Annotated in this window: 47 protein-coding genes, 2 tRNA genes and 1 other RNA gene (1 of these 50 running past the window's edge); 35 read left to right on the top strand and 15 right to left on the bottom strand. The window is 59.0% G+C overall.

Translation table 11 applies throughout. The features are described from left to right. The 4 genes from tssI to D8U18_RS27820 all read left to right on the top strand — a co-directional run. On the top strand, positions 1-2,125 hold the 3' portion of the coding sequence (gene tssI / locus D8U18_RS27835) for a type VI secretion system Vgr family protein (RefSeq protein ID WP_131109185.1). The gene continues 437 nt to the left of window position 1, outside the view; 2,125 of the gene's 2,562 nt are visible here — the last part of the coding sequence; its start codon lies beyond the left edge, outside the window; the stop codon is at positions 2,123-2,125. Continuing rightward, on the top strand, positions 2,122-4,146 hold the full coding sequence (locus tag D8U18_RS27830) for a DUF3274 domain-containing protein (protein WP_131109184.1): 2,025 nt from the start codon (positions 2,122-2,124) through the stop codon (positions 4,144-4,146). Before tssI ends, D8U18_RS27830 begins: the two co-directional genes overlap by 4 nt. A 125-nt stretch (positions 4,147-4,271) precedes the next feature. Further along, entirely contained in the window at positions 4,272-5,828 is a 1,557-nt protein-coding gene (locus D8U18_RS27825) for a DUF2875 family protein (RefSeq protein WP_241664361.1), read from the top strand. Continuing rightward, positions 5,825-6,094, top strand: a complete 270-nt coding sequence (locus tag D8U18_RS27820) for a PAAR domain-containing protein (protein WP_131109180.1) — start codon at positions 5,825-5,827, stop codon at positions 6,092-6,094. The genes D8U18_RS27825 and D8U18_RS27820 overlap by 4 nt, the downstream gene beginning before the upstream one ends. Before the next feature lie 195 nt (positions 6,095-6,289). Here the strand turns inward: D8U18_RS27820 and D8U18_RS27815 are convergent, their stop codons facing one another. Further along, positions 6,290-7,696 carry a DUF2252 domain-containing protein gene (locus tag D8U18_RS27815; protein ID WP_131109179.1) on the bottom strand — a complete coding sequence of 469 codons (1,407 nt, stop codon included), beginning with the start codon at positions 7,694-7,696 and terminating at the stop codon, positions 6,290-6,292. Positions 7,697-8,250: 554 nt separating this feature from the next. Here D8U18_RS27815 and D8U18_RS27810 point away from each other — a divergent pair. From D8U18_RS27810 to pelG, 8 genes are all read left to right on the top strand, one after another. Further along, the gene (locus D8U18_RS27810; RefSeq protein WP_056854935.1) at positions 8,251-9,183 is read left to right on the top strand and encodes an NAD-dependent epimerase/dehydratase family protein; all 933 of its coding nucleotides are present in this window, start codon (positions 8,251-8,253) and stop codon (positions 9,181-9,183) included. A 62-nt stretch (positions 9,184-9,245) separates the two neighbouring features. Continuing rightward, positions 9,246-12,059 (top strand): bifunctional glycoside hydrolase 114/ polysaccharide deacetylase family protein, encoded by a 2,814-nt coding sequence (locus D8U18_RS27805; protein ID WP_130907450.1) that lies wholly within the window; start codon positions 9,246-9,248, stop codon positions 12,057-12,059. Next, positions 12,037-15,675, top strand: a complete 3,639-nt coding sequence (locus tag D8U18_RS27800; RefSeq protein WP_131109177.1) for a tetratricopeptide repeat protein — start codon at positions 12,037-12,039, stop codon at positions 15,673-15,675. Before D8U18_RS27805 ends, D8U18_RS27800 begins: the two co-directional genes overlap by 23 nt. Before the next feature lie 28 nt (positions 15,676-15,703). Next, positions 15,704-16,222 carry a hypothetical protein gene (locus D8U18_RS27795; RefSeq protein ID WP_056854938.1) on the top strand — a complete coding sequence of 173 codons (519 nt, stop codon included), beginning with the start codon at positions 15,704-15,706 and terminating at the stop codon, positions 16,220-16,222. Positions 16,223-16,227: 5 nt separating this feature from the next. Then, positions 16,228-17,592, top strand: a complete 1,365-nt coding sequence (locus tag D8U18_RS27790; protein WP_056854939.1) for a PelD GGDEF domain-containing protein — start codon at positions 16,228-16,230, stop codon at positions 17,590-17,592. Next, positions 17,570-18,559 carry a HEAT repeat domain-containing protein gene (locus D8U18_RS27785; protein WP_056854940.1) on the top strand — a complete coding sequence of 330 codons (990 nt, stop codon included), beginning with the start codon at positions 17,570-17,572 and terminating at the stop codon, positions 18,557-18,559. The genes D8U18_RS27790 and D8U18_RS27785 overlap by 23 nt, the downstream gene beginning before the upstream one ends. Further along, positions 18,556-20,070: a GT4 family glycosyltransferase PelF gene (gene pelF / locus D8U18_RS27780; protein WP_056854941.1), complete on the top strand. Its 1,515-nt coding sequence runs from the start codon at positions 18,556-18,558 to the stop codon at positions 20,068-20,070. The genes D8U18_RS27785 and pelF overlap by 4 nt, the downstream gene beginning before the upstream one ends. Then, entirely contained in the window at positions 20,071-21,441 is a 1,371-nt protein-coding gene (gene pelG / locus D8U18_RS27775; protein ID WP_056854942.1) for an exopolysaccharide Pel transporter PelG, read from the top strand. Positions 21,442-21,516: 75 nt separating this feature from the next. Here the strand turns inward: pelG and D8U18_RS27770 are convergent, their stop codons facing one another. The 10 genes from D8U18_RS27770 to D8U18_RS27725 all read right to left on the bottom strand — a co-directional run bounded on the left by D8U18_RS27770 (position 21,517) and on the right by D8U18_RS27725 (position 32,128). After that, on the bottom strand, positions 21,517-21,984 hold the full coding sequence (locus tag D8U18_RS27770) for a MarR family transcriptional regulator (RefSeq protein ID WP_056854943.1): 468 nt from the start codon (positions 21,982-21,984) through the stop codon (positions 21,517-21,519). Between the two features lie 171 nt (positions 21,985-22,155). Then, positions 22,156-22,608, bottom strand: a complete 453-nt coding sequence (locus D8U18_RS27765; RefSeq protein WP_131109175.1) for an Ohr family peroxiredoxin — start codon at positions 22,606-22,608, stop codon at positions 22,156-22,158. A gap of 60 nt (positions 22,609-22,668) precedes the next feature. After that, entirely contained in the window at positions 22,669-23,121 is a 453-nt protein-coding gene (locus D8U18_RS27760) for an Ohr family peroxiredoxin (protein ID WP_131109173.1), read from the bottom strand. A 448-nt stretch (positions 23,122-23,569) separates the two neighbouring features. Continuing rightward, positions 23,570-23,963, bottom strand: a transfer-messenger RNA (tmRNA) gene (gene ssrA, locus D8U18_RS27755). A gap of 95 nt (positions 23,964-24,058) precedes the next feature. After that, positions 24,059-24,334, bottom strand: coding sequence for a hypothetical protein (locus tag D8U18_RS27750; RefSeq protein WP_056854946.1), 276 nt, complete (start codon positions 24,332-24,334; stop codon positions 24,059-24,061). Positions 24,335-24,528: 194 nt separating this feature from the next. Then, on the bottom strand, positions 24,529-27,339 hold the full coding sequence (locus tag D8U18_RS27745; RefSeq protein ID WP_131109171.1) for an FAD-binding and (Fe-S)-binding domain-containing protein: 2,811 nt from the start codon (positions 27,337-27,339) through the stop codon (positions 24,529-24,531). Further along, the gene (locus D8U18_RS27740) at positions 27,336-28,007 is read right to left on the bottom strand and encodes a lactate utilization protein C (RefSeq protein ID WP_131109169.1); all 672 of its coding nucleotides are present in this window, start codon (positions 28,005-28,007) and stop codon (positions 27,336-27,338) included. The genes D8U18_RS27745 and D8U18_RS27740 overlap by 4 nt, the downstream gene beginning before the upstream one ends. Next, positions 28,004-29,461, bottom strand: a complete 1,458-nt coding sequence (locus tag D8U18_RS27735) for a LutB/LldF family L-lactate oxidation iron-sulfur protein (RefSeq protein WP_131109167.1) — start codon at positions 29,459-29,461, stop codon at positions 28,004-28,006. Before D8U18_RS27735 ends, D8U18_RS27740 begins: the two co-directional genes overlap by 4 nt. Beyond that, the gene (locus tag D8U18_RS27730; protein ID WP_130906232.1) at positions 29,458-30,282 is read right to left on the bottom strand and encodes a (Fe-S)-binding protein; all 825 of its coding nucleotides are present in this window, start codon (positions 30,280-30,282) and stop codon (positions 29,458-29,460) included. Before D8U18_RS27730 ends, D8U18_RS27735 begins: the two co-directional genes overlap by 4 nt. A 151-nt stretch (positions 30,283-30,433) precedes the next feature. Then, positions 30,434-32,128, bottom strand: a complete 1,695-nt coding sequence (locus D8U18_RS27725; protein WP_131109165.1) for a lactate permease LctP family transporter — start codon at positions 32,126-32,128, stop codon at positions 30,434-30,436. 262 nt (positions 32,129-32,390) lie between these two features. Between D8U18_RS27725 and D8U18_RS27720 the strand changes: the two genes are divergently transcribed. Beyond that, positions 32,391-33,158 carry an FCD domain-containing protein gene (locus D8U18_RS27720; protein ID WP_056854952.1) on the top strand — a complete coding sequence of 256 codons (768 nt, stop codon included), beginning with the start codon at positions 32,391-32,393 and terminating at the stop codon, positions 33,156-33,158. Between the two features lie 130 nt (positions 33,159-33,288). Here D8U18_RS27720 and smpB read toward each other — a convergent pair whose 3' ends face one another. After that, entirely contained in the window at positions 33,289-33,771 is a 483-nt protein-coding gene (gene smpB / locus D8U18_RS27715) for an SsrA-binding protein SmpB (protein WP_007933497.1), read from the bottom strand. A gap of 118 nt (positions 33,772-33,889) precedes the next feature. Here smpB and D8U18_RS27710 point away from each other — a divergent pair, with 118 nt between their 5' ends. Genes D8U18_RS27710 through D8U18_RS27700 form a run of 3 tightly spaced genes read left to right on the top strand, consistent with a single transcriptional unit; the run spans position 33,890 to position 36,042 of the window. Beyond that, positions 33,890-35,293, top strand: a complete 1,404-nt coding sequence (locus D8U18_RS27710; protein WP_056854953.1) for a sodium-dependent transporter — start codon at positions 33,890-33,892, stop codon at positions 35,291-35,293. 7 nt (positions 35,294-35,300) lie between these two features. Beyond that, complete coding sequence (locus tag D8U18_RS27705; protein ID WP_056854954.1) at positions 35,301-35,735, top strand: type II toxin-antitoxin system RatA family toxin; 435 nt, start codon at positions 35,301-35,303, stop codon at positions 35,733-35,735. Continuing rightward, a complete protein-coding gene (locus D8U18_RS27700; RefSeq protein ID WP_056854955.1) occupies positions 35,728-36,042 on the top strand; it encodes an RnfH family protein in 315 nt (104 codons plus the stop codon). Before D8U18_RS27705 ends, D8U18_RS27700 begins: the two co-directional genes overlap by 8 nt. A gap of 61 nt (positions 36,043-36,103) precedes the next feature. Here D8U18_RS27700 and D8U18_RS27695 read toward each other — a convergent pair whose 3' ends face one another. Further along, positions 36,104-36,631 carry an outer membrane protein assembly factor BamE gene (locus D8U18_RS27695; RefSeq protein ID WP_034148348.1) on the bottom strand — a complete coding sequence of 176 codons (528 nt, stop codon included), beginning with the start codon at positions 36,629-36,631 and terminating at the stop codon, positions 36,104-36,106. A gap of 97 nt (positions 36,632-36,728) precedes the next feature. On the opposite strand from D8U18_RS27695, the gene fur reads away from it, so the two are divergent. Next, positions 36,729-37,133 (top strand): ferric iron uptake transcriptional regulator, encoded by a 405-nt coding sequence (fur, locus tag D8U18_RS27690; protein ID WP_003197684.1) that lies wholly within the window; start codon positions 36,729-36,731, stop codon positions 37,131-37,133. Between the two features lie 73 nt (positions 37,134-37,206). On the opposite strand, the gene recN is transcribed toward fur, so the two are convergent. Then, positions 37,207-38,880: a DNA repair protein RecN gene (gene recN, locus D8U18_RS27685; protein ID WP_130906236.1), complete on the bottom strand. Its 1,674-nt coding sequence runs from the start codon at positions 38,878-38,880 to the stop codon at positions 37,207-37,209. Between the two features lie 240 nt (positions 38,881-39,120). Between recN and grpE the strand changes: the two genes are divergently transcribed. The 8 genes from grpE (at position 39,121) to D8U18_RS27640 (ending at position 49,594) form a co-directional block, all read left to right on the top strand. Next, on the top strand, positions 39,121-39,687 hold the full coding sequence (gene grpE, locus D8U18_RS27675; RefSeq protein WP_131109163.1) for a nucleotide exchange factor GrpE: 567 nt from the start codon (positions 39,121-39,123) through the stop codon (positions 39,685-39,687). Positions 39,688-39,790: 103 nt separating this feature from the next. Next, entirely contained in the window at positions 39,791-41,707 is a 1,917-nt protein-coding gene (gene dnaK / locus D8U18_RS27670; RefSeq protein WP_131109161.1) for a molecular chaperone DnaK, read from the top strand. Positions 41,708-42,005: 298 nt separating this feature from the next. After that, on the top strand, positions 42,006-43,130 hold the full coding sequence (gene dnaJ, locus D8U18_RS27665; protein ID WP_007973132.1) for a molecular chaperone DnaJ: 1,125 nt from the start codon (positions 42,006-42,008) through the stop codon (positions 43,128-43,130). 10 nt (positions 43,131-43,140) lie between these two features. Next, positions 43,141-43,944 carry a 4-hydroxy-tetrahydrodipicolinate reductase gene (gene dapB, locus D8U18_RS27660; RefSeq protein ID WP_130906237.1) on the top strand — a complete coding sequence of 268 codons (804 nt, stop codon included), beginning with the start codon at positions 43,141-43,143 and terminating at the stop codon, positions 43,942-43,944. A 259-nt stretch (positions 43,945-44,203) separates the two neighbouring features. Next, positions 44,204-45,340 (top strand): glutamine-hydrolyzing carbamoyl-phosphate synthase small subunit, encoded by a 1,137-nt coding sequence (gene carA, locus D8U18_RS27655; RefSeq protein WP_131109159.1) that lies wholly within the window; start codon positions 44,204-44,206, stop codon positions 45,338-45,340. Positions 45,341-45,457: 117 nt separating this feature from the next. Then, complete coding sequence (gene carB, locus D8U18_RS27650; protein WP_056854961.1) at positions 45,458-48,679, top strand: carbamoyl-phosphate synthase large subunit; 3,222 nt, start codon at positions 45,458-45,460, stop codon at positions 48,677-48,679. A 2-nt stretch (positions 48,680-48,681) separates the two neighbouring features. Further along, complete coding sequence (gene greA / locus D8U18_RS27645) at positions 48,682-49,158, top strand: transcription elongation factor GreA (RefSeq protein ID WP_038861135.1); 477 nt, start codon at positions 48,682-48,684, stop codon at positions 49,156-49,158. Positions 49,159-49,189: 31 nt separating this feature from the next. Beyond that, a complete protein-coding gene (locus tag D8U18_RS27640) occupies positions 49,190-49,594 on the top strand; it encodes an MFS transporter (protein ID WP_130906238.1) in 405 nt (134 codons plus the stop codon). A gap of 9 nt (positions 49,595-49,603) precedes the next feature. Here the strand turns inward: D8U18_RS27640 and D8U18_RS27635 are convergent, their stop codons facing one another. Next, complete coding sequence (locus D8U18_RS27635; RefSeq protein WP_007942889.1) at positions 49,604-49,912, bottom strand: YhbY family RNA-binding protein; 309 nt, start codon at positions 49,910-49,912, stop codon at positions 49,604-49,606. Positions 49,913-50,013: 101 nt separating this feature from the next. Between D8U18_RS27635 and rlmE the strand changes: the two genes are divergently transcribed. The 10 genes from rlmE to D8U18_RS27585 all read left to right on the top strand — a co-directional run. Beyond that, positions 50,014-50,643, top strand: coding sequence for a 23S rRNA (uridine(2552)-2'-O)-methyltransferase RlmE (gene rlmE / locus D8U18_RS27630; RefSeq protein ID WP_056854963.1), 630 nt, complete (start codon positions 50,014-50,016; stop codon positions 50,641-50,643). A gap of 202 nt (positions 50,644-50,845) precedes the next feature. Beyond that, positions 50,846-52,756 (top strand): ATP-dependent zinc metalloprotease FtsH, encoded by a 1,911-nt coding sequence (ftsH, locus tag D8U18_RS27625; RefSeq protein WP_056854964.1) that lies wholly within the window; start codon positions 50,846-50,848, stop codon positions 52,754-52,756. A gap of 8 nt (positions 52,757-52,764) precedes the next feature. Beyond that, positions 52,765-53,616, top strand: a complete 852-nt coding sequence (gene folP, locus D8U18_RS27620) for a dihydropteroate synthase (protein ID WP_131109157.1) — start codon at positions 52,765-52,767, stop codon at positions 53,614-53,616. 16 nt (positions 53,617-53,632) lie between these two features. Continuing rightward, positions 53,633-54,970 carry a phosphoglucosamine mutase gene (gene glmM / locus D8U18_RS27615; protein WP_056854966.1) on the top strand — a complete coding sequence of 446 codons (1,338 nt, stop codon included), beginning with the start codon at positions 53,633-53,635 and terminating at the stop codon, positions 54,968-54,970. A gap of 66 nt (positions 54,971-55,036) precedes the next feature. Next, positions 55,037-55,792 carry a triose-phosphate isomerase gene (tpiA, locus tag D8U18_RS27610; protein WP_056854967.1) on the top strand — a complete coding sequence of 252 codons (756 nt, stop codon included), beginning with the start codon at positions 55,037-55,039 and terminating at the stop codon, positions 55,790-55,792. A 4-nt stretch (positions 55,793-55,796) separates the two neighbouring features. Continuing rightward, complete coding sequence (secG, locus tag D8U18_RS27605; protein WP_017336473.1) at positions 55,797-56,180, top strand: preprotein translocase subunit SecG; 384 nt, start codon at positions 55,797-55,799, stop codon at positions 56,178-56,180. A gap of 22 nt (positions 56,181-56,202) precedes the next feature. Beyond that, positions 56,203-56,288 (top strand) — tRNA-Leu (locus tag D8U18_RS27600). A 97-nt stretch (positions 56,289-56,385) separates the two neighbouring features. Next, positions 56,386-56,462 (top strand) — tRNA-Met (locus tag D8U18_RS27595). Positions 56,463-56,600: 138 nt separating this feature from the next. Next, positions 56,601-57,059, top strand: coding sequence for a ribosome maturation factor RimP (gene rimP, locus D8U18_RS27590; protein WP_007973115.1), 459 nt, complete (start codon positions 56,601-56,603; stop codon positions 57,057-57,059). Between the two features lie 47 nt (positions 57,060-57,106). Continuing rightward, positions 57,107-57,671: NusA N-terminal domain-containing protein (locus tag D8U18_RS27585; RefSeq protein WP_131109155.1), on the top strand; the 565-nt coding region annotated here is incomplete at its 3' end.

The raw sequence follows: 57,671 nt of genomic DNA, 5'->3' as shown, positions 1-57,671 counted from the left end.
GGAGCAGCCGCTCAAGTCCCACAGCTACATCACCCAATACCGCGAGAGCGATCTGGATTTCGTCTTGCGCCTGCTGGAACGTGAAGGGCTGTTCTTCTACTTCGCTCACACGAAGGAAGAACACTGCCTGATCATCACCGACCACTCCCGCAACCTTGAGCCGTTAATACAACAACCGCGGATCCGCTACCACAGCGCGGCGGTCACCGAGACCGCCGACTCGATCACCCGATGGAGCAGCCAGCGGGTCTTGCAGTCCGGCCAGATGGCCATCCAGACCTTCGACTACCGGCAACCGCGCAATCCGCTGCCGGTCAGCATGCCCAGCCTCAACGCCCAGGGCGATGTGCCTGCCTATGAAATCTACGACTTTCCCGGTCATTACAGCCACGGTATGCCCGCAGAGGGCGAAGCGCTGGTGCGTCATCGACTCGAAGCCATGGAAGTGCAAGGCAAGACGTTTGAGGGCGCCAGCAACTGTCGCGCCCTGCTGCCGGGTTACACCTTCGAACTGACCCAGCACTTCGATCACGATGCTGATCCCGTGGATGATCGCCAGTTCCTCCTGCTCAAGGTGGAGCACCAAGGCCGCAACAACTATCTGACGGATCAACCGGCGAACTACGACAACCGTTTCGTCTGCATCCGCCACAAGATTGCCTTTCGCCCACCGATCATTACCCCGCGACCGACGATTTCCGGGCCGCTCACTGCCATTGTCGTGGGTCCGGAAGGTGAGGAGGTTTTCACCGACGAGCTGGCGCGTGTGCAGGTTCGCTTTCATTGGCAGCGTCGACAGGATGCCGCACAAGGCACCACCTGGCTAAGGGTTGCCATGCCCAGTGGCGGCGCCGGCTTCGGCCACCAGTTTTTGCCGCGCATCGGTCAGGAAGTGCTGGTGACGTTCCTCGGCGGCGACATCGACCGGCCGCTGGTGACGTCGGTGCTCTACAACGCCGACCATTTTCCGCCGCACTTCAGTAACGCCACGGGGTTGCCGGGCAATCGAACCTTATCCGGGATCCAGACCCGGGAACACCAGGGCAAGGGCTTCAACGAATTGCTCTTCGACGATACACCCGGTGCGCTACGCGCCCGACTGGGCACGACCCATCAGGCCACCGCGCTGAACCTGGGCAAGCTCGTCACCCCGCGCACCGACGGCAAGGCCCAGCCACGCGGCCAGGGCGCCGAACTGCGCAGCGATGCCGCGATTGCCCTGCGGGCGGCCCAAGGGCTGTTGTTGACCACCTACGCTCGCCACGATGCGCAGGGCTCACAACTGGACCGCGAAGAACTGCTCAAGCTGTTGGCCGAGTGCGGCGAACTGTTCCAGGCCCTCGGCCAGACCGCCGCTGCCCGTGGCAGCCCGAAGATCGACACCCAGGGCATCGAGGCGTTGCGCCAGTCGTTGAGTCAATGGCCTGAACCGACCAGCAACAGTCCGGGCGAGCCGGTGGTCGCGATAGCAGCTGAAGCCGGCATTGCCAGTGCCACGCCGCGTTCGCAGGTGCACTACGCCGGTGAAAACCACGACACCACCGCCCAGGACCATTTGCAGCTGAGCAGCGGCGCGGCCATGCGCCTGCAAGCCGGCAAAGGCATCAGCGCCTTCGCCCAGGACGAGGGCATCAGCGCCATCGCCAATCGCGGCAAGGTGCTGGTGCAGGCCCAGGACGACGACATGGTGCTCAACGCGCAAAAGAACCTGCACCTGTCGGCGGCCGAAGGCGAAGTGCTCATCACCGCCCCCACCATCCGCCTGGTGGCCGATGACGGCAGCTACATCAGGATCGGTGGCGGCGTCGAGATCGGTACGCAGGGCAAGGCGATTGTGCATGCCGGCGAGCATGACTGGGTGGGGCCGAAAACCGACAGTGCTTCGGTGCCTACGTTTGGTCGTGACCCCGCCGCTCAACGTCTGGCCTTTCACTACCCCGGCCACGACGACGGCAGCGCTCGACTGGCGGTCGAGCATGCTTACCAAATCAAACTGGAGGATGGCAGTACGGTGCAAGGTCTGACGGATTCAAGCGGACTGACCGAGCAACTGGAGCGCGAGCAGATGCATCAGGCGCAAGCGGCGGCGTTGCGTGACAAAGGCCTGAAAGGAGACAGCCAATGAGCCGCGAAGACATGTATTGCGTGGCGCAACTGACCACCCGCCTGCGGCCCAACTGCCACACCCCACTCAAAATGGAAGTGCCCGCGGACTTGCCGGGGGTGGTGATTTTCCTGCATGGGGTGAATGACCCAGGCGCGTCCTATGAGTCGGTGGAAACCGGGTTGTGCCAGGGGGTCAACGAGCGGCTGGATCGGCCGGATTTGAAGGCGGGGCGGTATGGGGCGGCTTACGGTGCAGCCCAAGACCTGCCGCCTGAAGCGGTGAGCAATGATCAGAAAGCCATTCTCGATGATCCTGATACCTATCTTTATCGCCGAGACACTACCGCCCCCAAAACCCGCAGCCTGATGATCCCGTTCTACTGGGGCTATCGCGCCGCACCGGAACACGTCAAACGCGATGACGCCGGTGATCCACTGCGCATGCGCAACCAGTTTCAGGATATCCACGGCAATCGCCTGGATCGCCACTTTGCCAAGGCCGGTGGTTTTTTTGTCAATGCCACCAACAATCTGCAGGAAATGTATGGTGAAGGGTTCAAGCCCAACTGGAAAACCGCCACCGTCGAACGAGCGAGCCCGAACAATTATCTGCTGTTCGCCAACGCACCGCTGCGGCATTACTTCGTGTTCGCCGCGCACCGATTGGCGATGCTGATCAGGGAAATTCGCCGGGTATCACCTGATGAAACCATCAGCATCATGGGCCACAGCCAGGGCACATTGATTGCGCTGCTGGCCCAGGCCTTGTTGGTGGACAAGGGCCAGCGCTGCGCCGACACCCTGATTCTCGTGGACTCGCCTTACAGCGTGCTGCCCAAGGTCACCCCCAAAGACCATGACACTCTCGCCACGCTGATCCGTATCGTCAGCGCGGTGACGCAAACCCCTCATGCCCAGCCTCCGCTCTGCGCGCTCCGTGACAGCAAAACCTATGGCGGGCGCAGCGGCCCGCGCTGGTCGCCAACGCAAGGTAGCCGGCCGGACAAGGTCGGCAACCACACGGTTTTTCCCGAGCGCGACAATCGCGGCAAGGTGTACGTGTATTTTTGCCCCGACGACACCACCGTGGCGCTGGATGATGTGCAAGGCATCGGCACCTACGGTGTGCCGGATGCCACACCCGACGGGCGACCGGCGATGATGGCGCTGCAGTCTCTGGGCTTTTATCAACGACTGTGGACCAAACGCCATCGCGACGGCGAACCGGTGCTGGTGGGCAAACCACCGCAACCCGAGTTCATCCGCGCGCCGGGCGAGCACCGCTATCCGGGTGCCTCCTTTGTCACCGGAGTGGCCTCGCAAGCGCCGATTGCCAAGGGGCAGGAACGCCTGATCAATGCCGAGGCCCTGACCCCGCCCCATGCGCCGCAGATGTTTGTCGGCGAAGCGATAACCGGCAGCCCGACCACTGCCGGCATGGACAAACCCGATGAGGTGGCCAAAAGCATCGCCCTGGGCAAAGACGCCGCGACCTTCTTGTGGATCAGAATGCCCGTCGAATATGACGCGCCCAACACCACGCAGCAGGAGGCGCTGGCGCGCTTTAACGGGTTGTCCGAAGACCCGGAAGACCACACGCGCGCCGTACGCAAAGGCGCGGCCCGCACTCGCACCAGTTCTTTTCACGAGCGTGAAGAAACCCCGCGCGAGGCTCGCGCACGCATGGAACACGACCAGGAGACCTGGGGGACCAACTCCTACCACTCGGCGATCCTGCGCAGCCCGGAAAACCAGCGATGGGTGACGGCGATGGACATTGCCATTGGCCAGGCCCACTGCCTTGACGACCCGGAGATGCGTGAGGTGTTGGTGGCGATTGCGGATTGGAAGATGGATGAAAAACAGTTCGAGCGCACCAGGCTCTTGCCAGGTTGGACGCGACTCAGCGCTGATACACAGGCGCTGGTGAAATCCAGTTACCTGTATTACCAGTTCGGCGTATTTCCATCCTCCGCGTTGGTTCCGTTGTCGCCACCCGCACTGCTTGCCGGTGTTTCTAAAAAAGGAGGTGCCTTGTGAGCAGCCTTCAACGCCGATCCCGAACGTTGCCAAGGGTCAAGCCGTACCTCTGGATCGCTGGAATATTGTTGATCCTTTGGCTCGGCTTCGTCTGGCTTGTCCAAATCAAGGCACAGGAACTTAACATGGAACTTCGTGACATGAACCCGGTAATGCGTTGGGGCATCGCTGCAATTTTAGGTCCGTTACTGCTGGTTTTCAGCGTTCACTGGTGGGGTAAAGCCGTGGCCAGTGAACGGGCGGGGCTTGCCGCCTACAAAGCCGACGTCATGAAACAAATCGCCGAGCGGCAGGCCACCCAAGCGCGGACTTATGCCCTGGAAATACGAGGGGTGGGGCTCGGAATTTATCAGGATCATCAATCTGAAATCTGGCAATCCATTAAAAAGAAAAACGACAACTTTGCTTCTATTTACTCACGAGACCCCAAGGACTACACGGACTCACTGGACTTCAGAGAGATCAGTAGAGATATCAAAATCCGTGTTTCATTCAAACATTCGGCAGGCGAGTCAGTGGCGTACTGGCCAATCCCGGTATTTTCCATCGCACCGCCCAAGCAACCCTCAGATACTGGGGCCGCAAGCAATATACTCAGCGGGCGCAATGCCGCCACGCTTGGTGTCACGCTGTTTTTGTGGCAGGACGCGGAGAATACGACCCATGCCCAGGGCATGATCGAGCGACTGTTCCGGTTCTTTGATGACAATCCCCAAGTGCCCCAAGCCTTGATCGTGAGTGAGGACGGTGATGTCACGCGAAACGGTTTGCGCGTACCAGGCACTCCGGGATTGCAGAATGGCCATATTGTCCCCACCGTCTACGAAAGCATGGCCGGGCTGTTGGTCACCCGCTCAGATCGGGTGGATCGATATATCCGTCGTTATGCCACCCATGAACGTGAGGACAACCAGAACAAAGACACTGATTTGGGCAAGCTGTGGGCGTTTTACTGGAAGCAATCCCGAGAGTTTTTAGATGTGTACGAAGAGGCGGAGCGTGCCAAAGGCGCTCAAGATCCTTTAGCCCCCGGCACCATGTCCACCGCCTACTGGCAATCCCAACTCCCCACCCTCTGGCAAACCATCAGCAACCGCGGGCCGGGAGAATTCCAACCCTCGCCCTGGCTACCCATCCGCTGGGCCCAGCACCAGGTCAAAGAATTCGACGCCGCGCCGGTGCTGGGTTATCTGCACCGACCAATTAAGGTTTCGATGCAGGATGAACACGGCAAGCGGCTCAAACCGGCGTTGCAGGCCAAAGCCCTGCAGGCAGGCTGGCTGCAAGCCTTGGATACGTTGCCTGAAGGGCAGAAACCGGTCCGGGTGTTCTACGACACGACCGACAACCGCGACGCTGAAATTGCCCTGACCATTGCCTTGCATGGCCTGAATACCGACGGCCACGGTATCGAGTTGGGCAATGTCGACGAGGGTTACGACATCGGGCGGCGCCTGGGCAATACCGGGGTCAGTGGGGCGCTGGTGCAAATCAACCTGGCGACCATCGCCAGTTACCTGGACGGCGGAAGCAGCGCGGTGGTCTACGCCGGTCAGGACGGCAGCCTGACCGTGCAAATGATCCACCCGCCGGACGAAGCGCGCAAAGAAAAGAACCGCGAGAACCGTGGTACCGACCCGTTCAAGTTCGGTTCCCCTAACGGCGGCGTACCCAGAACATGAGCCATCCCATCTGCCTAGGCGATGCCACCAGCAGCGGCGGCACCGTGGTTTCCTGCCAGCTTGAAGGCACGCATACCTTCAATGGAAAAACTCCGGCGGTGTTGGGCGATAAGGCCAAGTGTCCGCTGCATCTGGGCGAGTTTGCCTTCGTCGAAGGGCATCCGCGCCGGCGTATGAACGGCATTCCGGTCGTATTGCAGGGCCATCGACTGGCCTGCGGTTGTCATGGCGTCGCGAGTAATGCTCGGAATGTGCGGGTAAGTTAGGTCGAAGCCACTGTGATGAATCAGGATTGTCAGGCGCCGCCAGCTGCATTTGATCAAACAAAAAAAAAGCCCGCGGGAGGGCGGGCAAACCGTAGTTTCTTGAATGAGCGAGGCCAATGTACAGGTTGTGGCTTCGAGGCGGGGTGAAGAAAAGTTCATCTGGAGGAACGCCACGGGCCAGACATCTCTGGACGGTCAGGGCAAATGATCCGCCGCAAAATCGGCTTCCGATCGCGCATGCAAACGACCCTTGCGACAGGCCTGCTGGAAAACCTCGAAGTCGCGCTCGTTCTGTTCGGTATAGCCTTGGGCATATTTGTAAAGCGCATCGGCCAGCGCCTCGCCCTTGCCGATGTAGCCGCTGATCTGCGCGGCGTATCCGGACGATTTGGCATGGGCGCGGGCCAGGGCGCGACCGCAAAGTCGACCGTAGGCTGCGAAAGCCTCTGCATCAAACGTTTCGAGTTCGGCCGAAACCTTCATGTCGCGTAACTGACGCACGTAAAAGTGACGACCGCTGGGGCCGGTGGTCCAGCCAAGGAACAGATCGCTGGCCGATTGCATCAAGCGCTGACCGTCGACCACGCGCTGCCCCTCATGGCGGACCCGCGACTTGGCTCTCACGTAATCGGCGAGGACGGAACGGCGTGCTTCCTTGAATTGCAGGAACAGCGGGAATTGCTGTTCGTCGGTCAACAGCGCCACCATGCAACGGGTGCCGACACTGCCGACACCCACCACTTTGAACGTCATGTCTTGAGCGGTGAAGCGTGACAACAATTCACGGCGGTCGGCTTGCAGCGTGCCGCGGTAGTCGCGCATGAACGTGTCGAACAACGGTCGCCAGTCAGACAGTCGCAACCAGTCATCGTCGGCATCCAGCAACGTGGTGTTGTTGTGCAGGTGAAAGATTTCCGGCAAATCATCGCGAATGATCAGGCGACTGTGGTTATCGCGTTCGCTGATTTTCGGCAGCAGTTCGGCATGGGTACGATGTTCGGCTTTGTCGATGGCACGTTGCACGTGTTCCAGGGTGTTTTTGCTCGCCTGTTCACGCAAATCGCCGTAGGTGATGGCCTCGTACCAGGTCTCCAGGGTGCTTTGTTCGGCGCACTCGAGCATGGTCTCCTGATAGGCCCCCAGCAGCTCATGACAGATCGAATCTTCGACCGATTTGCCGTGGCGCAAGTCGCGGGCGGCCACCACAAAACTTGTGGCCAGACGCTTTACATCCCACTCCCATGGCCCTGGATGAACTTCATCAAAGTCATTGACGCTGAACAGCAGGTTGCGTTCGGGTGTGGCGAAACCACCGAAGTTCATCAGGTGACTATCACCACAGATCGGCGAGACCAATCCCATATCAGGCGTGTCTGCCAGGTCATGCGCCTGCAACAGCGCGTTGCCACGGTAAAAGGTGAACGGCGACTCCAGCATGCGCCCGTAACGCAACTCGACCAGCGACTTGATCCGCCCCTCACTCGATGCCTTGATCAGCGGAATCGGATCGCGCTTGGCTTTGCCCGACGTCGCGTGGGCACTGCGGGGGCATTTCTTGCGCGCATCTCTGCCTTGTTTGAAACGGTCTTTGAGGAGGCTCATGTGGGCTCGTTCGGCGGGGGAGAGTGGCTTTGCCGATTGAGTGTAGAAGGGCTTTTCGCAAAATAATCATTCTGCGCTTTAGGCGCCTGTATTTTTGTTGAGTTTGCACAAAACTGCGAAATCGAAAAGCCGAGGGAGCGCATTCAGAGAATGCTCGCCGCTGTTGAGGTGGTGATTGCGCGTTATCCTCAGTATCGAGAACAGGCAACACATGTCGTCGGTGCCATTGAACAGGCTGCGGCACCGTTTGCTGTGACGTTTGGCTGATTCGCACGAGCGGGTGGGTACGTTTGTCCGAATGGATCCGATTTGTGTCGTCAATAAAATGACGGAATCGCGCTTTTATTTGCCGTACGGCGGCAAAGTAGACAAGCTATTGACAGTGTCCGTGGGATCTCCCATTATCTGCCGCGTTTTGATGGCCTTGCGCCATAAAAATGTCGGTGGTGACTGGGCAGTTCCCCATGGTTCGCAACCGCAGTACGATACAAATGCCTACACCGTCAGCGGGCTTCAAAAAGGAGCGTCCGCTTGAATCTTCAGGAAGAAATTTCATGTTCGTTGAGCGCGTACTGGTTACTGGCGGAGCGGGATTCATTGGATCGCACCTTGTAGAAGCGTTGCTGGCCAAGGGTTACAAGGTTCGAGTGCTGGATAACTTGTCGACCGGCAAAGTCAGTAACCTGCCGATGGACAATGCCAACCTGAACCTGGTGGTTGGCGATGTCGCAGACAGTGCCGCAGTGGCCCAAGCGATGCGCGATTGCAGTGCCGTCGTTCATTTGGCGGCGGTGGCTTCGGTGCAAGCGTCGGTGGATGATCCGGTCGGTACACACCAAAGCAATTTCGTCGGCACGCTCAACGTTTGTGAAAGCATGTTGAAGGCTGGTATCAAGCGCGTCGTGTTCGCCTCCAGTGCTGCCATTTACGGCAACAACGGCGAAGGTTCGGCGATCGACGAAGACACGCCAAAATCGCCACTCACACCCTATGCCAGCGACAAGTTGTCCAGCGAGCATTACCTGGATTTCTATCGCCGTGAGCACGGCCTGGAGCCGGTGATCCTGCGCTTCTTCAACATCTTTGGCCCGCGCCAGGATCCGTCCTCGCCGTACTCCGGTGTGATCAGCATTTTCACCGAACGGGCGTTGAAGCAACTGCCGGTGTCGATTTTCGGTGACGGTGAGCAGACCCGCGACTTCGTCTATGTCCTGGACCTGGTGAGCATCCTGCTGCAAGCCGTGGAGACCAGTGAGCCGCGTCCTGGAGCGGTGAACATTGGCCTCAGCCGCTCCACCAGCCTCAATGATTTGATCGCTGAACTGGGGGTTGCCACCGGCAATCCTTTGACGGTAAACAAACAGGCGCCACGTCAAGGCGACATTCGCCATTCGCGCGCCAATAATGCTCGCCTGCTCGAGCGCTTTGATCTTCCGGAACCGACTTCCATCGGCAACGGTCTAGCGCAACTCATCCGCAGTTTGTAACTCGGTCGGCTTAAGCTGCCCGAAGTTCAAGCAGTACTGATCCGTCATTTCAAGAGTGAGTTATGGAAATCGTTTTTCGCAGGACGCGTGTCCGCTCGGTCGCCAAGCGACTGTTAGCCGCTCTGGCGCTGTGTGTGAGTGGCCCCGCCGTGCAAGCCGCGGTATTGACGCCTCCCTCAAGCGTGACTTTCTGGTATGCCGACGAGCCGCCGATCTCTGAGCTGGCGCAGTTTGACTGGGCTGTCGTCGAACCCGGGCACATGACGGCGAACGATGTCAAAACGTTGCGCAAGCTGGGCAGCGAACCGTTTGCCTATATGTCTGTGGGCGAGTTCGACGGTTCAAAAGCGGATATCTCCAAGGCTGGCCTGGACAAGGCTGTCTCTCCGGTGCGAAACGACTCGTGGAACAGCCAGGTCATGGACCTCACGGCACCGGCCTGGCGCGAACATTTGCTCGGCCGTGCCAGGCAGCTGCAAGCCCAGGGCTATGGCGGACTTTTTCTCGATACCCTCGACAGTTTCACTCTGCTGCCAGAGGCATCACGTGAAGCCCAGCGTGCCGGCCTTGCCAGTTTTCTGCGGGAACTGCACAAGCAGCAGCCAAAGCTGAAGCTGTTTTTCAATCGTGGCTTTGAAGTGCTGCCGGAGCTTGACGGCGTGGCTGCAGCGGTAGCTTTCGAGTCGCTCTATGCTGGTTGGGACGCATCCGCCAAACGATACCGTCCAGTGCCGGAGGCGGACCGCCAATGGCTGCTGGGCCAGCTGCAACCGTTGCGTGCCAAAGGCATTCCACTGGTGGCGATCGACTATTTGCCACCGGAACGACGCGAAGAGGCCCGCAAGCTGGCCAAGCGTTTGCGCGATGAAGGTTTCATTCCTTTCATCAGCACCCCGGAACTGAATTCGATGGGCATCAGCAACATCGAAGTGCAGCCGCGGCGTGTCGCGTTGGTTTACGACCCGCGCGAAGGTGACCTGGCCAACAACGCCGGTCACACCTATCTGGGCGGGCTGCTCGAATACCTGGGTTATCGCGTTGACTACCTGCCTGCCAGCAGCTCCATGCCGGATTATCGCTTCAGTGGCTTGTATGCCGGGGTGATTACATGGATGACCAGCGGTTCGCCGCAAGATGCTCCGGCATTCAACCGTTTCATCAGCGCACGTCTGGACGAGCAGGTACCGGTGGTTTTTTTCTCCGGCCTGCCGGTTGAAGACCAGGTTCTGCTCAAGCGCATGGGCCTGAAGCGAGAAGCCCCGCCGGGTACCCAAGCACTGACAGTGACTCATCAAGACAAGGCGCTGCTCGGCGCTTTTGAAGCACCGGTGCAGCCCCGATCCCGTGACCTGACGGCGGTCTCGGTATTGCCCAAGGGGCCGACACCGGCACTTTCGCTGAGCAATGCTGCAGGGCAAACCTTCGACCCGGTCGTCATTGGCGATTGGGGCGGTCTGGCGTTGGCACCTTACATTCTTGAGGTGAACAACGAGCGCAGTCGCTGGATTCTCGACCCCTTCGCCTTCCTCAAGGCAAGCCTGCGTCTGCCTGAGCAACCACGGCCGGACACCACCACAGAAAACGGCCGTCGAATCGCCACCGTACACATCGACGGCGATGGCTTTCCCTCCCGCGCCGAAGTGCGTGGCACGCCATATGCCGGCCGTCACACGCTGGATGACTACATCAAGCCCAACCCGTTCCTGACGTCGGTGTCGATCGTCGAGGGTGAAATTTCGCCACGTGGCATGTTCCCGCACCTGGCACGCGAACTGGAGCCCATCGCCCGCGAGATCTTCGCCAATCCGAAAGTCGAAGTGGCCACCCACACCTTCAGCCATCCGTTTTTCATGCAGCCGGAAAAGGCCACTAAACGTGAGAATTTCAAACCGGAATATGGTTTGAACATGGCTATTGCGGGCTACGACAAAATTGATTTTTATCGCGAGGTTGTCGGTTCCCGCGACTACATCAACCAGCAGCTCACCACTCCGGAAAAACCGGTGAAAATGGTGTTCTGGCCAGGTGACGCCTTGCCTTCGGCAGCGACGCTGAAGATTGCCTACGATGCCGGTCTGAAAAACGTCAACGGCGCGGAAACGATGATGACCAAGGCCGATCCGTCGCTGACCGGGTTGAACCCGCTACTGCGCCCTACCGAGGGCGGTTTGCAGTACTACGCGCCGATCATCAACGAGAACCTCTACACCAACCTGTGGAAAGGTCCGTATTACGGTTTCCGCGAAGTGATCGACACCTTCGAGCTGACCGACAGCCCGCGCCGCCTGCGTGGCCTGCACCTTTACTACCACTTTTATTCAAGCACCAAGCAGGCTTCGATCAAGGCCATGCACGAGATCTACGGCTACATGCGCGACCAGCAGCCGATGTCGCTGTGGATGAGCGACTACATCGATCGATTGCACGGCTTGTATCAGGCCAGCCTGGCGCGGACCGCCGATGGCAACTGGCAGATTCGCGGCATGGATGCATTGCGCACCGTGCGCCTGGACCCGCAAATGGGCTGGCCGGATTTGCTGCGATCGCAAGGCATTGCCGGTGTTCGAGACATACCGCAAGGGCGCTATGTGGCACTGAGCAGCGACCGGGCACTGCTGGTGCTGCGACCTGATCGGGACAGCCGCCCGGCATTGGAGGAAGCCAATTTGCCTCTGCTGAGTTGGCAGTACCTGGATGATCAACGCGTGAGTTTTTCGTTTGCCGGGCAGTTTGATCTGACCTTCTCGGTACGGTCGGCGAGTGCCTGCCGGGTCGAAGTGGATGGACAGCGTTTTGCAGGCAAGGCATCGGCCGGTCTGTGGACTTTTCAATTACCAATGAAGCAGGTGAGTAATGGTCAGCTCTTCTGCAACTAATTCTTCAGCGAGCAAAAACAGCCGCCTGCTCAACCCGTGGGCGCTGGCGGTGGTGGCGGTTGCCGTGGGCGGTCTGCTGTGGGCAACCTTCCAGCGTGAAGAAGTATTCCAGCCTGACGGCCGCGAGCCGGATGCGGTTTCCGCCAACTATGCCGAACTGCTGCTGACCGCTCACCCGGAAGACGATCACCTGCGTCTGCAACTGGTCGACCTGTTGATTCGCCTCGGTGATTACACCAAGGCCCGCCAGCATCTGGAGAATTGGCCCAAGCCGAACCTGCAATTGCAGGCGTATTACCGGCTCGAGCTGGATGCGCTGGAAGCGGCCAAGGACAGTGACCTGATCACCCAGCAGGCCTTGGTCGAGCGTCTGAAAAGCTTCGATCACCGGATGCTGCCATTGCCGCAATTGCAGAACCTGGCCAAGCTCGCACTGACCTTGCAGGCACCGGCGTTTGCCGCCAGTGTCTATGAAGAAATTGCTGCTCGCGACCCGCAGCAGCGCAGCGCGGCGCTCAAGTCCGCTGCGCAATGGTACCTGGCGGGCGAGCAACCGGGGCGCGCCGCAGAAATCTATCTGCAGTTGAGAAAGGATACTGATCAGGCGGGCGAGCGTCGTGAGTACGCCCAGTTGGCCTACAACAGCCTGTTGGCTTCCGGTCAGGGCGACCAGGCTGCGCAGGTGCTTGAAGATGAAATCGACTCGCTGATCAACCCGCAAACCGACTCGGCCTGGGTCCAGCAGGGCGTCGATGTGGCCGTCGCCAGCAAGCGCTTCGATCTGGCGCAGCGCTTCCTGCAACAGTGGCGCATCCTGCAACCGGACAACCCGCAGATCCTGCAGAAGGATTTCAGCATGCGTCTGGCCCTCGGCGATTTGCCGGGCGCCTGGGAAAGCGGCCAGCAACTGCTCGAAGAACATCCCGAAGATGTGCAGTTGCTTGAGCAGATGGCCCACCTCGGCGAATGGCAGGGTGAAAACGAAGCGGCGCTCGGTTACTGGATTCGTCTGTTGAAGCTGCGCGAAAGTGCGCAAACCCGTGAGCACGCCTGGCGCCTGGCCAGCCAGCAGTTCGACTTCGACCGCTCGATTCCGTTGCTTGCCGAGATCATGGAGCAGCGTGCGCTGACCGACATCGAACTCGATGCGCTGATCTACGGTCACGAATCGCGGGGTACGCCAAAAGAGGCTGAAGCCTGGCTGCGCACGTATTTGCGCAAGTACCCCAAGCATCGCCTGGCCTGGACGCGCCTGCTGCAAAACCTGGAAAACACCGGGCAATATGCAGCCAAGGCCAACGTTTACAAGGACTACTCGAAACGTTTTGCGCTGACCACCACCGAGCGCGTCGATTGGGTCGATACCTATCTCAAGTTGTTCGATAACACGTCGGCATGGCAAGTGTTGCAAGTCGATAACCGCACCATCACTGATCCGAACTACTGGCGCTCCCGGGCCTCGCTGGCCTGGGACCTGGAACGGGACGATGAATTGCAGGTGTCGCTCGAGAAGCTGTTGACGCTCAAGGGCTCGCTCAACAGCGGCGACGAGAGTCAGTTGATCACCCTTTATCGAACCAGCAATCCACAGCGCGCTCTGCAGTTGATGGTCGCCAGCTGGCAGCGCAGCCACGACCAGCAGCGTTTGGTCGAGGCCTTGCAGCAAGCCCAGGAATTGCAGGACTGGCCGCAAGTGGAGTCGCTGCTCAAGGACGCCGAGCAATACCCTGATGCCTATGGCCAGTCTCAAGTGTTGGCAGTACGCGGTGCATTGGCAGTGCAGAAGGGCCAGACCGACGAAGCGCTGCGCCTGTATCAGGAAGGCCTCGCGCGGTTCCCTGACGACAACCTGTTCCGCGAGCGCCTGATGTGGCTCTACGTCGATCAGGGCAACACCGTCGCACTCAAGCCTTTGCTGAGCCAATGGAAAGCCCGGGCGCGCGAAGACCGTCTGCTGTGGCTGCCATTCGCCAGCGCCAGTCAGATGCTCGGCCGCGACAGCGAAGCGTTGGCCTGGTATCGCATGTACCTCAAGAGCAGTCCTCAGGACTGGCTGGTGCAAGCGGCCTACGCCGATGCGCTGGACAGTGCCGGCTATAAGGATGCGGCCCAGCGTCTGCGCTTGAAGCTGCTGCGCAGCCCCGAAGGCGAAAATCTGCAGCCGTCGTCTCAACGCTACGGCACCTGGTTGCGTTTGATGGCCAGCAGCTATTCACCGAAAAAGGCCCAGCAGGAAGTCCTGAAATGGAAGGACGGCTCGCCGGCGATGTTGCAACTGTGGTTTGAGCGTTTGCTGGCGCGTCTTGATGCGACCAATCAGGAATCGCAAAAAGACCAATGGCTGGCTTGGGCGCGCAGTCAGGGCCTGAAGGTCGAGCGTTATGAGCAGATTCAGGAAGCTCTGCGCAGCCGCAACAAGGCGCAGGTCGAAACGTTGTTGGCCAGCAGCGACCTCAACCCGGCGCAACGCGCTCAGGCCCTCAGTCGTCTGGGTCGGCTGAATGAAGCCCTCGACACCAGCCTGACGGCGCTCGGTGATGAGCAGCCGGAAGCGGTGCGCGAACAGCTGCGCCGCCAGGCTGTGGAGATCCACGAACGCACGCCGCAAGGTGCGCAGTTGTCGTGGCATGAACAGGACTTCGGCGGCCTGGAGTTCAACGCGCCACGCCTGGAGATTGCGCACAACCTGGGCGATAAGTGGTACGCCGATCTTGAGCTGGAGCAGGGCGACTACAGTGGTGACGAAATCGAATCATCGCGCATCGGCGAGGAGCGTAACGCCGCCCTGACCCTGCAACGTGCGGTCGAGGACGGCAGCTATAAACTGTTCGCCGATACCAGCCAGCGCAGCGATGACGACCGCAACGGCCTGGGCCTGTCCCGGACCTGGCAGCTGGGTGTGAGCGATGAACTGGAAACCGGCGTCGACTGGCATCGCAAGAACGAAGACAGCGGCTTGATGCGCGCCTTCGGCCAACAGGACCGCGTGTATCTGGGTGGCCGCCATAGTTTGACAGCCCGCGATCAGGTCAGTTGGGAAGTCGCGCAGCGGTCGTTTTCCACCCGGGCCGGTGACGATCTGGGCGATGGCCATGCGCTGAAAATGGAGTACAACCACACGCTGGAATTCGCCGGTCCCAACTGGACCGTGCGCAGCGGTGTCGACTACCAGAAGAATCGGGTCAAGGATAAGTCGCTGGATTACCTGTCGACTAACTTTGGTGGCCCGGTCATCAGAGCCGCGCCTGTGCAGACGTTCGACCCTGATACCGGTTTGCCCGACCCGATCAATCCACTGGATATCGAAACCGTCACCGCCAGCGACCTGCTGCAAAGTCGCTATGGCCAACTGTATGTCGGCAGCTCCTGGCGTCGCGGCATACCTGGCGCGCTGGTGCGGACCAGGCCGCAGTACACCTGGCTGGTTGACCTGACGGCAGGCTGGCAATGGACCGATCAAACATTCAACTACGGCATCAATACCGGGATCGGCGTTGAAGTGCTGGGTGACGACGAACTGGCCCTGACCTTCGGCTACCAATCCGCGCCACAAGGCGGGGACGGCAAGGCCGGCGGAACACTGGGTGTGAGCTACGGCGTGCGTTTCGGACGCTGATCATGGAATTTCTACGGGAGAAAAACGTATGCAAGCAATTCGTAATCTGAGCCTGGCGCTGGCGGTCCTGGTCGTCGCCGGTTGTGCCAGTTTCACCGACGAAAGCAGCCCGAGCCTGCCGCGCACTGCGCAGTGGGGCATCGTGCCGATGGTCAACTATTCGCAGACGCCGCAGGCCGGTGAACGCAGCGAGCAAATCCTGCTCAGCGTCCTCAGCAGCCATGGCTTGCAGCCACGGGTTTACCCAGCCAGCACTCAGGGTGAGCAAGCGCTGATGGACGATAACGAGCGTCTGGCCGGTGCCCTGGATTGGGCGCGTGAGCAGAAGCTCGATTACGTGGTCGCCGGTAGCGTCGAAGAATGGCAGTACAAGAATGGCCTGGACGGCGAACCGGCGGTGGGCATCAGCCTGCGCGTGCTGGATGCCGACAGCGGCCGGGTGCTCTGGAGCAAAAGCGGCGCGCGTGCCGGTTGGTCTCGTGAAAGCCTCGCGGGTACCGCGCAAAAGGTGCTCGACAAACTTGTTGGCGCCCTTACGTTCGAGTGATCGCAATGAATTCTCCACACATGGATTACAGCCTGGCGCCTCGCGCCAGCGGCCCGGTGTCTTGGCTGGAAACGTTCCTGGTAACCGGCCTGGTCATCGGCCTCGGCCTCTGGTTGACCCCGGACGACCCGATGCAGATGCACGGCGGGTTCCCCTGGCCGATTCTGGCGCCGCTGCTGTTGGGTGTGCGTTACGGTTTTGTGCGCGGCCTGCTCAGCGCCGGTTTGTTGGTTCTGGCCGTTTTCGCCCTGCGCTACAGCGGCCATGCCGGCTATGCGCAGCTTGAGCCGTCGTGGATAGTCGGCGTGCTGGTATGCGGCATGCTGGTGGGCGAGGTGCGCGATCTGTGGGAGCGACGCCTGGAGCGTCTGCAGATGGCCAACGATTATCGTCAGTACCGTCTCGATGAGTTCACCCGTGCGCATCAGATTTTGCGGGTCTCCCATGACCGCCTGGAACAGCGCGTGGCGGGTAGCGACCAGAGCTTGCGCAGCTCGCTGCTGGGCCTGCGCGAAAAACTGCGGGTGATGCCCGAACATGGTGATGCACTGGCGGCATTGGCCGACCCGATCGTTGCCGTGCTTGGACAGTACGGCGCGCTGCGGGTGGCCGGGTTGTATCGGGTTGACGAGCGCGGTGAGCGAGTGTTGCCGGCGCCGCTGGCAACCATCGGCGTCATGGGCTCGCTGGACACCGAGGACGGACTGGTCAAGTTGTGCCTGGAGCGCGGTGAGTTGGTCAGCGTACGTCAGGAATTGATCGATGCCGGTGGCTCGGCGCAATTCTCGTCGCTGCAGGCCTGCATTCCGTTGATCGATGCCGAAGGGCGTCTGCTGGCGGTGCTGGCGGTGCGACAGATGCCGTTCTTTGCCTTCCAGGATCGCACGCTGAGCCTGCTGGCGCTGTTGGCCGGTCACATCGCCGACCTGCTGTTGCGTGACGTGCAAGTGCTGCAATTGGTCGATGCCGACGCGCAGCACTTCACACTGCAACTCAAGCGTTCACTGGTCGACGTCGAACAGCACCAGTTGTCTGCCGGACTGTTCGCCTTCGAAATGACCCGTTCCAACGAAGAACTGACGCGCCTGCTGGAACGCAGCCAGCGCGGTCTGGATTTGCACTTGCCGCTGCGCAACAACCGCGATCACCAGTTGCTGCTGGTGCTCTTGCCGTTGACCAGTCCGCAAGGCACTGAGGGCTATCTGTCGCGTATCAACCTGCTGGTGCATGAACACTTCGGCATTGAAAGTGACTTGGACAGCCTCGGCGTGCGGGTCATGCCGTTCAACCTGGAGCCTGATGATCACAACGGGCTGCGTAACTTCCTGTTCAACGAGTGTGGTCTGAATGATCAGCAAGTGGCTGTTTAGCGGAGCCTTGTTGTTAGAGGCGGGCAGTTGGGCCAGTTTGTGGGTCGACGCGCCCGAGGCGCACCAATTGCTGGTGTTCACCCTCACTCACGGTTTGGCCAGCGTGCTGTTGTGTGGCGCGGTCTGGTTGCTGTTGCCGGCGCGTTACCGTTCGCCCCTGCCGTGGAGCCCGCTGTTCATTTTCAGCCTGGCGTTCTTCGTGCCGGTGCTCGGGACCGTGGGCGTGGTCGCGGCGATCTTCCCGGCGCTGTACCTGCCACGCAAACGCGACAAGCAGGCCTGGCAAGCGGTGGGCATTCCGAGCCTGCCGTATCGGGCGCAGATGCAATTGCATTCGCCGATCTTCGCCGATGGCGGTTTGCAGGATGTCTTGCGTCATGCACCGGATCCGGATCAACGTCTGGCTGCATTGCTGGCCACCAAACGCATGCCTGGCAAGGAAGCGGTGCCGATTCTCAAACTGGCACTGGGCGACCCGAGCGACGATGTGCGGCTGCTGGCCTACTCAATGCTCGACAAGCAGGAAAGCGACATCAACCTGCGTATCCAGATTGCCCTCGGCCAACTGCACGGCGCCTCGACCAAGGCCGCCGGTGTGCTGCATGGCACCCTGGCGCGTTGGTATTGGGAGCTGGCGTACCTGGGGCTGGCGCAGGGCAGCGTGCTCGAACACGTCCTCAACCAGGCCAGCGAACATGCCGAACAAGGTCTGCAGGCGGGTGAGGGCGGTGAGCTGTTTCTGTTGGCCGGGCGTATTGCCCTGGAACGCGGCGACATCGAGCGCGCCGAAGTGTTGCTGACCCAGGCCCAGGAAAACGGCATGGGCGCGGCGCAGATTCTGCCGTTCCACGCCGAACTGGCTTTCGAGGCCGGTCGCTACCATGAAATTCCGGGGTTGCTTGCAAGCCTTCCCGAGAAAACCCGCCAGCGACCCCCCTTCGCTGATCTGGTGAGGAGCTGGACATGAGTCACAAGGAAGAGGCGCCGATCGCCGACATCTGCCTGCTGCTCGAAGGTACCTGGCCTTATGTGCGTGGCGGCGTGTCGAGCTGGATTCACCAGATGATCCTCGGCCTGCCGGAGCTGACGTTCTCGGTAATGTTCATCGGCGGGCAACGTTCAGCCTATCCCGAACGCCGCTATCAAGTACCGTCGAACGTGCTGCACATCGAGGAAGTGTTCCTCGAGGACGCGACCCATACGACAAATACCCGGGGCACGCCACGCGAGGCCGACCTGCAAACACTGGAAGACCTGTATCGCTTCCTGCATCACCCGGACGCGCCCGAGCCGGCACTGGGCGAAAACCTGCTCGAGTGTATCGCGCAAGGCCACTTGACCCTCGACGACGTGCTGCGCAGCCGTGCCAGTTGGGAGGCGTTGAGCGAAGGCTATCGCCTGCATTGCGCCGACCCGTCGTTCATCAACTATTTCTGGACCCTGCGTTCGATGCAGTCACCGTTGCTGATGCTCGCCGAGTCATCGCGCCGGATGCCGCGGGCGCGGGTGCTGCATTCGATTTCCACCGGTTACGCCGGGTTGTTGGGGTGCATCCTCAAGCAGCGCTGGAACTGCACTTACCTGCTCAGCGAGCATGGGATCTACACCAAGGAACGCAAGATCGACCTGGCCCAGGCCAGCTGGATCGCCGAGAGCTCCGGCCAGGCGCTCAACCGCAGCCTTGATGCCGGCTCGGGCTATATCCGGACCTTGTGGGTGCGTTTTTTCGAGCGTATCGGCCAACTGACCTACAACAGCGCCGACAACATCATTTCGCTGTATGACGGCAACCGCCAGCGGCAAATCAAGGACGGCGCCGACCCGGTCCGTACCCAGGTCATTCCCAACGGCATCGACCTGCCTCAGTGGACCACCGCCCTCCAATCCCGTGCGCCCGGCATTGCCCCGGTGGTGGGGCTGATCGGTCGTGTGGTGCCGATCAAGGACGTAAAGACCTTTCTGCGGGCCATGCGCGGCGTGATCAGCGCCATGCCCGAGGCCGAAGGCTGGATCGTCGGCCCGGAAGAGGAAGACCCGGAATACGTCAGCGAATGCCGCAGCCTGATGGCCAGCCTGGGGCTGGAAGGCAAGGTGCATTTCCTTGGCTTCCAGCGCATCCAGGAGATCCTGCCCCAGCTCGGGCTGATGGTCCTGACCTCGATCAGCGAGGCGCAACCGCTGGTGATTCTCGAAGCCTGGGCTGCCGGTACGCCGGTGGTCAGCAGTGACGTGGGCTCGTGCCGGGAAATGATCGAAGGTGGCAGTCCAGAGGACCGCGACCTGGGCCTGGCCGGCAAAGTCGTGGCCATTGCCGACCCGCAGGCCACCAGCGTGGCCATCCTCGAACTGCTGCGCAGTCCGCAACGCTGGCAGGCGGCTCAGGCCAGCGGCTTGTTGCGGGTCAATCGTTACTACACCGAAGCCTTGATGCTGCAGCGTTATCGCGACTTGTATCAAGCCGCCATGGAGAACAGTTAAATGGCCGGGATTGGCTTCGAACTTCGCAAGATCCTGTCGCGCGATTCCTATACCGCGACCTTGCATGCCTACGTCTATGCCGGGCTGATCAGCTCCGGTCCCTGGGTGCTGTCGATCATCAGCGTGATGCTGGTGGGTATCATCAGCCTGAGCCGTGTCGTGCCCAATACGCTGGTGGGGCAGTTCTTGGTGACGGTGACCTACCTGATGGCCAGTTCGCTGATCATTACGGGCGGCTTGCAGCTGTTTTTCACCCGGTTCGTTTCCGACCGGTTGTTTGAGAACAAGCACGACCAGATCCTGCCCAACCTGGTGGGCGTGCTGTTGATGGTCACCATCGGTGCCGGTGTCCTGGGTATCGTCGTGCTGAGCGTGCTGTTCGACCAGCCGCTGATGTACCGGCTGCTGGTGCTGTCGAACTTCGTGGTGCTGTGCAATCTGTGGATGGTGATCATCTTCCTCTCGGGGATGAAAGCTTATAACCGCATCCTGCTGGTGATGCTGGTGGGCTACACACTGATGGTCATCAGTGCGTATTTGCTGAGCTTTCTGGGCATAGCGGGCCTGCTGTTGGCGTTGTTGATCGGGCACAGTACGTTGCTGTTCCTGTTTCTCTACGACATCCTGCGCGAATACCGGGCCGAGAAACTGGTGGCCTTCGATTTTCTTGACCGGCGCCACGTGTTTGTCAGCCTGCTGGTGACCGGGTTTTTCTATAACTTCGGTATCTGGATCGACAAATTCATCTTCTGGTTCAACCCCGGCACCTCGAACGTCGTGATAGGTCCACTGCGGGCGTCAATCCTGTACGACTTGCCGATCTTCCTCGCCTACCTGGCGATCATTCCGGGGATGGCGGTGTTTCTGGTGCGCATCGAAACCGATTTTGCCGAGTGGTATGACCGGCTGTTCCGGGCTATCCGCGAAGGCGAGACCCTGCAGCACATCAGTTCGCTGAAGACCGAGATGACCTTGTCCATTCGCCAAGGCCTGCTGGAAATCTGCAAGGTGCAGGGGCTGACCGTGGTACTGCTGTTCCTGTTTGCTCCGCGTCTGCTGGATTGGCTGGGCATCTCCAGCTATTACCTGCCGCTGTTCTACATTGACCTTATCGGCGTGAGCATCCAGGTGGTGTTCATGGCGTTGCTCAACGTGTTCTTCTACCTCGACAAGCGCGCCGTGGTCCTGGAGCTGTGCGTGATCTTCGCCGTGTTGAACGCCGGTTTGACGCTACTGAGCATGCACCTTGGCCCGAGCTTCTTTGGCTACGGCTTCACCCTCTCGCTGCTGGTGTGCGTGTTGTTGGGGCTGCATCGATTGTCCACCGCGCTGGAAGACCTCGAGTACGACACCTTCATGTTGTCGCGCTGAAGCATTCTGGCGGTACGAAAAAAGGCACTGTCGATTACCGGCAGTGCCTTTTTTTGTCAGGCTTGAAGCTGTCGTCTACTCAGCCTCGTGACGATCTTTTGTCGTGCGGATAAGGTTGTTGCGCAGCTTCACAATGGCCTGCTGCATTTGCACGAAATCGTCAGGATCAAGACCGGTTTGCGGGAAGCCGTCCTCGCTCAGTTCTTCACGCAGTTTTCGTCCCTCTTTCGTCAGGCTGATCCGCACCTGGCGTTCGTCTTCCGGGTCGCGTTGGCGCAGCAAATAACCCATCGCTTCGAGTTTTTTCAGAATCGGCGTGAGCGTGTTGGATTCAAGGAACAGCTTTTCGCCGAGGCTGCCAACGGTCTGGTCATCCTGCTCCCACAGCGCAACGAGGGTGATGAATTGCGTGTAGGTCAAGCCCATTCGTTCGAGCATGGGTTTGTAAGCCTTGCCGAAGGCAAGGTTGGAAGAATAAACCGCAAAGCACAAAAACTCGGAAAGCTTCAGGTCGAGAGCGGATGTCTTGTCAGTGGATTTCATGCGCATTCTCTCTGGGCAAGGACGGATGGGTTGCAAGTCTCGACTATACATCGCATGCGATGGTGTCGGAAGTGCTCAGACCTTGGCGTATCGTCCACTGTGACCGGTGATTGAAGCCGGTGGCCGGTCCAGCGGGAGAACAGTACCCTGGCGGACCGGCCGTGGACAGCGTTACGCGGTCTGGACGTTGATGGCGACATCAATGTTGCCGCGTGTTGCCTTGGAGTACGGGCAGATGGCATCGGCGTTGTGTGCCAGTTCGGTGGCGATTTCGTGTGACAGGCCGGGCACGCGCAGGGTCAGTCGGGCCTGGAGGAAGTAGGCTGCGCCGGTCTGGCCCAGATCGACTTCGATGTCGACGGCGGTATCGGCTGGCAGCGTTACCTTTAACTGCTGCGCCGCCAGACCTACTGCGGCGATGTAGCAGGCCGACCATGCCCCGGCGAACAGTTGCTCGGCTTTCGGGTGCGGCTGCACACCGGTGATTACATGCGCTGGCGTGGCGCTGCCGGGGGACGACAATGCAATGTCGAGGCTGCCGTTATGCCCGCGCGTAGTGGTGCCAGCGCTGTTCAGGGTGGTGTGGGTTTTGCCGGTGGCCAGTACTTTTTCGATCTTGCTCATGATGATGTCCTCAGGTTTTCAGTTATTAAATTCGTGTGCGCTAACATCGCATGCGATGTATTAGGCGGTAATAACGCTCAGGGCAACGTCGATATTGCCGCGTGTAGCTTTGGAGTACGGGCAGATGGAGTCGGCGATATGTGCCAGTTCGGTCGCGACGTCGTGGGCCAGCCCCGGCACGCGCACGGTCAGCCGGGCTTGAAGGAAGTAAGCCGGGCCGGTCTGGCCGAGGTCGATTTCGATGTCGACGGCCAGGTCTGCCGGCAGTGCGATGTTGCGCTCTGCCGCGACCAGGCCAACCGCTGCGGTGTAGCAGGCCGACCATGCCCCGGCGAACAATTGCTCGGCTTTCGGATGCGGTTGGGTGGCGGCAAACACATGAGCCGGCTGAGTCGAGCCGGGGGACGACAGCTCGATGTCGAGATTGCCGTTATGGCCACGCGAGATGGTGCCAGCGTTGCTCAGGGTAGTGTGGGTTTTGCCGGTGGCCAGTACTTTCTCGATCTTGCTCATGGGACGGTTCCTTCAAGGGTTGCATTCTATGCGATAACATCGCATACGATTTGTTTGATACGGTAAACGATCTATTGATTGCCTGTTGCTGTGATCCAGTTGTTGCCGTTGTGGCCATTGGAAGCGTGGAAGGTCGGATTGATCTGGGTCTGGCGGCTTCCGGTGTTCATGGCTGAATCTCCAACGGCAATGGGCTGATGTTGTTGGTCGCTTTCGATTAGATCGTATGCGATGTAATAATAATCTGCCGAAGCCTCAATAATGTCAAAGATTATTTTCTGCCCCGACGATGAACGGTGGCACGGGCATCCTGTGAAAAACGCCAAGCGTCGCCCGGCCCATGCCGCGAGGATGCGGCGTAGAGCCTTTCGAGGATTATTGACATTGGGGGAGGAGGCTGAATTTCAGGCACAAAAAAAGACGTCCGAGGACGTCTTTTTTGTTGAGTTGGTGGAGCCGGGGGGATTTGAACCCCCGTCCGCCAGTACTCCGCTGTCGGTACTACATGCGTAGCCGTGTCTATTAAGTTAACCCTCAGCGACCCGACGGGCAGGGTGCTTTGGGCGAGTTGTGTAAGTTTTAGCCGCTTCGTCCACAACGTACTGCACGGCGATTCTGTTCTATATGACAATCACTTTGGGTTTACAGACATCCCCTGATGATTGCTGGACCCGAAGGTACCAGAAGGGAAGAGCTAAGGCTGCTTACGCAGCGAGAGCGTATTCCCCGTAGGTTTCGTCATTGGCAACTATAAGAAGTTGCAACAGTGGATTTACGAGTTCTGTTACCAACTCGGCATGCACCTAAAGTTTCGCAACCGGCGTCGAATCCTAAACGGCCCCGAACTCATTGCTCGTGAAACGGATGAGCAACAAGCACGAACAGTCTACGACATTGTGGCCCGGAAGGCCAACCCGAAGGTTGGCCGCACCTGGCATCAGTTCCGCGTTGGGTTTCGAATCTGCATTTTGGTAATGATACCGCTGGAAATCTCTACGCAATCCTTGTCGTTGCCTGCCGCCTGGGCTGCCTTGGCTTTTGTCTGCGCTGCTTTGACGCTGTCCAGAGTGCCTTCCGGAATAGAGGGCGCACTGTTTACGAAGTCATCAATGGTTTGAAGGTTATCGGTACACAGGTCTTTATCCGCCGCAAACACCGGCGACGCCAACATTGCAGCAGCGATGAACATTCCAGCAATTGCAGAGTGCTTCATGGGTATCTCCTTGCGCATGTGGGCTCGGTGCTGCCGATAACGCGGGCTGCTGGCCGAGGTGGTTATAAGCTCCTTTCAAAGAGCCTAGTCAAATGACTATAGCCGCGCGCAGGAATTCGGTTTTTTTTTCGGGTTGATGATGGTGTTGCAAAGCAAAAAGGGGCGAAAACACCCCTTCTACGCAAGCCGCCTGTTCAAACCGGACGAGCTTGCGTCACGCGGTCCACGAGGTAAACCAATCCGTGATAATCGATCCCGCCATGCTGGCTCAGGCCGATCTCACAGGTGCGACTGGTAGAGATGCCTTCTTCGCAGTACTGCACGGCGTCTTTCAACGTGCGCAGCGAGTGAGCATTGAGTTCTGGCGTCGTGAAGCCCTTGTCACCGGCAAAGCCGCAGCAGTGAATACCTTCCGGGATGACCACGTTGTTGCTGCATCTGCGCGCCAGATCGATCAATGCCTGGCTTTCGCCCAGGTGTTGTGTGCTGCAGGTGACATGTACCGCGATCGGCGCCTCTTGTGGGATGAAGTCCAGTCGATCCATCAAATGCGTGCGGATGAAACGCACCGGGTCGTACAGGTCAAGGCGCACGTCGCCCAGATCCTGAGTCAGGCGCAAGGTGCAGGGGCTGGTGTCGCAGTAGATCGGATCGAGCCCGCCACGGCTGGCGTGGAGCAGGGCACCGATCAGTTCCTGGCGTTTGTGTTCGGCCTGTTCGGCATAACCCTTGGAAGCGAACGGCTGGCCGCAGCAGAGATTGTCCAGATTGTCCGGGAAGACCACCTGATAACCGGCTTTTTCCAGCAGGCCACGGGTTTTGTCGTACAGCGACATTTGTTCTTTGTCGCCGGCCGCCGGCCCCATAGCGCGTGAAACGCAGGCTGCCAAATACACCACGCGCGGGCGTTCGTCGGTCACCGATGGGCTGAAGCGAATGGCTTTTTCCGGCTGCGGCATGGCGCTGGTCCATTGCGGGACCTGGCCTTTGGACAAGCGGGTCAGCGTTGCCGACAACTTTGCCAATCGTGGCGCGCCCAGCAACATTCTTGCGCCGTTGGCTACATGCAGTGTGAAGCGCGCGCCTTGCATGGCTGTGGCGAAATTGCCTTCCAGCCAATTGGCGGTTTTCGTATGAGTGGCGTGTTGGCCGCGAAGCTTTTTCACCAGCTCGCCGGTGTTGATTCCCACGGGGCAGCGTTGCGCACACAGACCGGTCGCGGCACAGGTGTCGATGCCCTGGTATTCATAAGCCGCTTCAAGTTCACGGGTATCGACACCGGCGCGTTTCTTCGCCTGGATATCGCGCCAGATCACGATGCGCTGGCGCGGGCTCAAGGTCAGGCCTTTCGACGGACAAACCGGCTCGCAGAACCCGCACTCGATGCACTTATCCACAATCTCGTCGGCGGCCGGCAAGGGTTTCAAGTGCTTGAGGTGGATTTGCGGATCTTCGCTGAGCACCACGTCCGGATTGAGAATGCCATTGGGATCGAGCAGACGCTTGAGCTGCCACATCAGTTGATAGGCATCGCTGCCCCATTCCAACTCAACGAATGGCGCCATGTTGCGCCCGGTACCGTGCTCAGCCTTCAACGAGCCGCCGAACTCCACCGCGACCAGTTGCGCGACGTCGTCCATGAACGCCTGGTAGCGTGCGACTTCTTCCGGGCTGTTGAAGCCCTGAGTGAAGACGAAGTGCAGATTGCCTTCCAGTGCGTGTCCGAAAAGGATCGCTTCGTCGTAGTGATGTTTGTCGAACAACTCGATCAGGCGATTGACGCCGATGGCCAGTTGTTCCACCGGGAATGTCACGTCTTCGATGATTACCGTGGTTCCGGTTTTGCGCACCGCACCGACGGCGGGGAAGGTGTCCTTGCGGATCGCCCAGAGACGGGCGTTTTCCAGCGGATCTTCGGTGAAGTCGACTTGCTTCTCCACCGGGAACGACGCCAGCGACGCCATGATCTGCGCCAGTTGTTCATGCAGCAAAGTGGACGACGCTGCGCGGGATTCGATCAGCAGGGCGCAAGCATTGTTCGACAAATGTTGTACGAAAGCGGGCATGCCGGGTTTGCTTTGCACCGAGCGCAGACTGCGCCGGTCCAGGAGTTCTACTGCCGACACCGGTTGGCTTTTCAGCACGGTGACCGCGTTGCAGCAGGTTTCCACATCCGGGAACACAATCAGCGCCGACGCCTTGTTAGGGTGATCGATCACCGTGTCGTAGGTCACTGCGCTGATGAAGCCGAGTGTGCCTTCGGAACCGACCAGCAAGTGGCTCAAGATATCCACAGGTTCGTCGTAATCCACCAGGGCGTTGAGTGACAGACCGGTGGTATTTTTCAGACGGTATTTGTGGCGAATCTTTGCCGCCAGTTCGGCATTGGCGCGGGTCTCGCGGCCTAGCGTCGCCAAGCGTTCAAGCAGCTCTGCATGGCTTTGCCGAAACGCCGCGACACTGGTGGCATCTTCAGTGTCCAGACGGCTGCCATCGGCTAGAACCAGACGAATGCCGGCCAGCGTGTGATAGGTATTTTGCGCCGTGCCACAGCACATGCCGCTGGCATTGTTGGCGACGATGCCGCCGATCTTGCAGGCATTGATCGATGCCGGGTCCGGTCCGATCTTGCGCCCGAACGGCGCAAGCCAGGCATTGGCTTGTGCTCCGATTACGCCGGGTTGCAGACGAATCTGCGTGCCTTGGCCGCGGATCTCACGACCGTTCCAGTTATCCCCAAGGACGATCAGCACTGAGTCGCTGATGGCTTGCCCGGACAGGCTGGTGCCGGCGGCGCGGAAGGTCACCGGCACCTTATCGCGCTGGGCCAGTTTCAGCAGCGCTACCACTTCATCTTCGGATTCGACGCGGATCACCAGTTGCGGGATCAGCCGATAGAAACTGGCATCGGTGCCGAAAGCCAGGGTCGACAACGGGTCGTCGAAGCGCCGTTCGCAGGGAATCAGTTGCTGTGCATCACGCAGGAAAGCGGCCGGTAAAGTCATTGATCCTCCAGGATCAGCACCACCAGGTCTTTCGGACCGTGGGCGCCGTAGGCCAGCACTTGTTCAATGTCAGCGGTTTTCGACGGGCCGGACACCAGCAGGGCATTGGTCGGCATGCCCTGCGCCCACTCGAACTCCTGCTGGACCTGATAAAAATTGTCGCGGATTTCACTGGCCTTGAGCAGGGCGAAATGCACCGGTGGCGCCAGGCTCATCAATCGCGGTTCTTCCCGTGTCGGCCAGATGATCAGGCTGCCGGTCGCGGCGATGGCGCCTAGGGTCGTAGTCAGACTCGCCGGAGTGTCGTTGAACAGCTCGGCTTTCCACTCTTCGACCGGTCGATCATAGGCCTTGAGTGCCGGCAGATCAGGATTTTTCTCCCAGTACTGTACGACACGCTGCCCGTGGGGTGTGGTCGGTGCAATCAACAGGCTCGGTAATTGGCGATCCTTCAATAATTGCCCAAGCAACTCAGGCCAGCCTTCAGCCGACGTCAGGTGGATTTCCGTGTGCACCGCTTCCATCAGTTTGCGCAGTTGCGGGATGCGCTGTTCCGGTGCGTAGGTGTAAGGCTGCGTCACCAGATCGACATCGAAGTTGTCAGCCACCGGTGTGGTGCCTGTCAGGCTTTTGCGCAGTTTGGCGAGGATGTTTTGCTTGGCGCTCATCGACGGTCTCCCTGTTTGGCCAAATGTTCGCGCGCCATGTCATGCAGTGAGCGGGCAGCGGGTTTCGGTGCGCTGTGGTTTTGCGTCCATGGGCCGACATTGTCCGGCACAAGGGCGCGCAGGCGCGTCGCGGCAAAACCGAACAGGCGATACAGCGTCGGTGAGCTATTGAGCTTCGCCCAGGCGTTCCAGATGAACCGCTCCTTGCGCGAGTATTTGCTGCCCTGGCCGCGCATCACTTGATGTGGGCTGTCCGGGGCTTTGACGTTCTCTTCCCGAAGACGACGGAGTAACGCCGGGATCGGAATTTTTACCGGACATACCTCGCCGCAAGCGCCGCACAGGGAAGAGGCGCTCGGATGATCCGGGACTTTCGCCAGGCCAACCATGTGCGGGGTGATTATTTTTCCGATAGGGCCGGGGTAGACCTCGCCATAGGCATGGCCGCCGATTCGGGTATAGACCGGGCAATGATTCATACAGGCGCCACAGCGAATGCAGTTCAGGGTCTGACGCAGTTCGCTGTCGGCAAAGGCCTGGCTGCGACCATTGTCGAGCAGCACCAGGTGCACTTCCTGCGGGCCGTCGAGCTCATGTGCCTTGCGCGGGCCGGAAATCATGTTGACGTAGGTGGTGATCGGAATTCCCAACGCCGAGCGTGTCAGCAATGACAGCAGCGGCACCACATCGCGCAGGTTTTCCACAACCTTTTCGATGCCGGTCACGGCGATGTGCACCGGTGGCACGGTGGTGGTCATGCGGCCGTTGCCTTCGTTTTCCACCAGCAGCAGGGTGCCGGTTTCAGCCACGGCGAAGTTGACACCGGAAACGCCGATGTCCGCTTCGAAGAACTTCTGCCGCAGGACTCTGCGACCGATCTGAATGAGTTGGTCAACGTCCTTGGTGTATTCCACTCCAAGCTTGTCGTGGAACAAGGACGCGACCTGACCGGCGTTCTTGTGGATCGCCGGCATGATTATGTGTGAAGGCTTCTCGTGGTCGAGCTGGACGATGTACTCGCCCATGTCCGATTCCAGGCATTCAATGCCCTGTTCAGCGAGGACGTGGTTCATCTCCATTTCTTCGCTGACCATCGATTTACCCTTGATCACTTGCCGCCCCTCGTGAGCGCGGATGATCGAAAGGACGATGCCATTGGCTTCGTCCACCGTTTCCGCCCAGTGCACTGTCACACCGTTGCGGGTCAGGTTCTGTTCAAGTTGCTCGAGCAGCTCGGGCAACTTCGATAAAGCACGGGCGCGGACGGCATTGCCCAGCGCGCGTAAATGTTCCCGCTCATGGGCATCGCTGAAAGCCGCGGCCCGTTTGGTCATCAGTGAATCCATCGCCCTGCGGAAGTTGCCCCGCAATTGCGCATCACCCAAGGCCTCGTGAGCCCGGGTGCGGAAATCCTCTTCTACAGCGACCGTAGGAATAATCTCGGCGGCGCTCATTGGGCACCTCCGGTACGTTGCCAGAGGAAACTCGCCAGATGCTGACCGCGTAACGCTTCCTGCTGTTTTTCCAGTGAGCCGTTGATGTTCATCAGGCAACCGCAGTCGGCGCTGAGTACCTTGTGCGCGCCGGACTCCTTCAGCGATCGGGTCTTGTCAGCCACCATCGCGCCGGAAATGTCTGGCATACGGACGCTGAAAGTCCCACCGAAGCCACAGCATTCGCTTTCATGGCTGTGGTCGACTCGCTCCACATTGCTCAGCTGCGACAACAGCTCACGGCCGTGCAGGTGGGTGTTCATTTCACGGCGTGCCGAACACGACGTGTGCAACGCTACTTTTACCGGTTCACCGCTATCCTTGAGCTGCACCTTGCAGACGAACAGCAGGAACTCGGTGAGCTCATAGGTCCTGGCCGCCAAGGCCTCGACCTGTTTCAACGTGTCCGGCTCGTCCTTGAACAAGTCGGCATAGTGTTCGCGCAACATGCCGGCACAGGAACCCGACGGCACCACCACCGGATAATCCCCGGCAAATAGCGCCAGCTGCGAGCGCGCCACTGTCCGGGCCTGCTCGGTATAACCCGAGGTGTACGCCGGTTGACCGCAACAGCTTTGCCCTTGCGGGTACTCGACACGGATCCCTTCGCGCTCCAGTAGATGGATCGCGTCCATTCCGGCTTGCGGGTAGAACAAGTCCACTACGCAGGTCCCGAACAGGTACACCCGCTGCGGTTTCTCGCTGGGGTATTGCCGAGGCTCGGGCAGTGGCGGGGCGACACGGGTCGCATTCGGCACAGCGTTGTAAAAAAGCTCGCTCATCAGGCGTGTCTCCGGGTGGGCCCGGTTATCCGTCCGCTGAGGCCGCTGAATATAGAGTGAGATTCTTTCAGCAGCCTTACAGACCGGGTTGTGAATAGCTGACGCCGGAATCGTGGTCCGGCGTCGGTTTTTTCCGTATCGGTTGTGGCTTTTAGTGCACCAGCATGCCGGTGAACCAATAGGCCTGAGCCAGCGTGATCAAGCCGACAATCGTGGCAAAGAACAGGCTGTGCTTGAGGGTGAAGCGGAACAGGTCCGACTCCTTGCCCACCAGCCCGGTCGCGGCGCAGGCCACGGCGATCGATTGCGGTGAGATCATCTTGCCGGTCACGCCGCCACTGGTGTTCGCTGCCACCAGCAAGGTGTCGTTGACGCCGATCTGGTGGGCGGTGGTCGCTTGCAACGAACTGAACAGTGCGTTGGACGAGGTATCGGAACCGGTCAGGAACACACCGAGCCAACCGAGGAACGGTGAGAAGAACGGGAAGGCTGCACCCGTGCCGGCCAACACCAGGGCCATGGTCGACGACATGCCCGAGTAGTTGGTGACGAAGGCGAACGCCAGCACCATGCCGATGGACAGAATCGGCCACCGCAGTTCGTAGAAGGTCTCTTTAAAAGTGGTCAGACCAGTTTTGGGGTTGATCTTCAGAACCAGCATCGAGATCAGTGCGGAGAAGAAAATCGCCGTGCCGGTCGCGGAAATCGGATCAAGCTTGAACACGGCTGGAATGGCAGTCGGGTTAGCCACAATCGGTGCAACCTTGATCACCATCTGATCAAGGTGCGGGATAGCGAAATTGAACACGAAGCTGTACATCGAACCGCCGGCGGCAAACATCGCCTTGAACGGCTTCAAGGTCCAGATGGTCACCAGCACGGTCAGAATCAGGAACGGCGACCACGCCTTGATGATTTCCCCGAGGCTGTAGGGCGATGCCAGGGTGGTGCGCTTCTGGCCGAAACCACCGGCGCTGGCGCTGACCACGGAAGCCGATACGGCCCCGACGATGTGCTGGCCGGCGGCGCGTTTTGGCTGCCAGACTTTCAGGAACAGGGTCAGGGAGATCAGGCTGGCCAGGGCCGAAGTGATGTCCGGCAGTTCCGGGCCGATGAAGTTCGACGTGAAGTATTGAGTCACGGCGAAGCTCAAGCCGGCAACCAGAGCGGCGGGCCAGGTTTCGCGAACGCCGCGCAGGCCATCCATCATGAACACCAGCCAGAACGGCACGAACAGCGACAGCAGCGGCAGCTGGCGACCGGTCATGGCGCCGATCTTGAACGCGTCGATGCCGGTCACTTGCCCGGCGACGATGATCGGAATCCCCAGGGCGCCGAAAGCTACCGGCGCGGTGTTGGCGATCAGGCACAGGCCCGCGGCGTACAACGGGTTGAAACCCAGGCCGACCAGCAGAGCGGCGGTAATCGCCACCGGTGCACCGAAACCGGCCGCACCTTCAAGAAACGCGCCGAAGCAGAAGCCGATCAACAGCACTTGCAGACGCTGGTCGTCAGTGATCGACAGCACCGAGCTGCGGATCACTTCGAACTGCCCACTTTTGACCGTCAGTTTGTAAAGAAAAACAGCGGCCACGATGATCCACGCAATCGGCCAAAGGCCATAGGCGAAACCATACCCTGCGGCAGCGAAAGCCATGTCGACCGGCATCTGGAAGGCAAAAATCGCCACCAGGATCGACAAGGCCAGCGTGATGCTACCGGCAACGTGCCCCTTGAGACGGAACACGGCCAGAGCCAGGAAGAAAAACACGATAGGTATAACGGCCGCGAGCGCGGATAAACCGAGGCTTCCGAGCGGGCTGTAGAGCTGTTGCCAGGTTTGCATATGGGGTGGCCCCTAATTGTTGTTGGTCAGGCACTGATCAGCGTTCTTGGATAATTGGTAATACCAATTTACAATCGCTGTTGGGTAGGGTAAAAGCCTTCCACGCGGTGTGTCAATTTGCCGCCCTAAAACTTTTGTCGAATACCGGGACTGCAATGGGCTGCGTTGTGTGGATTCAGGTGCTGTATGGCAGGTGCCGATACGGCGGCAATGGGCCAGAATAGAGCGCCGGCGCGCCGTCGGATCTTGGAGAAGGTGAGTTATGGGGTTTGATCAGATTCGTCAGCGCCGTTTGTCTGACGATATTGTCGAGCAGCTCGAGGGCATGATCCTTGAGGGTACGTTGAAGGCGGGTGAGCGCTTGCCGGCCGAGCGCGCGCTGGCCGAACAGTTCGGTGTTTCACGCCCTTCTTTGCGCGAGGCGATACAAAAGCTGACGGCCAAGGGCTTGCTGGTCAGCCGGCAGGGTGGCGGCAATTACGTGGTGGAGTCGTTGGGCACGACGTTCAGTGACCCTCTACTGCATTTGCTAGAGAGTAATCCCGAGGCTCAGCGCGATCTGCTGGAGTTCCGCCACACTCTGGAAGCGTCCTGTGCGTATTACGCGGCGTTGCGCGCCACGGATGTCGACCGCGAGCGCCTGACCGCCGCGTTCAATGAGTTGCAGGACTGCTATTCGCGTCACGATGAAGTGAGTCGTGCGGAAGAGGGCGCGGCCGATGCGAAATTTCATCTGGCGATCGCCGAGGCCAGTCATAACGCTGTTTTGCTGCACACCATTCGCGGACTGTTCGATTTGCTCAAGCGCAACGTCGTGACCAATATCGGCGGCATGTACAAGCAGCGCACTGAAACTCGCGACATGTTGATCACGCAACACCGAGAGTTGTATCAGGCGATCATCGAGGGGCGGGCCGAACAGGCGAGGGAAGTCTCCAGTCGTCACATTCTGTATGTGCAGGAGGTGTTGGAGGAGGTGCGCCAGGAAGTGCAACGCGTTGCGCGGGCGGAGCGGCGCAAGGGGATGTAGACGGTATGATCGTTCCCACGCTCAGCGTGGGAATGAATCCCGTGACGCTCCGCGTCACAAAGCGGACGCAGAGCGTCCATCGCTGCATTCCCACGCGGAGCGTGGGGAACGATCAACTCAGGCAGAAAAATCAGTCTTCCTTGCCCTTGTTGCGCACCGCACGCTGCAATTCGCGACCGGCGTCGCGCTCGCGCTCGGTGTCGCGCTTGTCGTATTCCTTCTTGCCCTTGCCCAGTGCGATCTCGCACTTGACCATGTGCTTGCTCCAATACCAGGACAGGCACACGCAGGCGTAACCCTTCTGCTGCACAGCGGCGGCGAGCTTCTCCAGCTCGCGTCGGTTGAGCAGCAATTTACGGGTGCGGACCGGATCAGCGATGACGTGGGTGCTGGCCGTCGTCAGGGGCGTAATGTGACTGCCGAGCAGCCAGGCTTCGCCATCCTTGAGCAGCACATAACTGTCAACCAGCTGCAGCTTGCTTGCCCGCAGACTTTTTACTTCCCAGCCGGCCAGGACCAGACCAGCCTCGAACTTATGCTCGATGAAGTAATCGTGTCGCGCCTTTTTGTTCTGCGCGATGGTCCCTGTTGGGTGTTTCTTCTGTTTAGCCATAGGGGCGGCATTATAGGGAGTTGCACGCGAGTCGGCTACGGTGTTGCTACGTGCTTGAGCAGGTTGAGTGAATCCCGGACAATGCGCGCTCTTTTTCGAACGCTTGGGCGTGATAACGATGTCGACAGACAAGGTTTCTGTCCACGGCAGTTGGGCTAGCCGCTGGGTCTTCATACTCGCCGCGACCGGTTCGGCCGTGGGCTTGGGTAGTATCTGGAAATTCCCCTATATGGTTGGCGTCTATGGCGGCGGCGCTTTCGTACTGATGTTCCTGGCCTGTATCGCGCTGATCGGTGTGCCGGTCATGCTCGCAGAAACCCTCATCGGCAGACGCGCCCGGCAGAGTCCGGCCAATGCCCTGAAGGTGCTGGCGCTGGAGGCGGGGCATTCAGCCAAGTGGTCGTGGGGGGCATTCGCCGGGATGATCACGGCGTTGCTGATCCTGTCTTTTTACAGCGTGGTGGGCGGCTGGTCGCTGGACTACATCATCGACATGGGGCGTGGCGACTTCCAGGGCGCGACGCCCGATCAGGTGGGCGCTTACTTCGGCGCGGTGATCGCCGATCCATGGCGGCTGACACTTTGGCACACAGTTTTCATGCTGTTGTCGGCAGTGGTGATTGCCAAGGGTGTGGTTGCCGGGCTTGAGCGCAGCTTGCGGATCATGATGCCCTTGCTGTTCGTGATGGTGATTGTTCTGCTGGGTTACAGCATGACTACCGGGCATTTCATGGAAGGCGTGCATTTCATGTTCGACTTCCATCCGGAAAAAGTCCTCGACGGCTTGCTGCCGGCCATGGGGCACGCATTCTTTTCCCTGAGCGTCGGGGTTGGTTCGATCATGATCTACGGTGCTTATATGCCGAAGAGCTCGTCGATTTCCGGAACCATCGTTGGGGTGGCGCTGCTTGATACCTTTGTTTCCCTGGTGGCTGGTCTGGCGCTGTTTCCGATCGTGTTCGCCGCGGGCCTGAATCCGAGCGAAGGCCCTGGCCTGATGTTTGTCAGCCTGCCATTTGCCTTTGGCAACGTAGCGTTTGGTCAGTTGATGGGCGTAGTGTTCTTCGTTCTGGTCGCGATTGCTGCCTGGAGTTCGGCGATCTCGCTGCTCGAACCGATGGTGGCTTACCTGGTCGAGCGCTCGAAAATCAGTCGCGCCTGGGTCACCTTCTGGCTGGCGTTTACTTGCTGGTTTGTTGGTCTGGGCACAGTGTTTTCCTTCAATATCTGGAAGGAAGCCAAGTTTTTCGTGAACGAAGGCGGGTTGTTCCACCTCTACCAGTGGGGGGCGACAGGCGGCCTCGACTTCTTCGGCGTGATCGATTTCTTCACCTCGCGAATCATGCTGCCACTCGGTGGGTTGTGTTTCGTGGTGTTTGCAGGCTGGGTGATGGGTCGTGACGCGGTGCGTGAAGAGTTGTCGATTCGTAATCCGGCGTTGTTCGCTTTGTCCTTGTTCTTGATGCGCTATGTGGCGCCCATTGGCATTCTCGTAGTGTTTGCCGCCCAGCTCTGGAAGTGACGCTGACATGACGACACACATTTCTCGTTCAGCCCTGCTGCCATATCCGGCGCAAGCGCTTTATGACCTGGTCAACGACGTGGCGCGGTATCCGGAATTCCTCCCATGGTGCTCATCGGCTGAAGTTCTGGAGAGTTCCGCCGAACACATGCGCGCCAGCGTCGGTGTGGCCAAGGGCGGGCTCAGCCAGCATTTCGTGACGCGTAATACCCTGGTCCCCGGTCAGTCGATCGAAATGAACCTTGAAGAAGGGCCGTTCACCCAGTTGCACGGTGTCTGGGTGTTCAAGCCATTGGGCGATAAAGCCTGCAAGATCAGCCTGGACCTGTCGTTTGATTATGCGGGGCCAATTATTCGTGCCACCTTGGGGCCTTTGTTCAACCAGGCGGCCAATACGCTGGTGGATGCATTCTGCCAGCGGGCGAAGCAAATGCATGGTTGAGGTAATGATTGACGTTGAGGTCGTGTACGCCGCTGTAGATCGTCAGGTTCTCATGCCTGTCGCGGTGCCGGAGGGAACGACCATTCGCGCCGCACTGTTGAAATCCGGGATCGGCCAGGTGTTTGCCGAACTGGATCTGGCCGAGTGCCCGGTGGGCATATTCGGCAAGGTGATTGTCGATCCCGATACGCGAGTGGTTCAGTCGGGAGATCGAATCGAGATCTATCGGCCGCTGCTGGCCGATCCCAAGGAAGTTCGGCGACTGCGCGCTGCGAAGGCGGCAGAGGCCAAAGCCAAGAATCAATGAGTGACAAAATGAACAGGCAATAAAAAACCCGGACCAGCCGGGTTTTTTATTGCGTCGCAAATTATTGCGGCGAGGTGTCCAGTGGTTCTGGCGTCGGGACCGGAACGGTTTCTACGCCGTCGACATCCTTTTGAATCTGATCCAGCAACGAACCTGGCTTGACCGGTTTCTCCGGCTTCGGCTTCTCGACGTTTTCTGCCGGAGCGGTGACCGTGGTGCCACTGTCCTTGCCGAGAATCGCTTCATCGCGGCTCACGCCTGGCATGAAATCGCCAGAAAGGCTGACAAGCTGATCATTAGGGTTGAAGATAACGCTAATGCGTTCCTGTTGGCGTTCACCGCCCCCGGGTTGCAGGCTGTACAGGTAATCCCAGCGATCGGCATGGAACGTGTCGGTCAGCAGAGGGTTGCCCATGATAAACCGTACTTGCTTGCGGGTCATTCCCGGGCGTAACTGGTCTATCATGTCCTGCGTGACGACATTGCCCTGCTGGATGTCGATTTTGTAAACCCCGGGGAATGAACAACCGGCGAGTGCGAGCAGTCCCACAAAGGTGAAACTGGTTAGCAAGAGCTTGGTGTTTTGCATCGGTGGGCGACTTCCACTATCTTGGCTGGGACAACGTAAACGCCGATCATACCCGCATTAAGAGAAGCTGCGAAGCAGCATCGCGAGAAAGCTGACCATGGTTGAAAATAGCGAACTACGCAAAGCCGGCCTCAAAGTGACCCTGCCACGGGTCAAGATTCTGCAAATGCTCGATTCCGCCGAGCAACGCCACATGAGCGCTGAAGATGTCTATAAGGCGCTGATGGAGGCTGGCGAGGACGTCGGTCTGGCCACGGTTTACCGTGTACTGACCCAGTTCGAGGCAGCTGGCCTTGTGGTGCGGCACAACTTCGACGGAGGCCATGCGGTCTTCGAACTGGACGACGGCAAGCATCACGACCATATGGTCAACGTCGAAACCAGTGAAGTGATCGAATTCTTCGACGAAGAAATCGAGCGCCTGCAGAAAGCCATCGTCGACAAGTACGGCTTCGAGATGGTTGATCACAATCTGGTGCTGTACGTACGCAAGAAAAAGTAAGCATGTCGCGCGAACCTGGTTCGCGATACGAACGAAGGCGACCTCTGGGTCGCCTTCGTGCTTTCTGCCCGCCTTAAACCTTCGCAGTCACCACCATTTTCTTGGCGTGAGCCAGGGATTCCTTGGTGAGATCGATACCACCCAGCATTCGGGCGACTTCTTCGACTCGATCGTTTTTGCTCAGCTTGGAGACGGCGGTGCGAGTGGCGTCCTCGCCCCGCACTTTGTGCACAAATAGATGTTGGTGCCCCTGCGCAGCCACTTGTGGCAAGTGAGTCACGGTCAGTACCTGTCCGCGCTCGCCAAGTCGACGCAGCAACTGGCCTACAATTTCGGCGGTCGGGCCACCAATGCCTACGTCCACTTCGTCGAACACCAGGGTTGGCACGCGTGATGTTTGTGCGGTAATGACCTGAATCGCCAGGCTGATCCGTGACAGCTCACCGCCAGAGGCCACTTTCGCCAGGGCCTTCAATGGCTGTCCCGGGTTTGCGCTGACCAGCAGTTCTACCTGTTCGAGGCCATTCGGTAAAAGTTCGTTACTGTTGTTGGGGCGAAGCTCGATAGTGAAACGCCCTCCGGGCATGCCCAGGCGCTGGATTTCCTGCTCCACGGCGCTGGCCAGGCTGCTCGATGCCTGGTGGCGCAGATCACTCAGCTCCCGGGCTTTCTCCTGATAATGACGGGCATAGGACGCCAATTCGTCGCTCAGCCGCTCGATGGATTCATCGTTGGCATTCAGGGTTTCGATTTCGTCCAGCAGGCGCTGCTGCATCTCCGCGACCTCGGTGGGCTGGATGCGATGTTTGCGCGCCATGGTGTAGATCGCGTCGAGACGTTCTTCCAGAAACTGAAGGCGGGCCGGGTCGGCATCGAAATTGTCGAGGAAACGGTTTAGCTCGCCCACGGCCTCCTCAACCTGAATCTGTGCACTGGTCAGCAGGCTGCTGGCTTCGCCGAGCGCGCCGATGGAGCTATTCACGCTCGACAGGCGGTTGAGGCTGGCGGTGAGGGCATTCAATACATTGCCGGAATCACTTTCACTGCATTGCTCGACCACCTGCCGGCAGATCCCCAGCAAGGTTTCGGCATTGGTCAGGTTTTTGTGTTCCTGTTCCAGCTGTTCCAGCTCGTTATCACCCAAGCCGAGGTTTTCCAGTTCTTCAAGCTGATAACTGAGCAGTTGGTGGCGGGCGCGTTGCTCATCGCCGGAGTTGGAAAGGCGTTCGAGTTCCTGATGGGTCTGGCGCCAGCGTTGGGCGGCGAGCTGGACCTGGCGGGCGAGATCGGTCGCCCCGGCGTACTCGTCGAGCAGGCGGCGATGGGTGTCGGTCTTGAGCAGGGATTGGTGTTCGTGCTGGCTGTGGATGTCGATCAGCAGTTCGCCCAGCGCCTTGAGGTCGCCGAGCGGGCAGGGCGTACCGTTGATGTAGCCGCGCGAGCGTCCTTCGGCGGTGATCACCCGGCGCAGGATGCACGGGCCGTCGTTCTCGAGATCGCGCTCGGCCAGCCAGGTGCTGGCTTCCGGGATATCAGCCAGGTCGAAGGTGGCGAGGATATCGGCCTTGTCTGCGCCGGGGCGGACCACGCCGCTGTCGGCGCGGTCGCCCAGGGTAAGGCCCAGGGCGTCGAGCATGATCGACTTGCCGGCGCCGGTTTCCCCTGTGATCACGCTCATCCCGCGATCGAGTTCGAGATCGAGATGTTCAACGATGGCGTAGTTGTGTACGGACAGGTGCACCAGCATAAAGGCCGCTCCCAGGCTTTAGGTCTGGTTATTTATACAGTGTTTTGTTTCTGGCTGACAATGCCCTCGCTTAGCTCGTTTCGCTCGATCCGACGAAATCGTTAGCGCAGCAAGGAATACCGATACAAAGCTTTTTGTAGGGTTAATCACGTCTGGCCCCTTGAAGCCGGATTTTGCGGCCCCATATAGCTGGACAGAAGCGCGAGTAGAGCTCGCGGACGATATTGAAAGGAGAATTCTATGGCTGACGAACAGACAGTGGATACGCAAAATCTAGACGCCGATCAGGCTTCTCAAGCTTCGGGTGATGATCTGGCGGCTCGGGTACAAGTGCTCGAAGAGCAGTTGGCCGGCGCACAGGATCAGGCTTTGCGTGTGGCCGCCGATCTGCAGAACGTCCGCCGTCGCGCCGAGCAGGATGTCGAGAAGGCTCACAAGTTCGCGCTGGAAAAGTTCGCCGGTGACCTGCTGCCGATCATCGACAGCCTGGAGCGCGGCCTGGAATTGTCCAGCCCGGATGACGAAAGCATCCGTCCAATGCGCGAAGGCATCGAGCTGACCCTGAAAATGTTCCAGGACACGTTGAAGCGTTATCAGCTGGAAGCCATCGATCCGCATGGCGAACCGTTCAACGCCGTTCTTCATCAGGCGATGGCCATGCAGGAAAGCGCCGATGTCGAGCCGAACAGCGTGCTCAAGGTGTTCCAGAAGGGTTACCAGCTCAATGGCCGCCTGCTGCGCCCGGCAATGGTCGTGGTCAGCAAGGCGCCTGCACCGGTTGCGCCTTCTATTGACGAGCAGGCTTGAAATTAGCCGCAAGGCCCCCATTTAGAAGTCAAGCGTTTAAGTGCTACCGCAGTTAGCCACCACTGCTGCGGCAACCAAATCCAAAAGTTTCGGGAGAGTGAACATGGGCAAAATTATCGGTATCGACCTGGGGACTACCAACTCCTGCGTCTCCGTGCTTGAAAACGGCGTAGCCAAGGTTATTGAAAACGCCGAAGGCGCGCGCACTACGCCGTCGATCATCGCTTACGCCAACGATGGCGAGATTCTGGTCGGCCAGTCCGCCAAGCGTCAGGCAGTGACCAACCCGCACAACACCTTGTACGCGGTAAAACGTCTGATCGGTCGTAAGTTCGACGAAGAAGTCGTGCAGAAAGACATCAAGATGGTTCCGTACAAAATCGCCAAGGCTGACAACGGCGACGCCTGGGTTGAGGTGAACGGCCAGAAAATGGCTCCGCCACAAATCTCGGCTGAAATCCTGAAGAAAATGAAGAAGACCGCCGAAGACTACCTCGGCGAGCCAGTGACCGAAGCGGTGATCACCGTTCCGGCCTACTTCAACGACAGCCAGCGTCAAGCGACCAAAGACGCCGGCCGCATCGCGGGCCTGGACGTAAAACGTATCATCAACGAACCAACCGCGGCTGCTCTGGCTTACGGTATGGACAAGGCCAAGGGCGATCACACCGTGATCGTTTATGACCTGGGTGGCGGTACTTTCGACGTTTCCGTGATTGAAATCGCTGAAGTCGATGGCGAGCACCAGTTCGAAGTGTTGGCCACCAACGGTGACACCTTCCTGGGTGGTGAAGACTTCGACATTCGTCTGATCGACTACCTCGTCGACGAATTCAAGAAAGAAAGCGGCATGAACCTCAAGGGTGATCCGCTGGCCATGCAGCGTCTGAAAGAAGCCGCTGAAAAAGCCAAGATCGAGCTGTCTTCCGCTCAGTCGACCGACGTCAACCTGCCGTACATCACTGCAGATGCCACTGGTCCTAAGCACCTGAACGTGAAGATCTCCCGTGCCAAGCTGGAAGCGCTGGTTGAAGACCTGGTTCAACGCACCATCGAGCCTTGCCGCATCGCGCTGAAAGACTCCGGTATCGACGTTGGCGCGATCAACGACGTGATCCTGGTAGGCGGTCAGACCCGTATGCCGCTGGTTCAGAAGCTGGTGACCGAGTTCTTCGGTAAAGAAGCTCGCAAGGACGTGAACCCGGACGAAGCCGTTGCCATGGGTGCTGCGATTCAGGGCGCCGTTCTGGCTGGTGATGTTAAAGACGTTCTGCTGCTCGACGTCAGCCCGCTGACCCTGGGTATCGAAACCATGGGTGGCGTGATGACCGCGCTGATCGAGAAAAACACCACGATTCCTACCAAGAAATCGCAAGTGTTCTCGACTGCCGACGACAACCAGGGCGCGGTAACCATTCACGTGCTGCAGGGTGAGCGTAAGCAAGCGGCGCAGAACAAGTCCCTGGGCAAGTTCGACCTGGCCGAGATTCCACCAGCACCACGTGGCGTGCCACAAATCGAAGTGACCTTCGACATCGACGCCAACGGCATTCTGCACGTAGGCGCCAAGGACAAGGCCACCGGCAAGACTCAGTCGATCGTGATCAAGGCCAACTCCGGTCTGTCCGACGAAGAGATCGAGCGCATGGTGCGTGATGCCGAAGCTAACGCTGAGGAAGACCGCAAGTTCGAAGAGCTGGCCGCTGCCCGTAACCAGGGCGATGCTCTGGTGCACTCGACGCGCAAAATGGTCGCTGATGCTGGCGACAAGGTGAGCGCTGAAGAGAAGACTGCAATTGAAGCTGCCGTAGTTGCCCTGGAAGCCGCTGTCAAAGGCGACGACAAGGCCGCTATCGAAGCCAAGGTTGAAGAGCTGTCCAAGGTCTCCGCGCCAGTGGCTCAGAAAATGTACGCTGATCAGGCTCAGCCAGCTGAAGGCGCGGCGCCGAAAGACGAACCGGCTGAAAAGGCTGACGACGTTGTCGATGCCGAGTTCGAAGAAGTCAAAGACCACAAGTAAGTTGTTGGTCGCCCGGTTGACTGCCTTCAGGCGGTGACTGGTAGGATGTCGCCGCGCGGGAGCTTGCTCCCGCGTTGGCGTGTCTGGAGTAAGCGAATTTTTACAGCATGCGACAACGCTCGGATGTTGGCGGTATGACCGGAAATGCTCCTGCTTTTCGAGTCGAAAGTACTGCATCGAATCAAAGACCAGGATCGTTGAATTGACGTGAGTTGGGTCCGGGCCTGTATTGGGGCTCAACGAGTTCGGCGGGGCTCAGGAGAGGTTTGCCGAACGTCCTCAAGAGTGCAAATGACTTATGGCAAAGCGTGACTATTACGAAGTATTGGGTGTTGAACGAGGCTCAAGCGAGGCGGACCTGAAAAAGGCCTACCGTCGCCTGGCGATGAAGCACCACCCGGACCGTAATCCCGATGACAAAGCGTCGGAAGAGATGTTCAAGGAGGCCAACGAGGCCTACGAAGTGCTGTCCGACTCCAGCAAGCGCGCGGCGTACGACCAGTACGGCCATGCCGGTGTCGATCCGAGCATGGGCGGCGGCGGCGCCGGTTTCGGCGGTCAGAATTTCTCCGACATCTTTGGCGATGTCTTCAGTGACTTCTTCGGTGGCGGTCGCGGCGGTTCCCGTGGCGGTGCTCAGCGCGGCAGTGATTTGCGCTACACCCTGGAGCTGGACCTGGAAGAAGCGGTGCGCGGCACGACCGTGAATATCCGCGTTCCGACCCTGGTCAACTGCAAGCCATGCGATGGCTCGGGTGCCAAGAAAGGTTCCTCGCCGGTCACTTGCCCGACCTGTGGCGGTATCGGCCAGGTGCGCATGCAGCAAGGCTTCTTCTCGGTGCAGCAGACCTGCCCGCGTTGCCATGGCCAGGGCAAGATCATTTCCGATCCGTGCGATTCCTGCCACGGCGAAGGTCGTGTCGAAGAGTACAAGACCCTGTCGGTGAAAGTGCCGGCCGGTGTCGATACCGGTGACCGCATTCGCCTGTCCGGCGAAGGCGAGGCGGGCGCTCAAGGTGGCCCTACTGGCGACCTTTACGTGGTGATCAATGTGCGTGAGCACTCGATCTTCCAGCGTGATGGCAAGCACCTGTTCTGCGAAGTGCCGATCAGCTTCGTCGACGCGGCGCTGGGTGGCGAGCTGGAAATCCCTACCCTTGATGGTCGGGTCAAGCTGAAGATCCCAGAGGGTACTCAGACCGGCAAGCAGTTCCGTGTTCGTGGCAAGGGTGTTGCGCCTGTGCGTGGCGGTGGTGCCGGTGATCTGATGTGCCGTGTGGCAGTCGAAACCCCGGTCAACCTGAGCCGTCGTCAACGCGAAATGCTCGAAGAGTTCCGCAGTTCCCTGGCTGACGACAACAGCCATTCACCGAAGACCACTGGCTGGTTCGAAGGCGTCAAGCGCTTCTTCGGCGACTTGTAAGGAGACAGGCATGCGACGTATAGCAGTGATGGGCGCCGCCGGGCGCATGGGCAAAACCTTGATCGAAGCCGTGCAGCAAACGCCGGGTGCCGGTTTGACGGCGGCAGTGGATCGCCCGGACAGCACGCTGGTCGGCGCTGATGCTGGTGAGCTGGCTGCGCTGGGGCGGATCGGTGTGCCGTTGTCGGGTGATCTGGATCGTGTTGTCGACGAATTCGACGTGCTGATCGACTTCACTCATCCGACGGTGACCCTGAAAAACCTCGCCTTCTGCCGCAAGCACAACAAGGCGATGATCATTGGCACCACTGGCTTCAGCGTTGAAGAAAAGCAATTGCTGGCGGAAGCGGGCAAGGACATTCCGATCGTCTTTGCGGCCAACTTCAGCGTGGGTGTGAACCTGTGCCTGAAGTTGCTCGACACCGCGGCTCGCGTGCTGGGTGACGATGTCGACATCGAAATCACCGAGGCTCACCACCGGCACAAAGTCGACGCGCCGTCCGGTACGGCGGTGCGCATGGGCGAAGTCATCGCGGATGCCTTGGGTCGTAACCTGAAGGAAGTGGCGGTGTATGGCCGTGAAGGCCAGACCGGTGCGCGCGCTCGCGAAACCATCGGCTTTGCCACTGTGCGCGCTGGCGATATCGTCGGTGATCACACTGTGCTGTTCGCCGCTGAAGGTGAGCGTGTCGAGATTACGCACAAGGCCTCCAGTCGCATGACCTTCGCCAAGGGTGCTGTGCGAGCTGCATTGTGGCTGGATGGGCGCGAGCCTGGTCTTTACGACATGCAAGACGTGCTCGACCTGCGTTAAGATGCACCCGAAATCGGGCTCGTGCACAGCGTTCGAGCCCGGTTTTGTTCCGCCAAGCGACGTCCTGTCGCATTCTCCAGCCTTTAAGGCTCATTGGCGGTAGACCAAAAATGCCTTTTTCTGTAAGCTACAGCTTTAGTGTGTCCACTAAAAGCGCGCAGAATAATTCAGTGAAGAAGCGGGGTGACGTGTCCATACGTCACTCCGCTTTTTTACAACCTGCGATCGCCCTTTCAGGCTTTATTTACGGGAGGTCTTCTTGACTAAGCCAGCCATACTCGCCCTTGCTGATGGCAGCATTTTTCGCGGCGAAGCCATTGGAGCCGACGGTCAAACCGTTGGTGAGGTGGTGTTCAACACCGCAATGACCGGCTATCAGGAAATCCTTACCGATCCTTCCTACGCCCAACAGATCGTTACCCTGACTTACCCGCACATCGGCAACACCGGTACTACTCCGGAAGATGCCGAGTCGAACCGCGTCTGGTCGGCTGGCCTGGTCATTCGCGACCTGCCGCTGGTTGCGAGCAACTGGCGTAACACGATGTCCCTGTCCGACTACCTGAAGGCCAACAACGTTGTGGCCATCGCCGGTATCGACACCCGCCGCCTGACGCGCATCCTGCGTGAAAAAGGCGCGCAGAACGGCTGCATCATGGCCGGTGACAATATTTCCGAAGAAGCCGCTATCGCCGCAGCCCGGGGTTTCCCTGGCCTGAAGGGCATGGACCTGGCAAAAGTCGTCAGCACCAAAGAAAAGTACGAGTGGCGCTCGACTGTCTGGGATCTGAAAACCGACAGCCATGCGACCATCGAAGCTGCCGAGCTGCCGTACCACGTAGTTGCCTACGACTACGGCGTCAAAGTGAACATTCTGCGCATGCTGGTTGAGCGCGGCTGCCGCGTGACCGTGGTGCCTGCTCAGACGCCAGCTGCCGATGTGCTGGCGCTGAAGCCGGACGGCGTGTTCCTGTCCAACGGTCCTGGCGATCCGGAGCCTTGCGACTACGCGATCCAGGCGATCAAGGACGTGCTGGAAACCGAGATCCCGGTCTTCGGTATCTGCCTCGGTCACCAACTGCTGGCCCTGGCCTCCGGCGCCAAGACCCTGAAAATGGGTCACGGCCACCACGGTGCCAACCACCCGGTCCAGGACCTGGATACCGGCGTGGTGATGATCACCAGCCAGAACCACGGCTTTGCGGTAGACGAAGCGACCCTGCCAGCCAACGTTCGCGCGATCCACAAATCGCTGTTCGACGGCACCCTGCAAGGGATCGAGCGTACCGACAAGAGCGCCTTCAGCTTCCAGGGTCACCCGGAAGCCAGCCCTGGCCCGAACGACGTAGCGCCATTGTTCGATCGCTTCATCACTGAGATGTCCAAGCGACGCTGATCGCTCGCCCTGATGCAGCAAAGCCTGAGGGTGGTCCCGAACCGGCGGCCCCCTCAAGGCTTCACAGATTGAACAAGACGGCTTGCCGACTGACCTGCGGATTTGAGTGACAAACCCATGCCAAAACGTACAGACATTAAAAGCATCCTGATTCTCGGCGCTGGCCCGATCGTGATCGGCCAGGCCTGCGAATTCGACTACTCCGGCGCCCAGGCCTGTAAAGCCCTGCGCGAAGAGGGCTACCGCGTCATCCTGGTGAACTCCAACCCGGCTACCATCATGACCGACCCGGCCATGGCCGACGCCACCTACATCGAGCCGATCAAGTGGCAGACCGTTGCCAAGATCATCGAGAAAGAGCGTCCGGACGCGCTGCTGCCGACCATGGGTGGCCAGACCGCTCTGAACTGCGCCCTGGACCTGGAGCGCGAAGGCGTTCTGGAGAAGTTCGGCGTAGAGATGATCGGTGCCAACGCCGACACCATCGACAAGGCTGAAGACCGTTCGCGCTTCGACAAGGCGATGAAATCCATCGGCCTGGCGTGCCCGCGTTCCGGTATCGCCCACAGCATGGAAGAGGCCAACGCGGTCCTCGAGAAGCTCGGCTTCCCGTGCATCATTCGTCCGTCCTTCACCATGGGCGGCACCGGTGGCGGTATCGCTTACAACCGTGAAGAGTTCGAAGAAATCTGTGCCCGTGGTCTGGACCTGTCGCCGACCAAAGAGCTGCTGATCGACGAATCGCTGATCGGCTGGAAAGAATACGAAATGGAGGTTGTCCGCGATAAGAAGGACAACTGCATCATCGTCTGCTCGATCGAAAACTTCGACCCGATGGGCGTGCACACCGGTGACTCGATCACCGTGGCGCCGGCACAGACCCTGACCGACAAGGAATACCAGATCCTGCGTAACGCCTCCCTGGCGGTACTGCGCGAGATCGGTGTGGAAACCGGCGGTTCCAACGTTCAGTTCGGTATCTGCCCGAACACCGGCCGCATGGTCGTGATCGAGATGAACCCGCGAGTATCCCGTTCCTCGGCACTGGCTTCGAAAGCCACCGGTTTCCCTATCGCCAAGGTCGCGGCCAAACTGGCTGTGGGCTACACCCTCGACGAGCTGTCGAACGACATCACCGGCGGCAAGACCCCGGCGTCCTTCGAACCGTCCATCGACTACGTCGTGACCAAGCTGCCACGTTTCGCTTTCGAGAAATTCTCCAAGGCTGACGCGCGCCTGACCACTCAGATGAAGTCGGTGGGTGAAGTCATGGCCATCGGCCGTACCTTCCAGGAGTCCCTGCAGAAAGCCCTGCGCGGTCTGGAAGTCGGCGTGTGCGGTCTGGACGAGAAGGTTGACCTGCGCAACCCGGAAAGCATGAGCATCCTCAAGCGCGAACTGACCGTGCCGGGCGCCGAGCGCATCTGGTACGTGGCGGACGCCATGCGCGCCGGCATGAGTGTTGAAGACATCTTCGGCATGACCATGATCGATCCTTGGTTCCTGGTGCAGATGGAAGATCTGATCAAGGACGAAGAGAAGGTCAAGACCCTGGGCCTGACCAGCATCGACCGTGACCTGATGTTCCGCCTCAAGCGCAAAGGCTTCTCCGACATGCGTCTGGCCAAGCTGCTGGGTGTGACCGAGAAGGCCCTGCGTGCTCACCGTCACAAGCTGGAAATCTTCCCGGTCTACAAGCGCGTCGACACCTGCGCCGCCGAGTTCGCCACCGATACCGCGTACCTGTACTCGACGTACGAAGAAGAGTGCGAAGCCGCGCCGTCGGGTCGCGACAAGATCATGATCCTGGGCGGCGGTCCGAACCGTATCGGCCAGGGCATCGAGTTCGACTACTGCTGCGTACACGCGGCACTGGCCCTGCGCGATGACGGTTACGAGACCATCATGGTCAACTGCAACCCGGAAACCGTTTCCACCGATTACGACACCTCCGATCGCCTGTACTTCGAGCCAGTGACCCTGGAAGACGTGCTGGAAATCGTTCGCGTCGAGAAGCCGAAAGGCGTGATCGTCCAGTACGGCGGCCAGACCCCGCTGAAGCTGGCCCGCGCCCTGGAAGCCGCCGGCGTGCCGATCATCGGCACCAGCCCTGACGCCATCGACCGTGCCGAAGACCGCGAGCGCTTCCAGCAGATGGTCCAGCGCCTGAACCTGCGTCAGCCGCCAAACGCCACCGTGCGCAGCGAAGACGAAGCGATTCGTGCCGCCGCCAAGATCGGTTACCCGCTGGTGGTGCGTCCGTCCTACGTATTGGGCGGCCGTGCGATGGAAATCGTCTACGAAGAAGAAGAACTCAAGCGCTACCTGCGCGAGGCGGTTCAAGTGTCCAACGACAGCCCGGTGCTGCTGGACCACTTCCTCAACTGCGCCATCGAAATGGACGTGGATGCGGTCTGCGACGGCAAAGACGTGGTGATCGGTGCGATCATGCAGCACATCGAACAGGCGGGCGTTCACTCCGGTGACTCCGCGTGCTCGCTGCCGCCGTACTCGCTGCCGGCACACATCCAGGACGAGATGCGCGAGCAGGTCAAGAAAATGGCCCTGGAACTGGGCGTGGTCGGCCTGATGAACGTACAGCTGGCGCTGCAAGGCGAAGACATCTACGTCATCGAAGTCAACCCGCGTGCTTCCCGCACCGTGCCGTTCGTGTCCAAGTGCATCGGTGTTTCCCTGGCGATGATCGCAGCACGCGTGATGGCCGGTAAAACCCTGCAAGAACTGGGTTTCACCAAGGAAATCATTCCGAACTTCTACAGCGTGAAAGAGGCGGTGTTCCCGTTCGCCAAATTCCCAGGGGTTGACCCGATCCTCGGCCCTGAGATGAAGTCGACCGGCGAAGTGATGGGCGTGGGCGATACCTTTGGTGAGGCGTTCGCCAAAGCCCAGATGGGTGCCAGCGAAGTGCTGCCGACCGGCGGTACTGCGTTCATCAGCGTGCGTGACGACGACAAGCCACTGGTTGCGGGCGTGGCCCGTGATCTGATCAACTTGGGCTTCGAAGTGGTCGCCACTGCCGGTACTGCCAAGCTGATTGAAGCCGCAGGCCTGAAGGTGCGCCGCGTGAACAAGGTGACCGAGGGTCGTCCGCACGTGGTCGACATGATCAAGAATGACGAAGTCACGCTGATCATCAACACCACCGAAGGTCGTCAGTCGATCGCTGACTCCTATTCCATTCGTCGCAATGCCCTGCAGCACAAGATTTACTGCACCACCACCATTGCTGCTGGCGAAGCTATTTGCGAAGCGCTGAAGTTCGGTCCCGAAAAGACCGTGCGCCGCTTGCAGGATCTACACGCAGGATTGAAGGCATGAGCATAACGAAGTACCCAATGACCGTTCAGGGCGCTCGCGCCCTGGAAGAAGAACATGCTCACCTGACCAAGGTCGTTCGTCCGAAGCTCAGCCAGGACATCGGTACGGCCCGCGAGTTGGGTGATTTGAAGGAAAACGCCGAATACCATGCTGCCCGCGAGCAGCAGGGTATGGTCGAGGCGCGGATACGTGACATTGAAGGCCGGATTCAGAACCAGGTCATCATCGATGTCACGACCATTCCTCACACCGGCAAGGTCATCTTCGGCACCACCGTTGAAATCGCCAACGTCGAGACTGATGAAAGCGTCACTTACCACATCGTGGGTGAGGATGAGGCTGACTTCAAACTCGGCAAGATTTCTGTCGGCTCGCCCTTGGCCCGTGCCTTGATCGGCAAGGAAGAGGGCGATGTGGTCGCGGTGAAAACGCCAAGCGGCGTTATCGAGTACGAGATTGTCGAAGTTCGCCACATCTAATAAAGGCAAGCGCCCGCTCCGTGCGGGCGCCATGCTTTGGCAGTTGACCCAGATGTTGTGGGTCGGTGGCTTGTGGCTGTTGCACATCGGTCTGCTGCCGGTGCTGGACCGTATAGGTCTGGCGCCGCTGCTGATCGACGAAATCGCAGGCATGCTGAATGCGCTGATGATCGGCTTTGCCGCAGCGTGTGTGATTTTTCAGGCTCTGGTGCTGATTCAGGCCGAGGGTCTTTTCAGTCTCTGGCTTGATATTCGTGGGCAACTGCTGTTGATGGCGCTATATGCGTGTGCGATGTTCATCGCTGTGCGTATCGGTTGGCCGGATGCGATCCGTTGGCAGGCGTTCAGCTATCTGGTGTTGGGCTTTTCCGGGCTGGTCCTGGTATTGCAGCCGGTGCCGGGATGGAGTGGCAGGGTGCGCGAAGCACACCCGTGACCCTTGTCATCACTTGAAGCGATGAACGTTCGACAGCTGCTTGTTGACGCTGAAGTTCTTGCGGTAAATCAGCGCCATCTTGCCGATGACCTGAACCAGATCCGCTTTGCCGACCTTGCACAGTTCAGCAATGGACGCCAGACGCGATTCGCGATCGAGGATATTGAGCTTGATCTTGATCAGTTCGTGATCCGCCAGTGCGCGTTCAAGCTCGGCTAATACACCTTCAGTCAAACCGTTGTCTGCCACAATCAGAACTGGTTTCAGATGGTGGCCAATGGATTTGTATTGTTTCTTCTGCTCTTGAGTGAGCGGCATAATCTGACCCTTTCGTCTGGATTCTGTAAAATGGCGGCCATTTTACCCGAGGGCTCGTGGATCCGCCCAATTAATCACGACCCTTATCAACGAGGTGCCCAATGGCGCGTTCCAAGACAAGCCTTGGTTGGCTGAAAAGACATGTCAACGATCCCTATGTGAAGCAGGCGCAGAAGGATGGCTACCGCTCGCGTGCGAGTTACAAACTTCTGGAGATCCAGGAGAAATACAAGCTGATCCGCCCTGGCATGAGCGTTGTCGACCTGGGCGCGGCGCCCGGTGGCTGGTCGCAGGTCACCAGCCGGCTGATTGGTGGCCAGGGGCGTCTGATCGCCTCGGATATTCTGGAAATGGACAGCATTCCGGATGTGACCTTCATCCAGGGTGACTTCACCCAGGACGAAGTGCTTGCCCGGATCCTTGAGGCCGTCGGTAATTCGCAGGTGGACCTTGTGATTTCCGATATGGCCCCCAATATGAGTGGTACGCCCGAAGTGGATATGCCCAAGGCCATGTTTCTTTGTGAGCTGGCTCTTGATCTGGCGGAGCGGATACTCAAGCCCGGTGGTAATTTCGTGATCAAGATTTTTCAGGGTGAAGGGTTCGATTCTTATCTGAAGGATGCTCGCAAGAAATTCGACAAGATCCAGATGATCAAGCCAGACTCTTCCCGCGGCAGTTCCCGCGAGCAATACATGTTGGCTTGGGGTTACTGCGGGCGTAGTGAGTAAAACGAGGTTTTTTCGCGGGGTGATAGGTTTTTCGTATTTCGCCCCGAGCGCTTTAGCGAATATTGTGTAGAAAGTGTTTCACAAAGGGTTACAGACGGCGCCTGCCAGAGTCGTAGGTAATGTAGTAAGTTAGGCCGGTGAATATCATGCGAAGCGCGCGCCACCAGCGGCGCTTGCTTCAGAGGGTAGTTAATTGAACGATATGGCAAAGAATCTGATCCTGTGGTTGATCATCGCGGCAGTCCTGGTGACGGTGATGAACAACTTCTCCAGCCCTAACGAGCCGCAGACCCTCAACTATTCCGACTTCATCCAGCAGGTCAAGGATGGCAAGGTCGAGCGCGTAGCCGTTGATGGCTACGTCATCACCGGCAAACGCACCGATGGCGACAGCTTCAAGACCATTCGTCCGGCAATTCAGGACAACGGTCTGATCGGCGACCTGGTGGATAACCATGTTGTAGTCGAAGGCAAGCAGCCGGAACAGCAAAGCATCTGGACCCAGCTCCTGGTCGCCAGCTTCCCGATCCTCGTGATCATCGCCGTGTTCATGTTCTTCATGCGGCAGATGCAGGGCGGTGCCGGTGGCAAGGGCGGGCCGATGAGCTTCGGCAAGAGCAAGGCGCGCCTGCTCTCCGAAGATCAGGTGAAAACCACGCTGGCTGACGTTGCCGGTTGCGACGAAGCCAAGGAAGAAGTGGGCGAGCTCGTCGAGTTCCTGCGTGATCCGGGCAAGTTCCAGCGCCTGGGTGGTCGTATTCCTCGCGGCGTGCTGATGGTCGGTCCTCCGGGTACCGGTAAAACCTTGCTGGCCAAGGCGATTGCCGGTGAAGCCAAAGTGCCGTTCTTCACCATTTCCGGTTCCGACTTCGTCGAAATGTTCGTCGGTGTTGGTGCCAGCCGCGTTCGCGATATGTTCGAACAGGCCAAGAAGCACGCGCCATGCATCATCTTCATCGACGAAATCGACGCCGTCGGTCGTCACCGTGGTGCCGGCATGGGCGGTGGTCATGACGAGCGCGAGCAGACTCTCAACCAGTTGCTGGTAGAGATGGACGGCTTCGAAATGAATGACGGCATCATCGTGATTGCCGCAACCAACCGTCCAGATGTACTCGACCCTGCGCTGCTGCGTCCGGGCCGTTTCGACCGTCAGGTTGTGGTTGGTCTGCCGGATATCCGTGGTCGTGAGCAGATTCTTAAGGTCCACATGCGCAAAGTGCCGATGGGTGACGACGTCGCCCCGGCGGTGATCGCTCGTGGCACGCCTGGTTTCTCCGGTGCTGACCTGGCCAACCTGGTCAACGAAGCGTCGTTGTTCGCTGCCCGGGCCGGCAAGCGCATCGTCGAGATGAAAGAGTTCGAACTGGCCAAAGACAAGATCATGATGGGTGCCGAGCGCAAATCCATGGTCATGTCCGAGAAAGAAAAGCAGAACACCGCTTATCACGAAGCCGGCCACGCCATCGTTGGTCGCGTCGTGCCTGAGCATGATCCGGTCTACAAGGTCTCGATTATCCCGCGCGGTCGTGCGCTGGGTGTGACCATGTTCCTTCCGGAAGAAGATCGCTACAGCCTGTCCAAGCGCGCGCTCATCAGCCAGATCTGCTCGCTCTACGGCGGCCGTATCGCTGAAGAAATGACCCTGGGCTTCGATGGCGTCACCACGGGTGCCTCCAATGACATCATGCGCGCCAGCCAGATTGCGCGAAACATGGTGACCAAGTGGGGTCTTTCCGAGAAGCTCGGTCCATTGATGTACGCCGAAGAAGAGGGTGAAGTGTTCCTCGGTCGCGGTGGTGGTGGTCAGAGTGCCAGCTTCTCCGGTGAGACAGCCAAACTGATCGACTCCGAGGTGCGCAGCATCATTGACCAGTGCTACGGTACGGCCAAGCAGATCCTTACGGATAACCGTGACAAGCTCGATGCCATGGCCGATGCACTGATGAAGTATGAAACGATTGATGCCGAGCAGATCGACGACATCATGGCCGGTCGTACACCTCGCGAACCGCGGGACTGGTCTGGTGGCACCGGTGCATCCGGCACGCCTCCAGCAGTACAGGGCGAGCGTCCGGAAACACCTATCGGCGGTCCGGCTGCTGACGTTTAAGGTTTGAAATGACTTCTGTTCAGTCCTCGACCCGGTTGCCTTGCGGCAACCGGGTTCTTGATTTGGCCCAGACGCATGTCATGGGTATTCTCAATGTCACCCCTGATTCGTTCTCCGATGGCGGCCAGTACAGCCAGCTCGATGCGGCCTTGCGCCATGCCGAGGCGATGGTGGCTGCTGGCGCGACGCTTATTGATGTCGGTGGTGAATCGACCCGGCCGGGCGCCAGGGCGGTTTCGCCGCTGGAGGAGCTGGAACGTGTAGCGCCGGTCGTCGAGCGGATTCATCGCGAGCTTGATGTGATTATCTCGGTTGACACCTCGACTCCCGCCGTCATGCGTGAAACCGCGCGACTGGGAGCCGGCTTGATCAACGATGTACGCTCGTTGCGTCGCGATGGTGCCCTGGATGCAGCCGCTGCGACCGGCTTGCCCGTGTGTCTGATGCATATGCTCGGTGAGCCGGGCGACATGCAGGACAATCCGCACTACCTGGACGTCACGAGAGAAGTGGGCGAGTTTCTCGCCGAGCGGATGGTCCAGTGTGAGGCGGCGGGCATAGCCAGCGATAAGATCATTCTCGATCCTGGCTTTGGCTTCGCAAAGACCTTGCAGCACAACCTGAGCTTGTTCAAACATATGGATACCTTGCATGCCTTGGGGCGCCCCCTGTTGGTTGGGGTTTCGCGAAAAAGCATGATAGGGCAGGCGTTGAATCGTCCGGTAGGTGAGCGCCTGTATGGCGGTCTTGCCCTCGCGGCGCTGGCTTCACATAAAGGTGCGCGTATATTGCGCGTCCACGATGTAGCCGAAACAGTCGATGTGGTGAGGATGATCGCCGCAGTGGAATCAGCCGAATAAGAATGATGGAGCGTTTATGAGTAGGAAATATTTTGGTACTGACGGCATTCGTGGTCGAGTCGGTGAATACCCGATTACTCCTGACTTCATGCTCAAGCTCGGCTGGGCCGCGGGAATGGCGTTCCGCAAGATGGGCGCTTGCAAGGTGCTGGTCGGCAAGGACACCCGGATCTCAGGGTACATGTTTGAGTCGGCACTAGAGGCGGGCCTGACTTCTGCGGGCGCCGATGTGATGCTTCTGGGGCCGATGCCGACTCCCGCTATCGCTTACTTGACGCGTACGTTCCATGCAGAAGCCGGTATCGTGATCAGTGCATCGCACAATCCTCATGACGACAACGGCATCAAGTTTTTCTCCGGCAAAGGCACCAAGTTGCCGGATGAAGTTGAGCAGATGATCGAAGAACTGCTGGACACGCCCATGACAGTGGTTGAGTCGAGCAAGATCGGCAAGGTCACGCGCATCAACGACGCCTCGGGTCGTTATATCGAGTTCTGCAAGAGCAGTGTGCCTACGGGGACCAGTTTTGCAGGGCTGAAAATCGTTCTCGACTGTGCCCATGGTGCGACTTACAAAGTGGCGCCGAGCGTGTTTCGCGAACTGGGCGCAGATGTCGTCGTCCTGTCTGCGCAACCCAACGGCTTGAACATCAATGAAAATTGCGGTTCGACCCACATGGGGCAGTTGCAGGCTGCTGTGCTGGCTGAGCACGCCGACTTGGGAATTGCATTCGATGGTGATGGTGACCGTGTTTTGATGGTCGATCACACCGGCACTGTCGTCGATGGTGACGAGCTGCTTTACATTATCGCCCGCGACCTGCATGAGCGTGACAAGCTTCAGGGTGGAGTGGTCGGGACGTTGATGAGTAATCTGGGGCTGGAATTGGCCCTGGCGGACCTGGCGATTCCATTTGTACGTGCCAACGTCGGCGATCGATATGTAATCGCTGATCTGCTGGAGCGCAATTGGTTGGTTGGCGGCGAGAACTCGGGCCATATCGTTTGCTTCAGTCACACCACTACGGGTGATGCGATCATCGCCGCGCTGCAGGTTCTGATGGCGCTCAAGACTCGCTCCGAGAGTCTGGCGCAGTCGCGTCAAGCGCTGCGCAAGTGCCCTCAAGTGTTGATCAATGTGCGGTTTGGTGGAGGAGCTAGCCCGCTTGATCATCCTTCGGTGAAGCAGGCAAGCGAACGCGTCACAAGCGCTATGGCCGGGAGAGGCCGTGTGCTGTTGCGCAAGTCGGGAACAGAGCCTTTGGTGCGCGTCATGGTCGAAGGCGAAGACGAAACGCAGGTTCGTGGTTACGCCGAAGAGCTGGCAAAACTGGTAAGTGAAGTTTCTGCCTGAATTCGGCTTGCCAGCCTTGATTGTGTTGGGTAACATCTGCGCCCACTTTGACCGACGAGGTACAGCATGCGTCGCCCTATGGTAGCTGGTAACTGGAAGATGCACGGTACCCGCGCCAGCGTCGCTGAGCTGATCAACGGCCTTCGTGACTTGGCCTTGCCGAGCGGTGTTGATGTAGCGGTATTCCCGCCTTTGTTGCATGTCAGCCAAGTGGTTGATGGCTTGAAAGGAAAGTCGATTTCGATCGGCGCGCAGAATTCTGCAGTGGAATCCGGGCAAGGTGCACTGACCGGCGAGGTCTCGCCAAGTCAGTTGGTGGATGCAGGTTGTTCCCTGGTGCTTGTCGGGCACTCCGAGCGTCGCCAGATTATGGGCGAGCAGGACGCAACGCTGATCCGCAAGTTCGCAGCGGCACAGGCAAGCGGCTTGATTCCGGTGTTGTGTGTAGGGGAGACCCTCGAGCAGCGCGAAGCGGGGAAGACCGTTGAGGTTGTCTCGCGTCAGCTGAGCAGCATCATCGACGAGCTGGGTGTCGGTGTTTTTGCAAGCGCAGTAATTGCTTACGAGCCGGTCTGGGCCATTGGTACCGGGCTGACTGCTTCGCCGCAACAGGCGCAGGATGTGCATGCAGCCATTCGTGCCCAGTTGGCGGCAGAAAATTCTGAAGTCGCACAAGGTGTGCGGCTTCTATACGGCGGCAGCGTGAAGGCGGCCAATGCGGTCGAACTGTTCGGCATGCCGGATATCGATGGAGGCCTCATTGGTGGGGCTTCCCTGAATGCAGATGAGTTCGGTGCGATTTGTCGCGCCGCGGGAAACTGAAAAAATGCTGGAAACAGTCGTAGTCGTTTTTCATCTGCTGGGTGCATTGGGCGTAGTTGCTCTCGTATTGCTGCAGCAGGGTAAAGGTGCGGATGCTGGCGCGTCTTTCGGAGCAGGTGCTTCAAATACTGTGTTCGGAAGCCAAGGTTCCTCTACCTTTCTTAGTAAGTTTACTGCTATACTTGCCGCAGGTTTTTTCATAACCAGCTTGGGGTTAGGTTACTTTGCTAAAGAGAAGGCTCACCAGCTGACTCAAGTAGGTCTCCCAAACCCGGCGGTACTGGAAGTTCCAAAGCAACAACCGGCTTCTGATGATGTCCCGGTGCTTCAAGAGCAAAAGTCGGCTACTCCAGCGACTGACGTGCCTCCAGCTCAAGAGCAGAAGTAAGAAGAGTTTCAAACGTAGTATTGCCGAGGTGGTGGAATTGGTAGACACGCAACCTTGAGGTGGTTGTGCCCATAGGGTGTAGGGGTTCGAGTCCCCTTCTCGGTACCAATTAGTCAGGAGAGCCCGCAGTTGCGGGCTTTCTTGCAGGTGGAAGGTTACATTGACCCTGTAGGGGATCGGTCGTATACTTCCGCCCCAGCTTTGTCGCGGGGTGGAGCAGTCTGGTAGCTCGTCGGGCTCATAACCCGAAGGTCGTCGGTTCAAATCCGGCCCCCGCAACCAGTTTAAGGAGCCCCTTTTAAGGGGCTTTTTGTTAGCTGGACACTTTCAACGCCGCTGTTCGACGGCGTTTCAAGGATGGGCGTTTCGCCCATTTTTTTATTTTGCATAGCATGCACATACATGCACTAGGGGGTTCAGGTGTCGAGCAAGCTAGAAGAGTTGCAGGCCTTGCTGGCCCCGGTGGTCGTGGCCCTAGGCTATGAATGCTGGGGTATTGAGTTTTCGGCCCAGGGTCGCCACTCAATGTTGCGCGTTTATATCGATAAAGAGGGTGGCGTGCTGGTGGACGATTGCGCCATTGTCAGCCGTCAAATCAGCGGTGTGCTGGATGTTGAAGATCCAATCTCCGTTGAATACACCCTTGAAGTTTCCTCGCCTGGCATGGAACGCCCACTGTTCACTCTTGAGCAGTTTGCAAAATTTGCCGGTGAACAAGTGAAGATCAAGCTGCGCTCGCCTTTTGAAGGTCGACGCAACTTTCAGGGCCTTCTGCGCGGTGTAGAAGAGCAGGACGTCGTGGTGCAGGTTGAAGACCATGAGTTCCTGTTGCCGATCGATATGATCGACAAGGCCAACATTATTCCCAGTTTTGACTGAGACGCGGATCCCGCGGATCCAATGGCTTGCGAAAGGCGAGGCGTACGATGAGCAAAGAAGTACTGCTGGTTGTTGAGTCGGTATCCAACGAAAAGGGTGTACCGGCAAACGTAATTTTTGAAGCGCTGGAGCTGGCCTTGGCCACTGCTACCAAAAAGCGTTTCGAGGACGAAGTTGATCTGCGTGTGGAAATCAATCGCCACACCGGTGCTTATGAGACTTTCCGTCGCTGGACGGTCGTCGAAGAAGCAGACCTGGACGATCCGGCCATTGAAACCTGGCCGAGCAAGGTTGCAGAGACGCATCCTGGTGCCAAGGTCGGTGACGTCGTAGAAGAAAAAATCGAGTCCATCGAATTTGGTCGCATCGCTGCACAGACTGCCAAGCAAGTCATCGTGCAGAAGGTTCGCGAAGCCGAACGCGCTCAGGTTGTTGACGCTTACCGCGAACGCCTGGGTGAAATCATCTCCGGCACCGTGAAGAAAGTGACCCGCGACAACGTGATCGTCGACCTGGGTAACAACGCCGAAGCGTTGCTGGCCCGCGAAGACATCATCTCTCGCGAAACCTTCCGGGTTGGCGTGCGTCTGCGTGCGCTGCTCAAGGAAATCC

The organism is Pseudomonas sp. Sample_10, from assembly GCF_004321495.1.
In the GTDB taxonomy this organism is placed as follows: domain Bacteria; phylum Pseudomonadota; class Gammaproteobacteria; order Pseudomonadales; family Pseudomonadaceae; genus Aquipseudomonas.
Note: the sequence above shows the minus strand (reverse complement) of the source record. Positions and strands in the feature narration are given on the sequence as shown.

Excerpts from the sequence above, each read along its gene's own strand:
- D8U18_RS27705 (WP_056854954.1), top strand. The coding sequence starts at position 35,301 with ATGACGACACACATTTCTCGTTCAGCCCTGCTGCCATATCCGGCGCAA.
- D8U18_RS27800 (WP_131109177.1), top strand. The coding sequence starts at position 12,037 with ATGGTCAGCTCTTCTGCAACTAATTCTTCAGCGAGCAAAAACAGCCGC.
- fur (WP_003197684.1), top strand. The coding sequence starts at position 36,729 with ATGGTTGAAAATAGCGAACTACGCAAAGCCGGCCTCAAAGTGACCCTG.
- D8U18_RS27760 (WP_131109173.1), bottom strand. The coding sequence starts at position 23,121 with ATGAGCAAGATCGAGAAAGTACTGGCCACCGGCAAAACCCACACTACC.
- dnaJ (WP_007973132.1), top strand. The coding sequence starts at position 42,006 with ATGGCAAAGCGTGACTATTACGAAGTATTGGGTGTTGAACGAGGCTCA.
- secG (WP_017336473.1), top strand. The coding sequence starts at position 55,797 with ATGCTGGAAACAGTCGTAGTCGTTTTTCATCTGCTGGGTGCATTGGGC.
- recN (WP_130906236.1), bottom strand. The coding sequence starts at position 38,880 with ATGCTGGTGCACCTGTCCGTACACAACTACGCCATCGTTGAACATCTC.
- D8U18_RS27635 (WP_007942889.1), bottom strand. The coding sequence starts at position 49,912 with ATGCCGCTCACTCAAGAGCAGAAGAAACAATACAAATCCATTGGCCAC.
- D8U18_RS27805 (WP_130907450.1), top strand. The coding sequence starts at position 9,246 with ATGGAAATCGTTTTTCGCAGGACGCGTGTCCGCTCGGTCGCCAAGCGA.
- ftsH (WP_056854964.1), top strand. The coding sequence starts at position 50,846 with ATGGCAAAGAATCTGATCCTGTGGTTGATCATCGCGGCAGTCCTGGTG.
- D8U18_RS27765 (WP_131109175.1), bottom strand. The coding sequence starts at position 22,608 with ATGAGCAAGATCGAAAAAGTACTGGCCACCGGCAAAACCCACACCACC.
- glmM (WP_056854966.1), top strand. The coding sequence starts at position 53,633 with ATGAGTAGGAAATATTTTGGTACTGACGGCATTCGTGGTCGAGTCGGT.
- D8U18_RS27735 (WP_131109167.1), bottom strand. The coding sequence starts at position 29,461 with ATGAGCGCCGCCGAGATTATTCCTACGGTCGCTGTAGAAGAGGATTTC.
- D8U18_RS27720 (WP_056854952.1), top strand. The coding sequence starts at position 32,391 with ATGGGGTTTGATCAGATTCGTCAGCGCCGTTTGTCTGACGATATTGTC.
- D8U18_RS27730 (WP_130906232.1), bottom strand. The coding sequence starts at position 30,282 with ATGAGCGAGCTTTTTTACAACGCTGTGCCGAATGCGACCCGTGTCGCC.
- D8U18_RS27725 (WP_131109165.1), bottom strand. The coding sequence starts at position 32,128 with ATGCAAACCTGGCAACAGCTCTACAGCCCGCTCGGAAGCCTCGGTTTA.
- D8U18_RS27710 (WP_056854953.1), top strand. The coding sequence starts at position 33,890 with ATGTCGACAGACAAGGTTTCTGTCCACGGCAGTTGGGCTAGCCGCTGG.
- D8U18_RS27740 (WP_131109169.1), bottom strand. The coding sequence starts at position 28,007 with ATGAGCGCCAAGCAAAACATCCTCGCCAAACTGCGCAAAAGCCTGACA.
- tpiA (WP_056854967.1), top strand. The coding sequence starts at position 55,037 with ATGCGTCGCCCTATGGTAGCTGGTAACTGGAAGATGCACGGTACCCGC.
- D8U18_RS27810 (WP_056854935.1), top strand. The coding sequence starts at position 8,251 with ATGTTCGTTGAGCGCGTACTGGTTACTGGCGGAGCGGGATTCATTGGA.
- D8U18_RS27815 (WP_131109179.1), bottom strand. The coding sequence starts at position 7,696 with ATGAGCCTCCTCAAAGACCGTTTCAAACAAGGCAGAGATGCGCGCAAG.
- D8U18_RS27820 (WP_131109180.1), top strand. The coding sequence starts at position 5,825 with ATGAGCCATCCCATCTGCCTAGGCGATGCCACCAGCAGCGGCGGCACC.
- smpB (WP_007933497.1), bottom strand. The coding sequence starts at position 33,771 with ATGGCTAAACAGAAGAAACACCCAACAGGGACCATCGCGCAGAACAAA.
- pelF (WP_056854941.1), top strand. The coding sequence starts at position 18,556 with ATGAGTCACAAGGAAGAGGCGCCGATCGCCGACATCTGCCTGCTGCTC.
- D8U18_RS27745 (WP_131109171.1), bottom strand. The coding sequence starts at position 27,339 with ATGACTTTACCGGCCGCTTTCCTGCGTGATGCACAGCAACTGATTCCC.
- D8U18_RS27795 (WP_056854938.1), top strand. The coding sequence starts at position 15,704 with ATGCAAGCAATTCGTAATCTGAGCCTGGCGCTGGCGGTCCTGGTCGTC.
- dapB (WP_130906237.1), top strand. The coding sequence starts at position 43,141 with ATGCGACGTATAGCAGTGATGGGCGCCGCCGGGCGCATGGGCAAAACC.
- folP (WP_131109157.1), top strand. The coding sequence starts at position 52,765 with ATGACTTCTGTTCAGTCCTCGACCCGGTTGCCTTGCGGCAACCGGGTT.
- D8U18_RS27770 (WP_056854943.1), bottom strand. The coding sequence starts at position 21,984 with ATGAAATCCACTGACAAGACATCCGCTCTCGACCTGAAGCTTTCCGAG.
- D8U18_RS27790 (WP_056854939.1), top strand. The coding sequence starts at position 16,228 with ATGAATTCTCCACACATGGATTACAGCCTGGCGCCTCGCGCCAGCGGC.
- rlmE (WP_056854963.1), top strand. The coding sequence starts at position 50,014 with ATGGCGCGTTCCAAGACAAGCCTTGGTTGGCTGAAAAGACATGTCAAC.
- D8U18_RS27750 (WP_056854946.1), bottom strand. The coding sequence starts at position 24,334 with ATGAAGCACTCTGCAATTGCTGGAATGTTCATCGCTGCTGCAATGTTG.
- D8U18_RS27700 (WP_056854955.1), top strand. The coding sequence starts at position 35,728 with ATGGTTGAGGTAATGATTGACGTTGAGGTCGTGTACGCCGCTGTAGAT.
- D8U18_RS27785 (WP_056854940.1), top strand. The coding sequence starts at position 17,570 with ATGATCAGCAAGTGGCTGTTTAGCGGAGCCTTGTTGTTAGAGGCGGGC.
- D8U18_RS27640 (WP_130906238.1), top strand. The coding sequence starts at position 49,190 with ATGCTTTGGCAGTTGACCCAGATGTTGTGGGTCGGTGGCTTGTGGCTG.
- dnaK (WP_131109161.1), top strand. The coding sequence starts at position 39,791 with ATGGGCAAAATTATCGGTATCGACCTGGGGACTACCAACTCCTGCGTC.
- carB (WP_056854961.1), top strand. The coding sequence starts at position 45,458 with ATGCCAAAACGTACAGACATTAAAAGCATCCTGATTCTCGGCGCTGGC.
- D8U18_RS27695 (WP_034148348.1), bottom strand. The coding sequence starts at position 36,631 with ATGCAAAACACCAAGCTCTTGCTAACCAGTTTCACCTTTGTGGGACTG.
- D8U18_RS27830 (WP_131109184.1), top strand. The coding sequence starts at position 2,122 with ATGAGCCGCGAAGACATGTATTGCGTGGCGCAACTGACCACCCGCCTG.
- D8U18_RS27825 (WP_241664361.1), top strand. The coding sequence starts at position 4,272 with ATGGAACTTCGTGACATGAACCCGGTAATGCGTTGGGGCATCGCTGCA.
- pelG (WP_056854942.1), top strand. The coding sequence starts at position 20,071 with ATGGCCGGGATTGGCTTCGAACTTCGCAAGATCCTGTCGCGCGATTCC.
- grpE (WP_131109163.1), top strand. The coding sequence starts at position 39,121 with ATGGCTGACGAACAGACAGTGGATACGCAAAATCTAGACGCCGATCAG.